The organism is Burkholderia sp. MS389 (assembly GCF_016899425.1).
Classification (GTDB): domain Bacteria; phylum Pseudomonadota; class Gammaproteobacteria; order Burkholderiales; family Burkholderiaceae; genus Burkholderia; species Burkholderia sola.
Genome location: NZ_CP045996.1, coordinates 918,073 through 974,222, shown reverse-complemented (window position 1 = coordinate 974,222; position 56,150 = coordinate 918,073). Strand labels below are relative to the sequence as shown.

General features: G+C 67.9%; 56 protein-coding genes (1 of these 56 running past the window's edge). 38 read left to right on the top strand and 18 right to left on the bottom strand.

What is annotated here, in order from left to right:
- Positions 1-337: 337 nt before the first annotated feature.
- From GJG85_RS34050 to fdhD, 7 genes are all read right to left on the bottom strand, one after another.
- On the bottom strand, positions 338-604 hold the full coding sequence (locus tag GJG85_RS34050) for a hypothetical protein (RefSeq protein WP_124631038.1): 267 nt from the start codon (positions 602-604) through the stop codon (positions 338-340).
- A 120-nt stretch (positions 605-724) separates the two neighbouring features.
- Positions 725-1,651 carry a class I SAM-dependent methyltransferase gene (locus GJG85_RS34045; RefSeq protein WP_239469016.1) on the bottom strand — a complete coding sequence of 309 codons (927 nt, stop codon included), beginning with the start codon at positions 1,649-1,651 and terminating at the stop codon, positions 725-727.
- 157 nt (positions 1,652-1,808) lie between these two features.
- Positions 1,809-2,066, bottom strand: a complete 258-nt coding sequence (gene moaD / locus GJG85_RS34040) for a molybdopterin converting factor subunit 1 (protein WP_050014048.1) — start codon at positions 2,064-2,066, stop codon at positions 1,809-1,811.
- Between the two features lie 51 nt (positions 2,067-2,117).
- Positions 2,118-2,690: a molybdenum cofactor biosynthesis protein MoaE gene (locus tag GJG85_RS34035; RefSeq protein ID WP_050014047.1), complete on the bottom strand. Its 573-nt coding sequence runs from the start codon at positions 2,688-2,690 to the stop codon at positions 2,118-2,120.
- A gap of 47 nt (positions 2,691-2,737) precedes the next feature.
- A complete protein-coding gene (moaA, locus tag GJG85_RS34030) occupies positions 2,738-3,862 on the bottom strand; it encodes a GTP 3',8-cyclase MoaA (protein ID WP_050014046.1) in 1,125 nt (374 codons plus the stop codon).
- Positions 3,863-4,079: 217 nt separating this feature from the next.
- Positions 4,080-5,294, bottom strand: coding sequence for a molybdopterin molybdotransferase MoeA (locus GJG85_RS34025; protein WP_050014045.1), 1,215 nt, complete (start codon positions 5,292-5,294; stop codon positions 4,080-4,082).
- The gene (fdhD, locus tag GJG85_RS34020; protein WP_204384594.1) at positions 5,291-6,163 is read right to left on the bottom strand and encodes a formate dehydrogenase accessory sulfurtransferase FdhD; all 873 of its coding nucleotides are present in this window, start codon (positions 6,161-6,163) and stop codon (positions 5,291-5,293) included. Before fdhD ends, GJG85_RS34025 begins: the two co-directional genes overlap by 4 nt.
- A 423-nt stretch (positions 6,164-6,586) precedes the next feature.
- Between fdhD and GJG85_RS34015 the strand changes: the two genes are divergently transcribed.
- The 4 genes from GJG85_RS34015 (at position 6,587) to GJG85_RS34000 (ending at position 10,542) form a co-directional block, all read left to right on the top strand.
- Positions 6,587-7,987 (top strand): cytochrome ubiquinol oxidase subunit I, encoded by a 1,401-nt coding sequence (locus tag GJG85_RS34015; protein WP_050014043.1) that lies wholly within the window; start codon positions 6,587-6,589, stop codon positions 7,985-7,987.
- Between the two features lie 2 nt (positions 7,988-7,989).
- Positions 7,990-8,997: a cytochrome d ubiquinol oxidase subunit II gene (gene cydB, locus GJG85_RS34010; protein ID WP_050014042.1), complete on the top strand. Its 1,008-nt coding sequence runs from the start codon at positions 7,990-7,992 to the stop codon at positions 8,995-8,997.
- Between the two features lie 117 nt (positions 8,998-9,114).
- Entirely contained in the window at positions 9,115-10,035 is a 921-nt protein-coding gene (locus GJG85_RS34005) for a bestrophin family ion channel (protein ID WP_050014041.1), read from the top strand.
- A 93-nt stretch (positions 10,036-10,128) separates the two neighbouring features.
- Positions 10,129-10,542: a VOC family protein gene (locus GJG85_RS34000; protein WP_204384591.1), complete on the top strand. Its 414-nt coding sequence runs from the start codon at positions 10,129-10,131 to the stop codon at positions 10,540-10,542.
- 9 nt (positions 10,543-10,551) lie between these two features.
- On the opposite strand, the gene trpS is transcribed toward GJG85_RS34000, so the two are convergent.
- Together trpS and GJG85_RS33990 are read right to left on the bottom strand one after the other, a co-directional pair.
- Positions 10,552-11,565, bottom strand: a complete 1,014-nt coding sequence (gene trpS / locus GJG85_RS33995) for a tryptophan--tRNA ligase (protein WP_124655199.1) — start codon at positions 11,563-11,565, stop codon at positions 10,552-10,554.
- Positions 11,566-11,773: 208 nt separating this feature from the next.
- On the bottom strand, positions 11,774-11,929 hold the full coding sequence (locus GJG85_RS33990; protein WP_162838121.1) for a hypothetical protein: 156 nt from the start codon (positions 11,927-11,929) through the stop codon (positions 11,774-11,776).
- A gap of 392 nt (positions 11,930-12,321) precedes the next feature.
- Here GJG85_RS33990 and GJG85_RS33985 point away from each other — a divergent pair, with 392 nt between their 5' ends.
- The 5 genes from GJG85_RS33985 to GJG85_RS33965 all read left to right on the top strand — a co-directional run bounded on the left by GJG85_RS33985 (position 12,322) and on the right by GJG85_RS33965 (position 15,778).
- Positions 12,322-13,494: a tetratricopeptide repeat protein gene (locus tag GJG85_RS33985; RefSeq protein ID WP_239469015.1), complete on the top strand. Its 1,173-nt coding sequence runs from the start codon at positions 12,322-12,324 to the stop codon at positions 13,492-13,494.
- A 227-nt stretch (positions 13,495-13,721) separates the two neighbouring features.
- Positions 13,722-14,339 (top strand): hypothetical protein, encoded by a 618-nt coding sequence (locus GJG85_RS33980; RefSeq protein WP_204384589.1) that lies wholly within the window; start codon positions 13,722-13,724, stop codon positions 14,337-14,339.
- 79 nt (positions 14,340-14,418) lie between these two features.
- Positions 14,419-14,751, top strand: a complete 333-nt coding sequence (locus tag GJG85_RS33975; protein ID WP_050014037.1) for a RebB family R body protein — start codon at positions 14,419-14,421, stop codon at positions 14,749-14,751.
- A 148-nt stretch (positions 14,752-14,899) separates the two neighbouring features.
- The gene (locus GJG85_RS33970) at positions 14,900-15,274 is read left to right on the top strand and encodes a RebB family R body protein (RefSeq protein WP_089490310.1); all 375 of its coding nucleotides are present in this window, start codon (positions 14,900-14,902) and stop codon (positions 15,272-15,274) included.
- 177 nt (positions 15,275-15,451) lie between these two features.
- Positions 15,452-15,778: a RebB family R body protein gene (locus GJG85_RS33965; RefSeq protein WP_050014036.1), complete on the top strand. Its 327-nt coding sequence runs from the start codon at positions 15,452-15,454 to the stop codon at positions 15,776-15,778.
- 81 nt (positions 15,779-15,859) lie between these two features.
- On the opposite strand, the gene GJG85_RS33960 is transcribed toward GJG85_RS33965, so the two are convergent.
- Complete coding sequence (locus GJG85_RS33960; RefSeq protein WP_239469014.1) at positions 15,860-16,669, bottom strand: Crp/Fnr family transcriptional regulator; 810 nt, start codon at positions 16,667-16,669, stop codon at positions 15,860-15,862.
- Between the two features lie 272 nt (positions 16,670-16,941).
- Between GJG85_RS33960 and GJG85_RS33955 the strand changes: the two genes are divergently transcribed.
- From GJG85_RS33955 to argE, 8 genes are all read left to right on the top strand, one after another.
- Positions 16,942-17,499 (top strand): sigma-70 family RNA polymerase sigma factor, encoded by a 558-nt coding sequence (locus tag GJG85_RS33955; protein WP_050014034.1) that lies wholly within the window; start codon positions 16,942-16,944, stop codon positions 17,497-17,499.
- A 114-nt stretch (positions 17,500-17,613) separates the two neighbouring features.
- The gene (locus tag GJG85_RS33950) at positions 17,614-17,907 is read left to right on the top strand and encodes a RebB family R body protein (RefSeq protein ID WP_050014033.1); all 294 of its coding nucleotides are present in this window, start codon (positions 17,614-17,616) and stop codon (positions 17,905-17,907) included.
- Positions 17,908-17,942: 35 nt separating this feature from the next.
- Positions 17,943-18,530 (top strand): hypothetical protein, encoded by a 588-nt coding sequence (locus GJG85_RS33945; RefSeq protein ID WP_239469013.1) that lies wholly within the window; start codon positions 17,943-17,945, stop codon positions 18,528-18,530.
- Between the two features lie 233 nt (positions 18,531-18,763).
- Entirely contained in the window at positions 18,764-19,210 is a 447-nt protein-coding gene (locus tag GJG85_RS33940) for a hypothetical protein (RefSeq protein ID WP_204384588.1), read from the top strand.
- Positions 19,211-19,396: 186 nt separating this feature from the next.
- Complete coding sequence (locus GJG85_RS33935) at positions 19,397-20,719, top strand: NAD(P)/FAD-dependent oxidoreductase (RefSeq protein WP_204384587.1); 1,323 nt, start codon at positions 19,397-19,399, stop codon at positions 20,717-20,719.
- A gap of 69 nt (positions 20,720-20,788) precedes the next feature.
- Positions 20,789-21,238: a RidA family protein gene (locus tag GJG85_RS33930; protein WP_050014029.1), complete on the top strand. Its 450-nt coding sequence runs from the start codon at positions 20,789-20,791 to the stop codon at positions 21,236-21,238.
- Positions 21,235-21,912, top strand: a complete 678-nt coding sequence (locus GJG85_RS33925; RefSeq protein ID WP_089490314.1) for a DUF1028 domain-containing protein — start codon at positions 21,235-21,237, stop codon at positions 21,910-21,912. Before GJG85_RS33930 ends, GJG85_RS33925 begins: the two co-directional genes overlap by 4 nt.
- Positions 21,905-23,068: an acetylornithine deacetylase gene (argE, locus tag GJG85_RS33920; protein ID WP_176016183.1), complete on the top strand. Its 1,164-nt coding sequence runs from the start codon at positions 21,905-21,907 to the stop codon at positions 23,066-23,068. The genes GJG85_RS33925 and argE overlap by 8 nt, the downstream gene beginning before the upstream one ends.
- Before the next feature lie 66 nt (positions 23,069-23,134).
- Here the strand turns inward: argE and GJG85_RS33915 are convergent, their stop codons facing one another.
- Positions 23,135-24,058: a LysR substrate-binding domain-containing protein gene (locus GJG85_RS33915; RefSeq protein ID WP_124557616.1), complete on the bottom strand. Its 924-nt coding sequence runs from the start codon at positions 24,056-24,058 to the stop codon at positions 23,135-23,137.
- A 393-nt stretch (positions 24,059-24,451) separates the two neighbouring features.
- On the opposite strand from GJG85_RS33915, the gene GJG85_RS33910 reads away from it, so the two are divergent.
- Complete coding sequence (locus GJG85_RS33910) at positions 24,452-25,873, top strand: cytosine permease (RefSeq protein ID WP_050014026.1); 1,422 nt, start codon at positions 24,452-24,454, stop codon at positions 25,871-25,873.
- Between the two features lie 135 nt (positions 25,874-26,008).
- Here GJG85_RS33910 and GJG85_RS33905 read toward each other — a convergent pair whose 3' ends face one another.
- The 5 genes from GJG85_RS33905 to GJG85_RS33885 all read right to left on the bottom strand — a co-directional run bounded on the left by GJG85_RS33905 (position 26,009) and on the right by GJG85_RS33885 (position 34,030).
- Positions 26,009-28,288: an FdhF/YdeP family oxidoreductase gene (locus tag GJG85_RS33905; protein ID WP_089490316.1), complete on the bottom strand. Its 2,280-nt coding sequence runs from the start codon at positions 28,286-28,288 to the stop codon at positions 26,009-26,011.
- 122 nt (positions 28,289-28,410) lie between these two features.
- Positions 28,411-31,254: an AAA family ATPase gene (locus tag GJG85_RS33900; protein ID WP_204384586.1), complete on the bottom strand. Its 2,844-nt coding sequence runs from the start codon at positions 31,252-31,254 to the stop codon at positions 28,411-28,413.
- Positions 31,255-31,770: 516 nt separating this feature from the next.
- A complete protein-coding gene (locus GJG85_RS33895; RefSeq protein WP_050014023.1) occupies positions 31,771-32,040 on the bottom strand; it encodes a hypothetical protein in 270 nt (89 codons plus the stop codon).
- Between the two features lie 102 nt (positions 32,041-32,142).
- Positions 32,143-32,958 carry a family 1 encapsulin nanocompartment shell protein gene (locus tag GJG85_RS33890; RefSeq protein ID WP_050014022.1) on the bottom strand — a complete coding sequence of 272 codons (816 nt, stop codon included), beginning with the start codon at positions 32,956-32,958 and terminating at the stop codon, positions 32,143-32,145.
- On the bottom strand, positions 32,951-34,030 hold the full coding sequence (locus GJG85_RS33885; RefSeq protein ID WP_050014021.1) for a Dyp-type peroxidase: 1,080 nt from the start codon (positions 34,028-34,030) through the stop codon (positions 32,951-32,953). Before GJG85_RS33885 ends, GJG85_RS33890 begins: the two co-directional genes overlap by 8 nt.
- 436 nt (positions 34,031-34,466) lie before the next feature.
- On the opposite strand from GJG85_RS33885, the gene GJG85_RS33880 reads away from it, so the two are divergent.
- The 5 genes from GJG85_RS33880 to GJG85_RS33860 all read left to right on the top strand — a co-directional run bounded on the left by GJG85_RS33880 (position 34,467) and on the right by GJG85_RS33860 (position 37,906).
- Complete coding sequence (locus GJG85_RS33880; RefSeq protein ID WP_089490319.1) at positions 34,467-34,844, top strand: LysR family transcriptional regulator; 378 nt, start codon at positions 34,467-34,469, stop codon at positions 34,842-34,844.
- Positions 34,841-35,293, top strand: a complete 453-nt coding sequence (locus GJG85_RS33875) for a phosphate-starvation-inducible PsiE family protein (RefSeq protein WP_050014020.1) — start codon at positions 34,841-34,843, stop codon at positions 35,291-35,293. The genes GJG85_RS33880 and GJG85_RS33875 overlap by 4 nt, the downstream gene beginning before the upstream one ends.
- Before the next feature lie 87 nt (positions 35,294-35,380).
- Positions 35,381-35,836 carry a DUF1269 domain-containing protein gene (locus tag GJG85_RS33870; protein WP_089490320.1) on the top strand — a complete coding sequence of 152 codons (456 nt, stop codon included), beginning with the start codon at positions 35,381-35,383 and terminating at the stop codon, positions 35,834-35,836.
- Between the two features lie 35 nt (positions 35,837-35,871).
- On the top strand, positions 35,872-36,120 hold the full coding sequence (locus GJG85_RS33865; RefSeq protein ID WP_006498393.1) for a hypothetical protein: 249 nt from the start codon (positions 35,872-35,874) through the stop codon (positions 36,118-36,120).
- Between the two features lie 361 nt (positions 36,121-36,481).
- A complete protein-coding gene (locus GJG85_RS33860) occupies positions 36,482-37,906 on the top strand; it encodes a PLP-dependent aminotransferase family protein (RefSeq protein WP_176016186.1) in 1,425 nt (474 codons plus the stop codon).
- A 25-nt stretch (positions 37,907-37,931) separates the two neighbouring features.
- Here the strand turns inward: GJG85_RS33860 and GJG85_RS33855 are convergent, their stop codons facing one another.
- On the bottom strand, positions 37,932-38,672 hold the full coding sequence (locus GJG85_RS33855; protein WP_204384585.1) for an NAD(P)-dependent oxidoreductase: 741 nt from the start codon (positions 38,670-38,672) through the stop codon (positions 37,932-37,934).
- A gap of 233 nt (positions 38,673-38,905) precedes the next feature.
- Here GJG85_RS33855 and GJG85_RS33850 point away from each other — a divergent pair, with 233 nt between their 5' ends.
- The 4 genes from GJG85_RS33850 to GJG85_RS33835 all read left to right on the top strand — a co-directional run bounded on the left by GJG85_RS33850 (position 38,906) and on the right by GJG85_RS33835 (position 42,669).
- The gene (locus GJG85_RS33850) at positions 38,906-40,435 is read left to right on the top strand and encodes an FAD-dependent oxidoreductase (RefSeq protein WP_204384584.1); all 1,530 of its coding nucleotides are present in this window, start codon (positions 38,906-38,908) and stop codon (positions 40,433-40,435) included.
- A 107-nt stretch (positions 40,436-40,542) separates the two neighbouring features.
- Positions 40,543-40,950 carry a DUF1269 domain-containing protein gene (locus tag GJG85_RS33845; RefSeq protein ID WP_239469011.1) on the top strand — a complete coding sequence of 136 codons (408 nt, stop codon included), beginning with the start codon at positions 40,543-40,545 and terminating at the stop codon, positions 40,948-40,950.
- Between the two features lie 145 nt (positions 40,951-41,095).
- The gene (locus GJG85_RS33840; RefSeq protein ID WP_050014013.1) at positions 41,096-42,301 is read left to right on the top strand and encodes a zinc-dependent alcohol dehydrogenase; all 1,206 of its coding nucleotides are present in this window, start codon (positions 41,096-41,098) and stop codon (positions 42,299-42,301) included.
- Between the two features lie 44 nt (positions 42,302-42,345).
- Complete coding sequence (locus GJG85_RS33835) at positions 42,346-42,669, top strand: four-helix bundle copper-binding protein (RefSeq protein ID WP_175975264.1); 324 nt, start codon at positions 42,346-42,348, stop codon at positions 42,667-42,669.
- A 10-nt stretch (positions 42,670-42,679) separates the two neighbouring features.
- Here the strand turns inward: GJG85_RS33835 and GJG85_RS33830 are convergent, their stop codons facing one another.
- On the bottom strand, positions 42,680-44,272 hold the full coding sequence (locus GJG85_RS33830; RefSeq protein WP_204384583.1) for an ATP-binding protein: 1,593 nt from the start codon (positions 44,270-44,272) through the stop codon (positions 42,680-42,682).
- A gap of 245 nt (positions 44,273-44,517) precedes the next feature.
- Here GJG85_RS33830 and GJG85_RS33825 point away from each other — a divergent pair, with 245 nt between their 5' ends.
- The 11 genes from GJG85_RS33825 to GJG85_RS33775 all read left to right on the top strand — a co-directional run.
- Complete coding sequence (locus GJG85_RS33825; protein ID WP_204384582.1) at positions 44,518-44,871, top strand: chemotaxis protein; 354 nt, start codon at positions 44,518-44,520, stop codon at positions 44,869-44,871.
- Between the two features lie 184 nt (positions 44,872-45,055).
- Positions 45,056-45,919, top strand: a complete 864-nt coding sequence (locus GJG85_RS33820; protein ID WP_204384581.1) for a BON domain-containing protein — start codon at positions 45,056-45,058, stop codon at positions 45,917-45,919.
- 46 nt (positions 45,920-45,965) lie between these two features.
- Entirely contained in the window at positions 45,966-48,776 is a 2,811-nt protein-coding gene (locus GJG85_RS33815; RefSeq protein ID WP_239469010.1) for an ABC transporter transmembrane domain-containing protein, read from the top strand.
- Entirely contained in the window at positions 48,718-49,245 is a 528-nt protein-coding gene (locus GJG85_RS33810) for a hypothetical protein (protein ID WP_034196537.1), read from the top strand. The genes GJG85_RS33815 and GJG85_RS33810 overlap by 59 nt, the downstream gene beginning before the upstream one ends.
- A gap of 240 nt (positions 49,246-49,485) precedes the next feature.
- Positions 49,486-50,235: an SDR family oxidoreductase gene (locus GJG85_RS33805; protein WP_089490470.1), complete on the top strand. Its 750-nt coding sequence runs from the start codon at positions 49,486-49,488 to the stop codon at positions 50,233-50,235.
- Positions 50,226-50,837, top strand: a complete 612-nt coding sequence (locus tag GJG85_RS33800; protein WP_050014010.1) for an HAD-IIIA family hydrolase — start codon at positions 50,226-50,228, stop codon at positions 50,835-50,837. Before GJG85_RS33805 ends, GJG85_RS33800 begins: the two co-directional genes overlap by 10 nt.
- A complete protein-coding gene (locus GJG85_RS33795) occupies positions 50,834-52,036 on the top strand; it encodes a glycosyltransferase family 9 protein (protein WP_089490471.1) in 1,203 nt (400 codons plus the stop codon). The genes GJG85_RS33800 and GJG85_RS33795 overlap by 4 nt, the downstream gene beginning before the upstream one ends.
- Before the next feature lie 3 nt (positions 52,037-52,039).
- Positions 52,040-53,782 (top strand): carbamoyltransferase C-terminal domain-containing protein, encoded by a 1,743-nt coding sequence (locus GJG85_RS33790; protein WP_089490323.1) that lies wholly within the window; start codon positions 52,040-52,042, stop codon positions 53,780-53,782.
- Positions 53,782-54,783, top strand: a complete 1,002-nt coding sequence (locus tag GJG85_RS33785; protein WP_089490324.1) for a glycosyltransferase — start codon at positions 53,782-53,784, stop codon at positions 54,781-54,783. The genes GJG85_RS33790 and GJG85_RS33785 overlap by 1 nt, the downstream gene beginning before the upstream one ends.
- Positions 54,780-55,868: a glycosyltransferase family 9 protein gene (locus GJG85_RS33780; protein WP_124631022.1), complete on the top strand. Its 1,089-nt coding sequence runs from the start codon at positions 54,780-54,782 to the stop codon at positions 55,866-55,868. The genes GJG85_RS33785 and GJG85_RS33780 overlap by 4 nt, the downstream gene beginning before the upstream one ends.
- Positions 55,858-56,150 carry the start of a glycosyltransferase family 4 protein gene (locus GJG85_RS33775; protein ID WP_050014005.1) on the top strand. 658 nt of this gene lie beyond the right edge of the window, so 293 of the gene's 951 nt are visible here — the first part of the coding sequence; it begins with the start codon at positions 55,858-55,860; its stop codon lies beyond the right edge, outside the window. The genes GJG85_RS33780 and GJG85_RS33775 overlap by 11 nt, the downstream gene beginning before the upstream one ends.

Below are 56,150 nucleotides of genomic sequence, written 5' to 3'. Positions count from 1 at the left end.
GCCAAGCAAAATCTCAACGTCGCAATTGAGTGGCCATATAGTTAGACTCAAGAAAACGGAGCCTCTCGAAACGAGATACCGGTAGGAGATCCCATACTCTTCCTCGACTGGAGAGACTTCAAGTGCTTCAAGAAAATCCAACGGCTCCCACGAGAATGTCGGCATAGAGCTTCCTGTTGTATTGCAGCCGGGCGCCTGGGGTGGGCTCAGCGCTAGCGCATCTGGTCTTCATTTGGATTTCGCTCAGTTTGGTCGATGTCGTCGATCTAGGCTGCAGCGTCGAGCGACCGCTTTTGGATGCGGATTCAACCTCGGCAACTCGATATCGACACTCACATCAAAATACTTCGAACGAACACCAGGCGGGCACAAACTGCTCAAAGACAAAAAAGTCGTCGATGTATGTTAGCCCAAGCCGTTCCAATGACTTCGTGCACTCATCGGCCGCATCGCCGCCGAAGAACGGGCCAAGCGACAAGAGGCTATCGGATTCGTCAAAATATTCCCGAAAATTGAATTCGACCATGACCGTCGATAGGTCGACATTCTTGGCTGCTAGCGCAGCCCGCCGGACAACGATTCCGAAATCTCTCGAAACTTTCATCGATATTGACCAAACGTAAGCGGGTACTGCCGATTGTCGGCGATCTAGTCCGTATGGTCGAGTGTCTGAAACTGGCCGACAGCGGAATCATGCGTTTTGTATCGCTGGACGAGCGAGCATCTAGGCAGCAGTGGCCTGAACAAGACGCAGGCCCCATCCAGTTTGCAACGTACCGTCTTCGCTTTGCATGGGCGCGAACGCCGACAACAGTTCACTTTTGAACTGTACGCGCGCCGCTTCCGACATCCGGTCGGCGTCGTAGGTGTCCAGCATTTTCAACCACAGCTGCTCGGGTGTAGGTGCCCAGTCGATTTCGATGTCTTCAAAAGCCACATCAACAAAATCGGGCTTTAATAGTTCTTGCCACCCCGCTTCACTGCGTGTGCGCGCATCACCGAGCCGCAACTCTGTGAGCTGATCCTTCGCGATTGGCTTGAAGATGTCCAAAAATACTTCGCCGACCTTGCCAGTCAAAAAGCTCCGCCCGACGATAGCGGAAAAGCTGCCGCCGTCACGCAATACCCGGCGAATCTCTCGAACAACTTGTTCGATATCGTCCATCAACATGAGAGCCATGTGCGACAGCACGTAGTCTACCGAGCCGCTACCGAGCGACACTTCTTGTGCACGCTCGTTAAGCAATCGTATTTCGTGCGGCAATATTCGCCGAGCCAGGCTCAACTCGCCATCGCTCATGTCTATGCCAATTAGCTTCGTTGCTGCATGCCCCCTGTCGTTCAGAATTTGCAGCAATGGCCCATCACCACATGCCAGATCGAGCACAGTCCGCGACATCGCGTCATTCGGTACACGATTCGCCAGTGCGTGATAGGAGGAGGGGTATGCTGCCTGCGCAGATCGTGCAGGTCGATTACCGTAGGCTCGACGCGTTGCTCCTGCCCGGCGGCAGTGAAAATCTTTCAAATATATTTCTGCGTACGAGGTCATTCTCGCGCCATTCGATTGTTCGCTAATTGGGAGCACTCGTGACTCTAGAGCCTGAACCCCAAGCGGATTGTCGACGAACCAGACCACGATGTCGAACATCTCAAAATGACCGGCAGCCGATGTTCCTCCCCGACTCTCGCCGGGAATCCGTGAAGAACCTTTGTTTTTCCACGCCGGCGCCGATGACCGCGTTCGCGCTCGATCCATCGAGCGCGGCGAAACGACTGCATGCAAGCGCGCAACCCCGCGCGTCGCGTCATCCCCCCGTCACCGGCGGAAAGAACGCGACCTCGCTATCCTCCCGCACGACGAAGTCCCCGGTCACCATTTCGAGGTTCACGGCCGCCCGCACGGGGCGGTCCATCCGCAGCGCGTCCGCGCTGCGCGCGTCGCGGGCGGCCAGCGTGCCGCGTAGCGCGTCGACGGTGAGTTCGCGGGCATCGATCTCGACGGCTTCTTCATCGATTGCCAGTTGTTCGCGAATGCTTGCGAAGTATTTGATCGTCAGTTTCATTGGATTGTCTTCAAAAGGAACAGCGGAATCGGAGACACGAAGCGAACGCAATCACCCCCAGCGTCGCATCGCCTGGTCGTCGTGCGCCTTTGCCTCGACCCACCCGGATTCCCCGTCGTGCCGAATCTCCTTCTTCCAGAACGGCGCATGGGTCTTCAGGAAATCCATCAGGAATTCGCACGCATCGAACGCGGACGCGCGATGCGCGGCGGCCACCACGACCAGGACGACCGGCTGGCCGAGCGGAATGCGGCCGACGCGGTGCACGATCCTGACCGCTTCGAGCCGCCAGCGCGCGCTCGCTTCCTCGACGATGCTCCACAGCGCCTGTTCGGTCATCGTCGGGTAATGCTCGACTTCCAGTGCGACGACGTCGTCGACATCGCCTTCCTTGCGCACCACCCCAAGAAAATTCACGACCGCACCGACATTCGGATTGCGAACGATCGGTGCAAGCTCCGCGCCCGCGTCGATCGGCGCATGCTGCACGCGTACTTCGAAGCCGGCGGCAATCGCGGGCGCCGATTCGGGCTGAGTGCCGGCCGCATCGACGGGCGGCGCGGGGTTGCCGGCATGCAGCGGATCGTCCGGCAGCCCGGCGCGGGATTCGGTGAAAGTCGTCATGACAGGTTCTCCAGTAGGCGGCGCATCCGGTGTCGCGCGGCGGCCCTTCAGCCGCCGACGAGCGACATGCGCACGGTCGGATAGGTCTTGCCCGGCGCGCGGGCCGGCCGTGCGGCCCGGCGCTCGGAATAGCGGTCGTCGCGCCGCGTCCAGCGTTCGCGCACGGCGGTGGCGAGGTCGGCGATCGACGCCGCATCGTCGAGCCACGGCCGCAGGTCGGCACCCTGCGTCGCGAACAGGCACGTATAAAGCTGGCCGTCGGCCGACACGCGGGCGCGCGAGCACGTGCCGCAGAACGGATGCGACACGCTCGCGATGAAGCCGACTTCGCCTGCTCCATCGATGTGCGCGCAACGAATCGCGGTGGCGTCGTGCCCCGGCTCGCCGACGAGCACGAGCGGATAGTGCGCGTCGATCAGTTCGCGCATCCGCGCGGCCGGCACGACCTTGTCGCCGGACCAGAAGCTGGCGCCGCCGACGTCCATGTATTCGATGAAACGCACGGCCACGCCCGTGTGCCGGAAGTGCCGCACGAGCGGCAGGATCTGGTCGTCGTTCACGCCGCGCTCGATCACCGCGTTGACCTTGACCGGCGCGAGCCCGGCCGCGTGCGCGGCCTCGATGCCGGCCAGCACGCGCGACACCGGCACGTCGGCGTCGCTCATCCGGCGGAACACAGTGTCGTCGACCGCATCGAGGCTCACGGTCACGCGCGACAGCCCCGCGTCGCGCAGCGTGCGCGCCTTCGCGGCGAGCAGCGAGCCGTTGGTCGTCAGCGCGATTTCGACGGGTTTGCCGTCGACGGTCGTCAGCGCGGCGAGCCGTTCGATCAGCGCTTCGAGGTGGCGGCGCAGCAGCGGCTCGCCGCCCGTGATGCGGATCTTCTCGACGCCGAGCGATGTGAACGCGCGGGCGATCTTTTCCAGTTGCGCGAACGACAAGCGCTCGGACGACGGCATGAACGCGTAGTCGGCGCCGAAGCTTTCGCGCGGCATGCAGTAGCCGCAGCGGAAATTGCACTGGTCGATGACGGACAGGCGCAGGTCGCGCAGCGGACGGCCGAGCGTGTCGGACGGGCGGAGGAAAGCACCGGGCGATGCGTCGCCGGATGAAACGGCGGCGGCCGGCGCGGCGGAAACGATGGCATTCACGATCGGGTCGTCGGCCTGCATGTAGTAAGCGGAGGGGCGTCGCCGCTCGGCCGTGCGTGTGCCGACGTATCGGCGCACAGGTCGTGACGAGCCTCATCGTGAGCATAGTCCGCCGGGTTGGGCCGGCAGAGACACAATCGCGCCCGAATCGCAGGAATACAGTTCGCCGCCCGGGGCGCGCGACAGGCGCGGCGAGTGAGGCGAACGCGCCGTATCGGGTGGAGAGTCGACTTCACGCTCATGCGAGCCAGCGCGCGAATTCGTAGTACGGAACCGCGTCGCCGCGCGCGATGGTGCGCCCGGCCGGCAGCCGCGCGAGCCCGCTTGTCTGCACCAGCGACTGCAGCGTGCCGGCGCCTTGCTGACGCAGCGCATCGAGCACGGGCGCACCGTTTGCGTCCACCGTACAGCGCACGCGCACGAAGCGCTCGCGCTGCGCATCCGGCTCGAAGCCGGTGTCGATCGGCAGCGACGGCACGACCGGCACGCACGCGTCGCGACCCTGCAGGCGGCGGATCAGCGGCGCGACGAACAGTGCGAACGTCGTCATCGCGGCGCCCGGATTGCCGGGCAGCAGCACGACGGGCCGCGTATCGAGCCGTGCGAGCGCGACCGGCTTGCCGGGCTTCATGCGCACGCCGGCGACGACGAACGACGCGCCGAGCGCGGCCAGCGTGGGGCGCAGCAGGTCCTTGTCGCCGACCGACGCGCCGCCGACGCAGATCACGAGGTTGCACTGCGCGTGCAGGTCGCGCAGCGCCCGATCGACGGCGGCCGCCGTATCGGCCGCGTGCACGCTCATCGCGACGTCGGCGCCGGTTCCCACGACCAGCGCGGCGAGCATCGGCGCATTGCTGTTGTAGATCTGCTGCGGCGCGCGCGGCTCGCCGCACGCGACCAACTCGTCGCCGGTCGTCAGGATGCCGACGCGCAACGCCGCGCGCACGTCGATCCGCGCGAACCCCTGCGCGGCGGCCACGCCGACGTGCATCGCGCCCATTCGCACGCCGGCCGGCACGAGCAGCTCGCCGGCACGCACTTCCTCGCCGCGGCGGCGAATGTGCGACCCGCTGCGCTGGGGCACGTCGAACGTGACACCGCCGTCCTGTTCGTGCGCATGCTCCTGCATCACGACGGTGTCGGCGCCGGGCGGAATCAGGCTGCCGGTGAAGAGGCGCGCAGCCGTGCGCGGCGCGAGCGGCGCCGGCGTATCGCCTGCATAGCAGCGCTGTGCGACACGCAGCGGCTCGCCGTGCGCGAGGTCCGCATGACGCACGGCGTAGCCGTCCATCGCGCTATGGTCGGCGGGCGGCTGGTCGAGCACGGCCGTCAGCGGCGCGGCCAGCACGTGGCCGGCCGCTTGCGCGATCGGCACGGAGGTGGCGGCCTCGAGCGGCGCGAACGCGGCGGCGAATCGTTGCTGCGCGGTATCGAAATCGGACAGGTGCGTCATGACGAGTGGGCCGGATGCGCCGTTGCGGGCGCGGGTGGGTCGAGGTGAACGGCGGCGGGCGACACGTATTCGACGAAGCCGTCGTTGCGGCAGAAACCGAGCAGCCGCACGCCGGCTTCGCGGGCGACGTCGATCGCGAGCGCCGTCGGCGCCGAGATCGTCGCGATCATCGGGATGCCGACCCGCGCGGCCTTGCGCACCAGTTCGTAGCTCGCGCGGCTCGACAGGAACACGAAACCCGCGTGCAGGTCGGCGCGGCGGCGCGCGCGCTGCCCGATCAGCTTGTCGAGTGCGTTGTGGCGGCCGACGTCCTCGCACACGTCGAGCACGGCGCCGTTGTTATCGCACCACGCGGCCGCATGGATGCCGCCGGTCTCGCGCATCAGCGTCTGCCGCGCCGGCAACGCACGCGCGGCGCGCGCGATCGCGTCGCCGCCGATGCCCGCGGCCGTGCCGGCGGCCGCGATCCGTGGCGGGTGCAGGTCGAGCTGCGCGATGCTTTCGATGCCGCACACGCCGCAGCCGGTGCGGCCGGCCAGCGCGCGGCGGTGGGCCTTCAGCGCCATGAACGCCTGCTGCGACACGGTCAGCCGCACTTCGGCGCTGCCGGACCGGCACTCGCTTTCGATGTCGAAGACGTCCGACGCGCGCTCGACGATGCCTTCGCTCAGCGCGAAGCCGAGGCCGAACGCGTCGAGGTCGATCGGCGTCGCCATCATGACCGTGTGCGAGATGCCGTTGAACACGAGCGCAACCGGGGTTTCGTCGACGACGCGATCGACGGTGTCGAGCGCGTCGCCGGCGCGATGGCGCGTCACCCGACACGCGGTGCTGCCGGTCGGATCGTCGCGGCGGATGCAGGACTCCATGCAGGTTTCTCCAGGGCGGGGCGGCCGGCGGGCCGGCCGGGCCCGGCGTGTGCGCCGAACCACGGGAATCGACGCCGCCGGGCGGGCGGCGAAGGGCGCGCGACCGCCGCGGGCAGGCGTTGGACAACATGTTAAGTGGAGTGAACAGTGCGCCCGGGATACAGCGCCGCCACACGAAAAGCAGTACAGCTGAGCGTCCCGTCGGCATGGTAACTATTTTCCGTGCACACATCTTCGGCGGTGCAAGCAGCACAGTTTCAGCGCACGTTCGATTGATTGCGAGTATCGTTGCAAACGCGATATCGTCGTTCACGCTTCGATGCCGTGCGAGCCGCCGTTCGGGTTCGCATGTGTCGTCGCCAAGCCGTCGCGCGATTTCCTGCTTCGAGCGTACGTCCTCACAACCACGAGCAAATTACGGTCATGGAAATCTTCGATGCGTTCCATCTCGCCCGATTGCAATTCGCATTCACGGTGTCGTTCCACATCGTGTTCCCCGCGATCAGCATCGGCATGGCGAGCTTCCTGGCGGTGCTGGAATGGCGCTACCTCGTCACCGGCGACGCCGCCTACAAGTCCATGTTTCAGTTCTGGTCGAAGATCTTCGCGATCGGCTTCGGGATGGGCGTGGTCTCCGGCGTCGTGATGGCGTACGAGTTCGGCACCAACTGGTCCGGGTTCTCGCGCGTCGCGGGCAACATCACCGGGCCGCTGCTCACGTACGAAGTGCTGACGGCGTTCTTCCTCGAAGCCGGCTTCCTCGGCGTGATGCTGTTCGGCTGGCAGCGCGTGAGCCCACGTGCGCACTTCTTCGCGACGCTGATGGTCGCGGTCGGCACGCTGATCTCGACGTTCTGGATTCTCGCGTCGAACAGTTTCATGCAGACGCCGCAAGGCTACAAGATCGAGAACGGCCTCATCGTGCCGGTCGACTGGTTCAAGATCATCTTCAACCCGTCGTTTCCGTATCGTCTCGCGCACATGACGATCGCGGCGTTCATCGTCGCGGGCTTCATCGTCGCCGCCTGCGGTGCGTGGCACCTGCTGAAGGGGCGCCGCGACGAGCCGGTGAAGCGCAGCTTCTCGATGGCGCTGTGGATGCTGCTGGTGCTCGCGCCGATCCAGATCTTCGTCGGCGATGCGCACGGGCTGAACACGCGCGAATACCAGCCGGCGAAGATCGCGGCGATCGAGGGGCTGTGGGAAACGGAGAAGGGCGGCACCGCGCTGAACCTCGTCGGGCTGCCCGACATGCAGGCCGAAACCACCCGCTATGCGATCCAGGTGCCGCACCTCGGCAGCCTGATCCTCACGCACAGCTGGGACGGCGAGATCCGCGGGCTGAAGGAATTCGCGCCGCAGGACCGCCCGTATTCGCCGATCATCTTCTGGACTTTCCGGATCATGGCCGGCCTCGGGATGCTGATGCTGCTGACCGCGCTGCTCGGGCTGCTGCTGAGAAAGGGCGGACGCCTGTACGAGACGCGCTGGTTCCAGTGGTTCGTGGTCGCGATGGGCCCGTCGGGCATCGTCGCGCTGCTGGCCGGCTGGATCACGACCGAGGTCGGGCGGCAGCCGTGGACCGTGTACGGCGTGCTGCGCACCGTCGATTCGGTCGCGCCGCTCACCGCGCAACAGGTCGGCGTGTCGCTGCTGATCTTCGTGGTCGTGTATTTCCTCGTATTCGGAACGGGTATCTACTACATGATGAAACTGATGAAGCGCGGGCCGGCTGCGCAGGCCGGCTACATCGAGCTGCACCGGCATCCGGGGCTGCGCAAGAGCGCGCTGTCCACGCCGCTGAACGTGACTGAGGCGGAGTAATCATGCATATCGATCTTCCTGTCGTGTGGGCCGCGATCATCGGCCTCGGCGTATTCATCTACGTGATGCTGGACGGCTTCGATCTCGGCATCGGGCTGCTGTTTCCGTTCTTCGATGCGAAGGCCGAGCGCCAGGTGATGCTCGACACCGTCGCGCCGGTGTGGGACGGCAACGAGACGTTCCTCGTGCTCGGCGGCGCGGGCCTCTATGGCGCGTTCCCGGTCGTGTATTCGACGCTGCTGCCGGCGAACTACCTGCCGCTGGTGCTGATGCTGGTCGGGCTGATCTTCCGCGGCGCGGCGTTCGAGCTGCGCGCGAAAGCGACCCGCACGCAGCACATGTGGGACCTCGCGTTCATCGGCGGCTCGGCGCTCGCCGCGTTCTGCCAGGGGATCGTGCTCGGTTCGCTGCTGCAGGGCATCAAGATCGAGAACAACCAGTTCGCGGGCGGGCCGTTCGACTGGCTGTCGCCGTTCAGCATGATGTGCGGGATCGGCGTGCTCGTCACCTATGCGACGCTCGGTTGCGGCTGGCTGATCCTGAAGGTCGACGGCGAACTGCAGCGCAAGATGCGGTTGCTGATGAAGCCGCTCACGGGCGTGCTGCTCGCGGTGATGGGCGTGGTCAGTCTGTGGACCGTGATCGGGCTGCCGGCCGTCGCGCACCGCTGGTTCGGCAGCGGCAACCTCGGCTGGTTCCTGCCGGTGCCGATCCTCGTCGTCGCATGCGTATGGGGCATCTTCTACGCGGTGAAGCGTGCGCACGAGGCCACGCCGTTCCTGCTGACGCTCGCGCTCGTGTTCCTCGGCTACACGGGGCTCGTGATCAGCATCTGGCCGAACATCGTGCCGCCGTCGCTGTCGATCTGGGATGCGTCGTCGAGCCATTCGAGCCAGTTGTTCGCGCTCGTCGGCACCGTGATCGTGCTGCCGATCATCCTCGTGTACAACGCGATGCAGTACCGCGTGTTCCGCGGCAAGGTGCGCGAGGGCGACATCGGCTATCACTGAGCGGCACGGCACTCGATGCGAAAGCGGCCCGCCACGCGCGGGCCGTTGCACATCAGGTGCGGGCGCAACGGGTTGCGTATTCCGGTTCCCTATTCCTTTGCCAGTCGAGAAAACATCATGATCGTCCGACCACGACAGAACTGGCTCCGGATGCTGTTCGTATGGAACGGCTCCGTGCTGCAGTCGATCATTCCGCAGCTCGTGTTCATGGCGATCGTCAGCACGCTGGCGGTCTTCACGAACGGCCGAATCTTCGGCGAGAAGATTCCGCTGAACACCGCGCCGTTCACGCTGTTCGGGCTCGCGCTCGCGATCTTCCTCGGGTTTCGCAACAACGCGAGCTTCGAGCGCTTCAAGGAGGCGCGGCATCTGTGGGGCAACCTGCTGATCGCCGCACGCGCCGTGACGTCGCAACTGCATCGCTACCTGCCCGACAACGTGAGCGACGCCGAGCGCAACCGGCTCGCCGATCTGCTGATCGCGCTCGCGTATGCGCTGAAGCATCAACTGCGCCATACCGATCCGAGCGCGGACCTGCAGCGCATTCTCGGCGCGGAGCGCACGGCCGCGCTCGGCGGCAAATGCTACAAGCCGGTCGCGATCCTCGACGAACTGCGCGGCGGCATCGTGCGTGCGCTGGGGCGCGCACCAGGCAGCGACGCGACCTGCTGGATGTTCGAGACGCAACTCGACGCACTCGGCAAGTCGGTCGGCGGTTGCGAGCGCATCCAGTCGACGCCGATCCCGTTTTCGTACAGCGTACTGCTCCATCGCACCGTGTATGCGTATTGCGTGCTGCTGCCGTTCGGGCTCGTCGATTCGACGGAGTTCTTCACGCCGCTGATCTGCGTGTTCATTTCCTACACGCTGATCGCGCTCGAGGCGATCGCGAACGAAGTGGCCGAGCCGTTCGGCCTTGCGCCGAATGCGCTCGCGCTCGATGCGATCACGCGCACGATCGAGCGATCGGTGCTCGAACTCGGCGATCGGCCGATGCCCGAGGAATTCGTGCCGGCGTCGACGTATCAGATCACGTAGGCGGCGGGGTCGGTAGTGTAGTCGTCGGTAAGGTTGCTCGGCCCGAGCGGGGGCGGTTGTGTAGACTCGTGCTCGTTCAATGGAGCCCACACCATGCAACTGCTTGATCATGTGTCGATCGGCGTGCCGGATATCGACCAGGCACGCCCTTTCTACGATGCCGTCATGGCTGCGCTGGGCGCAGCCAAGATCTATGACCGGCCCAATGCGCTCGGCTATGGCGAACGTTGCAGCGCGAATGACCCGGAGTCGACCTTCTTGGCGGTGTATCTGGATCCCGCCGAAGTCGGCGCGAGCAAGCGGCACTGGTGTTTCAAGGCCGCTTCCCGCGAGCAGGTGCATGCGTTTTTCGAGGCAGGGCTTGCGACGGGCGGCCAGTCCGACGGTGAACCCGGATTGCGGCCGCAGTACCACGGCGACTACTACGCGGCTTTTCTGATCGATCCGGCCGGCAACCGGATCGAGGCCGTGTGTCACGCGGCGGCCGCGGAGCGGGAGCGGTCGTGACGGCGCCGCTCAATCGAAATACGTCAGCCCCATCGCCCCCTTCACCTCCGCGAGCGTCGCCCCCGCCACTTCCCGCGCATGCAGCGTGCCGCGCTTCAGGATCGCCATCACTTCGGCCTTGTCCGCTTCGAACTCGCGGCGGCGCGTGCGGATCGGCTCGATCAGCGCCTGCAGCCGCTCGTTCAGCACGCGCTTGACGACGCTGTCGCCGAGGCCGCCGCGGCGATAGTGGGCCTTCAACTCGTCGACCTTCGCCACGTCCGGTTCGAACGCATCGAGGAACGTGAACACGACGTTGCCTTCGACCTGGCCGGGGTCGCTCACGCGCAGGTGGTTCGGGTCCGTATACATGTCCTTCACGGCCTGCGCGATCTCGTCCGGCGTCGAGCCGAGCGTGATCGCGTTGCCGAGCGACTTGCTCATCTTCGCCTTGCCGTCGATGCCCGGCAGCCGCGTGACCGACGACAGCACGGCCTCGCATTCGACCAGCACCGGCTTATCGACGGTCGCGTTGAAGCGGCGCACGAGTTCGTTGGTCTGCTCGATCATCGGCAACTGATCGTCGCCGACCGGCACGTGCGTCGCCTTGAACGCGGTGATGTCGGCCGCCTGGCTCACCGGGTAGGTCAGGAAGCCGGCCGGGATGTCGCGCTCGAAGCCGCGCAGGCGAATTTCTTCCTTGATGGTCGGATTGCGTTCGAGGCGCGCGACCGTGACGAGGTTGAGCAGGTATTGCGACAGCTCGGCGAGTTCGGGCACCTGCGACTGCACGACGATCGTCGAGATCGCCGGATCGATGCCGACGGCGAGATAGTCGAGCGCGACCTCGATCACGTTCTCGGTGACGCGCTGGCGGCGGCCCATGTTGTCGGTCAGCGCCTGCGTATCGGCGAGCAGCAGGAATTGCGTCGCGTCGTGCTGCATCTGCACGCGCGCGCGCAGCGAGCCGATGTAGTGGCCGAGATGCAGCGGGCCGGTCGTGCGGTCGCCAGTGAGGATGGTCGGGCGGGTGGGGTGCGTCATGGTCGTCGTTGCTCCGGGTTATCGAAGCCGCCAGCCATGATGTCATCGCAGAAACGCAAATGCCGCCATCGCTGGCGGCATCACGTTTGGGACATGCAAAAGGAAACGGGCCGCCTGGGTCAGGCGCGCCACCAGCAATGCACGATCGGCGAGGCGGGTTTCGTTTCCATCGCGGCAGTATAGCGTAGTGCGCGGGCGGACGTGCGCGTCAGCGGATCACCGACTCCATCGCGAGGTACGCGGTTTCGGCGGACGGCCACAACAGATACAGCAGGCCGGCCATCAGCAGTAACGCACCGGCGCGTACGAGCGGCGTGCGGTCCTTGTCGCGAGGGGGATGGGTGGGCTGCTTCGATTTCTTCATGCTTGCAGGCGCGGGTGCGCCACTCCAACGGTTACTGCAACGGGTCGCGCGAGGCGAGCCGGGGTGTTGCGGGAATGGGTCAACGAGACTTCCCGTGGGCAGGGTGTCCGGAACCTCAAAAAGGGTTCGATCGTATATTCTGAAACGCACGTCTCGTGCGAAGCGATGCGCATGCTACCAGTTCGGGGCGGTATGCATGGTCAAGGATTGTAGGGCAATGGTCGGAATGGATGGCGTCGCGTCCATTCTACGGGCCGAGGCCCGGGTGCTTCCCGGCTGGGTGCGAATGCCGGTGGCCAATGAAAGCGCTCGGAAAAACCGGAGGGATATTCCGGTCTCGCGTGCTCACACCATAATAAGCGCGCGACAATGTGTTCCCTTTTCTTACGTGGGTGTTCGACATCGTGCGAAATCAATTACGTTCAACTGCTGCCAGCCGCATTGGCTTCACGCAATTGGTTTCTGTTTTCCTGATCTTCACGGGTACAGCCTGTTCGAAGGGCGACACGCTTCCCCGGAATATGTCGCTGACTGCCTTCAATCCGCATCGCGGGGCATTTGAGTGCAGGCATGAAGCTGCCGTGGTTCCGCCTGTCGATCCGGACGCCGATCGCTGGAATCAGCAGGCCATGGCGCTGACCAGTTCGCTGTTGTGGCCGAACCAGCGCGATTACAAGGGCGCGGTCGATTTGTGGACGAAAGCGGCCGAGCGCAAGCACTGGAAGGCCATGCTGAATCTGGCGAATGCGTACGCGCAGGGGCAGGGCGTGGAGCGTGATTCGGAACATGCGATTCAGATCACCGAACAGGCGATGAAGCTGGGTATTCCGGCCGCCTACGATCTGATGGGCACGTATCACATGGACGGAATGGGCGTGAAGCAGGATGCCAGCCGCGCGTACGCATTCTGGCAACTGGCCGCCGATATGGGCAGCCCGAGTTCGATGGCGTATCTGGGCGGCAAGATGGATGCGCTCTATGACGACCCGAAGGCGGGCTTCTGGGGCAACCGCAAGATCGCCCTGCGGATGCTTGAATGTGCGGTCGCGCAAGGCAACGGACTTGCTGCATATGAATTGGGAACGACGATCGTGGGCGATCGAGCCGAATTGAGCGAGAACAACGAACGCGCGCTCAAGACGCTGCATGAAGGCGTGAAATTCGGCAATGCCCAAAGTGCGGCCTATCTGTTCGGTGCGTTCGACGATGGCGATCCCGTGGTCGGCAATGTGAAGGATCGGGCCCGTGCCGAGCGCTACAGTGTCCTGGCCGATCGCCTCGACCGAGACCCCGACCTGCGTCTGCCGAATCTGGACAAGGTCGTGCCGCTGCCGCCTGCCAAGCTGCCCAAGTGGGACGGGAACAAGGAGACGTTGATCGACGCGGCGAAAGCGGTCACATCCGTGCCGGTGTCGCCGGTCAAACCCGCGTCGCATCCCGTATCGCTGCGTACGGACCGCGCATACGTGCCCGATGGCCCTATGCTGCCGGAGAGGCCGCAGGTCGCCGTTCCTCCGCATGCGCAAACGACGGCCGCGCCTGTCGGTGGTTATCCGCTCACCTGACACCCACCGCCCGCACGCGGCCTCGCCCCACTTCACAGACCCGTCACACGGTTCGTCCTTGCAGCAGTCCTGCCGAATTTCCGGCAAGGCCGTCGCACATCCCTTTCCCGGAGAACCCCATGCGATATCCGTTGCAGCACGCCGACCAAGCCGCCGTGGCGCGGCGTCCATCCAACCCCGAACCGCACGTACCCGTGTCGCGCGTGAACCTCGAGGAGGTGTGAGCCATGAGCAACGAAGCACTCGACCCGCTGCTGCGGCAGCTCGCGGAGAAGCGACTCGGACGGCCTCTCGAGCCCGCCGACGAACAGGCGCTGCTGGAGCGGCTGTCGGGCCGGCAAGGAAACGCGTCGGCGCCCGCTGCCGGCCCGGCCACGCAGGCGCGCACCGCGAACGCGCCCTTGCCGCAGTTCAAAACCCGGCAAGAGGCGCGCCGACAGATCAAGCATTTTCTGCAGCTCAACCAGCAAAAGGCGTACGAGAAGATGCGCGGCATCCTGCAGACGATCGACACGCAGAACGAGACGACGCTCGGCATGCTGGCGTCGGAGCAACGGAAAGTATCGGGCGTACTCGACGCGCACGAGCCGGCCGGCGACGCGCAGGCATCCGGCGCAGCCGGAATCCAGGACAGCACCCGCGAGGCGATGACGATGATCGGCGAACAACTGACGGGCCTGATCCGCCAGGAAATCGAAACATGCTTCCGGCAATACGGCGATGCGCTCGCCGTCAGGCTCGACGCGATGGAGGACCGGTTGCGCAGCATCGTCGCCGGCCCGGTCGAACCCACCGAACCCACCGCTGCCGTTCACGATACGCGCGGCCCAGCGTCCATGGAGTAGCACGCGGGTCATTCGGCCGACAGCGAAACCGGCCGGCCCCGTGTGCGACCTCTCAACTACGTGAACCAAGGAGCAACAAATGGCTGAAACGTGTCAAGTGTGCCAGGTCAATCCCGCGATTACCGATGCGGTCACACAGGTCAACGTCAAGGTGGTCGCGGAAGCGCCGGCAATGGCGATGGGCTCGCTGTACCAGGCCCAGAGCCATTCGCTCAGCATCCTGTTCGAGAACGCGGTGCAGCAGCAGTCGCAGGCCGCGATCCAGTCGCAAACGTCGACGAACGTGGGGACGATGCAGCTCTACACGATCGGGCCGGAAAGCGCGGGCGCGGCCGCCACGGAAATCGGCGCGAACGGGATCATTTCCATTCTGGCCGACGTGATCGCGATCGGGAAGGCAGTCAAGGGCTGACGCACGATCGCAACGCCGTGGTTGAGCGGCGGCGCAAGCGGTGCGAGCCGCCGATGCCGCCGCCGTGCCGCGCGGTGTTCCGGAGCAATCGACAGAACGGGCAGCGCCGATTCGATGCGGCGCCCGTTCGCAAATCAGGAGAAATACGATGCCTATCGGTGTAGACGACCCGAAAGACGAGAAGGACCCGAAAGACCCCTGCAACTGCACGACATGCGCGGTCAACGCCGCGATCACCGACGCGGTCACGCAGACCAACGTCAAGGTGGTCGGCGAAGCGCCTGCGATGGCAACGGGCTCGCTGTACCAGGCCCAGAGCCATTCGCTGAGCGTGTTGTTCGAGAACGCGGTGCAGCAGCAGTCGCAGGCCGCGGTGCAACTGCCGACCTCGACGAACGTTGGCACGATGCAGCTGTACACGCTCGGGCCGGCGAGCGCCGGCGCGTCCGCGACGGAAATCGGCTCGAACGGCGTGCTGTCCGTGCTGGCCGACGTGCTCGCGCTCGGCAAGGCGCTGGCCTGACGCGTCACTGGCGCGGACGCCGGGCGGTGGCTCCCATCGGGCGCTGCCGCCCGGCGTCGGACGCCGTGTCGACCTGCCCGCGCAAGCGGGCCCCGGTGCCGCGTATCGGCGCCGACCGACCTATTCATGCTTTCGCCGTGACAGCGCCGCAGCGGCGAGCCAACCAGGAGCAACGACATGCCGGAACAGGTTTCTCCCGCGATGACCGACGCGGTCACGCAAGCCAACGTCAAGGTGGTGGGCGAAGCGCCCGCCGTGGCCTTGGGCACGCTCATGCAGTCGAACAGTCATGCGTCCGCGATCCTGCTGCACAACGCCGTGCAGATGCAGGCGAACCAGGCGATGTCCAACCTTGCCGCGACGACCGTCGGCGTCATGCAGCTCTATGCCGGGTCGCCGGCGGCAGCGGCGGCTGGCGCGGCGCGCTCGGCGAACGACAGCGTTGCGTCGCAACTGGCCGCGGTCGCGCAGTTGATGAACGCCATCGGCCACTGGCGCGGCTGACCTGCGCGACGCGCGGCCCCCACCCGCGCAGGCGGCTTTCGTCCGCCGACGGCACCGCCCGGCTCACGGGCGTGCCGGCCTTCAATTGGCGTCGACGATCGTCCGGAGCTGCTCCGGTTTCTCGATCGTCACACCATGCTCGTGCAGCCGGATCAGGCCGTCGCGCTGCATCTTCTGCAGGCTGCTGTTCAGTCGCGGCCGGCTGACGTTGAGCATCGCCGCGAGGATGCTCTGGTTCTCCGGCAGCGGCACCTCGAGACCGTCCCCTTGCATGCGGTTCAGCAGATGGCGCGCGAGCCGGGCTTCGACGCGGTACAGGCATGCCGATTCGACGAAATCGCTCAACTGCTGGATATGCCGGCACAGCTGCTCATGGATGCGTCCCATGAATTCCGCGTTCGCCAGCAGCGGCGTGAAGTACTGGCGATGCAACACCGAAATGCGGCAGTCGGGGCTCAACTGGGCGGTGAAGTTGCGCCGGTGTGCGCGAATCAGCGTGTTTTCGCCGATGAGTTCGCCGGGCATCGAGTGGCCGAGAATGATCTCGCGCCCGCCGGGTTCGTGCAGCGTCTTGTAGACGCGGCCGCGATGCACGAACGCGACGAAATCCCCCGGATCGCCCTTGAAGAACAACAGGCGATTGCCGTGTTCGGGCCAGGGCGTGGCATGCCGCTCGATATGGACGATCAGACTTTCCGGGAGACCGGCGAGTATCGGTATGTTGCGCAACGTTGGAGCGTGGGCAAGGGCAGGCATGTTTTCCGCGCGAGGTTGTTTGACGATGCGGCCACCTAGCGAAAAACGCTGCCTTCGGCATGGCGTGAAGAATGCATAACGAAAATATCGGGATAATCGGCGGGCCGTCCCGATATGACGGCACGTCGGCGACAACGGCGCATGGCTGCGCGACGTGGACTGCCTTGTGCCGGCTCGCGAACGCTGCGCGACGGCAGTCGTTTTCTTTCATCGCAATGCCGTAATTCAGGCCGGGCGACGCACCTGAAACGACGGATCGGAGTATGCCGGGGGATTAATGTTTCTGTTCACAATAATCAAGAAAATTTACCGGTTCCGATTATCGTTATAGCGGTGTTACGCGGGTAACAGCGCCATTCCCGGGATCGAATCGATTCTGTGTTTTCCAAAGAAAAGGAAGACACGGGATGACAACCTCGAACCAGCACGCTGCCGCCGCGCCCGAGTCTCCGGCGCAGCAGCTCGATCGCACGTGGCGCGAAATGCAGGGGAAATTGCGGCGCCGCGCGCGCCTGTTGTGCAAGGGCGATATTCACCGCGCCGACGAATTGCTGTCCGACACCGCCCTCAAGGTCCACATTTACCTGCAGCGTTCGCCCGGGCGCGTTCAGAACCTGGCCGGGTTTCTCTTCCTGGTCCTGAACCACGCGTTCCTCGATGGCGCGCGTCGCCGCCTGCGCGAAAGCGGCATGCTCGAATTCGACCCGGCGTGGGACGACGATCACGCCGTCGAGCTGGCCGGCCACGCGCCGTCGGTCGAGCAGCAACTGCTGCTGCGGCAACAGCTGCTGCGTCTCGAACAGGCGCTGTCGGTGCTCTCGCCGCAGCAGCAGATGCTGTTCACGCTGAAGTTCGAGGAGGACCGGCCGTATTTCCACATCGCCGCGACGCTCGGGATCAACGAGCCGCTGGCCAGAAAGCGCGTCGAGCTGCTGCGCAAGAAGTTGCGCGAGGAACTCGCGTGAGCGCGTTCACGAATGCCGGCACGCAGCGTTCCTAACGGCATGCGCGGGGTCGATGGCCTGCCGGCCCGCCCGTTCCTTCAATCGCATGCCGGAGCCGAGATCCGAGGAGGCCTCGTGGCAGACAAAGTCAATGAGCAGATTACCGATGCGCTGACGCAGACCAACGTCAACGTCGTCGCGGGATCGCCGGCCCAGGCGCTGGGCATGCTTTACCAGATGTTCAGCCAGGCCGTCGGCATCTCGGCGCAGAACATGACCCAGCAGCAGGCGGCGTTGAACCAGATTTCGAACGCCGTCGTGTCGAAGGCCGTGGCGATGATCCTGTCCGTCGAGGCATCGCCGAAGCCGGCATCGGGCGGCGCGTCGCTGCCCGCGGCGGGCGGGTCGCCGACGGGTTCCACGCACTAGGACACGACGACTATCGGGACACCTGAACCATGAACATGAAAGGTCTTTTGGATGGACGCGGAGAAGGCGCGACGCAAGCACCGGACGACGTCGCGGACGCCGCGGCCGAAGCTGCGCCGCACGACGCGACGTCGACAGCCCGCAAGCGCGCGTGGCCGGTCAACCGGTTGCGCAGGTTCACCGACGCGCTGAAGGCGCCGGACCAGATCGCGGGCGTGTCCGGCGCCGCCCCATCGGCGTTGAAGACGGTGCAGGCGATCAACGCGGAGGCGGCGTCCTACGCGACGACGCAGATATCCGTCGGTCCGAACATGATGATCACGCAGGCCGGCGGCATGGTCGCGCAGGCGGCGGCCAACTACTTCGAGGCGTCGACGTCGCTGGCGATCGCGGGCAAGAGCGTGCTGATGAAGGACCTCGCGCAGAAGACCATCGACGAGGACGTGAAAGGCATGGCGATGGATGCGGTGGGCCTGCTGTTGACGGACCTGTTCGTCGCGACCGCGGCGGTGGTCGCGGGCGCCGCGGAGGCGATCGAAGGGGAGGCCGCGAGCGTCGCGCTCGACCGGATCGACGAGAGCCTGCAGAAGTATCAGGCGCTGCTCGACAAGAAGGGCACCTGAGACACGTCACGCACGTCGGGCGCGGCGTCGATAGGAACGTCGCGGGCAATCATGCGTCGAGAACCGCGGCGCAATCGCGGGCCACGCGTGCAGCGGGCGAAACAGTCTCCATCGACACGACCCGCCGGGCCGTCAGGCCCGATGCGGGATGTGAGCGGCGGGCGCGATGCACGTTCGTGGTCGAACGCGTCGCGCCTGCTACCGGCAGTCCAGTCCAATCATGTGAGGAACCCATGTCTTACATCATTCAGAACGCACACGGTGCCGCGCCGCTGCGGGTTGGCGAGCGCAAATGGGGCGATGCGACGGAAATCGATTTCGGCGCGATGACGAGCTGCATCGCGCTCGTCGAGCAGACGCCGGGCCAGCCGACGTTGGTGCGCGGCATCCATCTGTCGATCGTCGGCGACGGCGGCACGAAGGTCTACGACACGGCGGCGGATGTCGCCGGACAGGTCGAGACGATCATGCAGCAGAGCGGCAACATGCGTGCATGCCTCGGGCGCATCGATGTCTGGCAGGCCAACGTGTCGCCGGAGGTGCGGGATTTCTTCGTCGCGCTGATGATGAGCCTCGGCATGACCAATTGGGTGCAGGTGCCCGACGGCAACCTGCGGGTGCGGCTTGACGGCGGCGTGATGCAGTATCAGAAGGGCACCGCCGCGTGGACCAACGTGTAGCCGGCACGATCCGTCGAAACCGGTGCCCGCGATGCGCGCGGGCGCCGGCCTCGCCCCAGCTTTTTGCTCGTCAACGCCAACAAAAAACCTCGTTTCGCGCCACGCGGCCTGTCAGCAGAATGTCTCCATTCCAGCTCACGCGACGACACAAGCGTCGCATGAGCCGCACTTCCGAAGGAGGCAGCCGTGGCAGTCGAAACAACCTCGATCGATACGCTCGTCGTCGGCGCCGGGCAGGCCGGCGTGGCGATGAGCGAGCACCTGGGCAAGCTGGGCGTGCCCCATCTCGTGCTGGAGCGTGACCGCATCGCCGAACGCTGGCGCACCGGGCGCTGGGATTCGCTGGTCGCGAACGGCCCTGCGTGGCACGACCGTTTCCCCGGCCTCGAATTCGACGGATTTGATCCCGATGCGTTCGCAACGAAGGACCAGGTCGCGGACTACTTCGAAGCGTATGCGCGCAAGTTCGACGCGCCGATCCGCACCGGCGTCGAAGTGAAGCGCGTCGTGCGCAACACGGGCAAGCCGGGCTTCGTCGTCGAGACGTCCGACGGCACGATCGAGGCGAACCGCGTGGTGGTCGCGACGGGCCCGTTCCAGCGCCCGGTGATTCCGCCGATCGCGCCGGACGACGCGCGCGTCGTGCAGATCCATTCCGCCGACTATCGCAACCCGGGCCAGCTCCCGGCAGGCGCGGTGCTGGTGGTCGGCGCCGGTTCGTCGGGCGTGCAGATCGCCGATGAGCTGCGGCGCGCGGGCCGGCAGGTTTACCTGTCGGTCGGGCCGCACGACCGTCCGCCGCGTGCGTATCGCGGCCGCGACTTCTGCTGGTGGCTTGGCGTGCTCGGCGAATGGGACAAGGAAGTCGCGACGCCCGGCCGCGAACACGTGACGATCGCGGTGAGCGGCGCGCGCGGCGGCCATACGGTCGATTTCCGCGTGCTCGCGAATCAGGGCGTGACGCTGGTCGGGTTGACGAAGTCGTTCGACGGCGGCGTGGCCGTGTTCGAACCCGATCTCGCGATCAATCTCGCGCGCGGCGACGAGAACTACCTGTCGCTGCTCGACGCGGCCGACGCGTATGCGGCGCGCAATGGCCTCGACCTGCCGGAAGAACCGGCCGCGCGACGCATCCTGCCGGATCCCGACTGCGTCTCGCATCCGATCCTCTCGCTCGATCTCGCCGGCGCGGGCGTCACGTCGATCGTCTGGGCGACCGGCTATGCGGTCGACTACGGCTGGCTGAACGTGGACGCGTTCGCGCCGAACGGCAAGCCGCAGCACCAGCGCGGCGTGTCGAAGGAGCCGGGCATCTATTTCCTCGGGCTGCCGTGGCTGTCGCGGCGCGGCTCCAGCTTCATCTGGGGCGTGTGGCACGACGCGAAGCACATCGCCGATCACATCGTCACGCAGCGCAAGTACCTCGCATACCACGATGCGGCGCAGCACCGCGCGGCCGCCCAAGCGGCGCAGCCGGACGCGCGCCCGCTCGCCGAAGCGGCGAACTGACGACCTGACGACCCCGCCGCGACCGCTTCCCGCGCGGCGGGCGACCACACCGACACTCGAAGGACCTCGATGAGCCAGCCTACCCATACGCGTATCCGCATGTTCAACACGAAGGATACCTACCCGAACCAGACGCTCGACAACGACCTGTGCCAGGCCGTGCGGGCCGGCAACACCGTCTACGTGCGCGGCCAGGTCGGCACCGATTTCGACGGCAACCTGATCGGCCTCGGCGACCCGCGTGCACAGGCCGAGCAGGCGATGAAGAACGTCAAGCAGTTGCTCGAGGAAGCCGGCAGCGACATCACGCATATCGTGAAGACGACGACCTACCTGATCGATCCGCGTTATCGCGAACCCGTGTACCAGGAAGTCGGCAAGTGGCTGAAGGGCGTCTACCCGATCTCGACGGGGCTCGTCGTTTCCGCGCTCGGTCAGCCGCAGTGGCTGATGGAGATCGACGTGATCGCGGTGATTCCCGACAACTGGCAGCCGAACCGCGCACGGGAGGCGACATGACGTTCTCCATCGTCGGACGCTGCCCGGAGACGGGGCAGCTCGGGATCGCGATCAGCTCGTCGAGCATCGCGGTGGGCGCGCGCTGCCCGTGGGTGCGTGCGGGCGTCGGCGCCGTCGCGACGCAGAACATCACGCTGCCGGCGCTTGGGCCGCAGATTCTCGACCTGATCGAGCACGACCAGCTCGCGCCGGCCGCGGCGCTCGACCGGGCGTTGAGCGCGAACGGCTGGAGCCAGTACCGGCAGGTCACGGCGATCGACGGGCAGGGGCAGACCGCATGCTTCACCGGCAAGGAGGCGCTCGGCACGCATCGCGCGGTGCAGGGCGAGCAATGCGTGGCGGCCGGCAATCTGCTGGCCGCGCCGGCCGTGATCGATGCGATGGTGCGGGCCTTCGAGCACGCGCCCGGGCTGCTCGCCGATCGCCTGCTGGCCGCGATGCACGCGGCGACGACGGCCGGCGGCGAGGCCGGGCCCGTGCATTCGGCCGCGCTGAAGGTGGCCGGCGACGTGACCTGGCCGATCGTCGACCTGCGCGTCGACTGGGCCGATACCGATCCGATCGGGCAACTCGATGCGCTGTGGCGCGCGTATCGGCCGCAGATGCAGGACTACCAGACGCGCGCGCTGAATCCGACCGCCGCACCGAGTTACGGAGTACCGGGCGATGAGTGATCCGTCGAGCCGCGCGCTGCTCGAACGGCTGATCGGCTTCGCGACGGTCAGCCGCGACTCGAACCTCGAGATGATCGGTTTCATCCGCAACTATCTCGCGGGTTTCGGTGTGGAAAGCGAACTGTTCTATAACGCGGAACGCACGAAGGCGAGCCTGTACGCGACGATCGGCCCGCGCGATCGCGGCGGCGTCGCGCTGTCGGGCCATACCGACGTGGTGCCGGTCGACGGGCAGGCATGGACGGTCGAGCCGTTCCGGCTGACCGAGCGCGGCGGCCGCCTGTACGGTCGCGGCACGGCCGACATGAAGGGCTTCATCGCATCGGTGCTCGCGGCCGTGCCGGCGTTCGTCGCGCGGCCGCTGAGCGTGCCCGTGCATCTCGCGTTCTCGTACGACGAGGAAGTCGGTTGCGTCGGCGTGCGGCCGATGCTCGAACAACTGGCCGCGCGCGCACATCGTCCGCGGCTGTGCGTGATCGGCGAGCCGACCGAACTGAAGCCGGTGCTCGGTCACAAGGGCAAGCTCGCGATGCGCTGCCACGTGAAGGGCGCCGCGTGTCACTCGGCTTACGCGCCGTCGGGCGTTAACGCGATCGACTATGCGGCGAAGCTGATCGGCCGGCTCGGCGAGATCGGCGCGGCGCTCGCACGCCCCGAGCGGCACGACAGCCGCTTCGATCCGCCGTTCTCGACCGTGCAGACGGGCTTGATCAAGGGTGGCCGCGCGCTGAACATCGTGCCGGCCGAATGCGAGTTCGATTTCGAGGTGCGCGCGCTGCCGGATTTCGATGCGCACGACGTGCCGAGAAAGCTGCAGGACTATGCGGAATCCGAACTGTTGCCGCGGATGCGCGCGGTGCAGCCCGATACCGACATTCAACTGAAACCGCTCGGCGCGTATCCGGGGCTGGCGACCGCGCCGGACGGCGAGGCCGCGCGGCTGATCGCGTGGCTGAGCGGGTCCGACGCGTTCGGCACGGTGGCGTTCGGCACCGAGGGCGGGCTGTTCGGGCAGGCCGGTATTCCGACCGTCGTGTGCGGTCCCGGCAGCATGGACCAGGGGCACAAGCCCGACGAGTTCGTCACGCTCGAACAACTGCACGGATGCGACGCGATGCTCGGTCGTCTGGCCGCGTATCTTTCTTCAGCCGACTGAGCTGGCCACCGACACGCACGGTCCGCACCGGGCGGCGCATGCGTTTTTTTGTTCTCTATCGCGATCTCATCGCGCCGCTTCCGCGACGATCTGCGCAAGCCGCTCGCGGCAGAAATCGACGAACGACTGCGCCTGTTTCGTGAGCTGCCCGCGCTTCAGCCGCGCGCTCACGAGCCCGGACGGGCTGACCGTTTCGCTGAGGGATATCGTCACGACACGCTGGCCGTCGTACGTATAGTCGGAATGCGGGCGCGTGACGAGCAGCGAGAACCCGAAGCCCTGGCCGACCATCCCGCGCACCATCTCGATCGACGGCGAGCCGAACACGATGTTCGGCGTCAGCCCGAGTTCGTGAAACAGACTGACGAAATACGTGCGGCTCGGCTGCACGTCGAGCAGGATCATCGGCTCGACGCACAGGTCGCGCAGCGACACGTGCGTCTGGCTCGCGAACCGGTGGTTTTCGGGCAGCAGCACGTACGGCTGCTGCGGCGGCATCAGCGGCTCGGTTTCGATCGTGCCGTCGAGATCGTGGTCGTACATCAGCGCGAGATCGAACGTGCCGGACGTCAGCCCCTGTACGAGTTCCTGCTGGTCGCCGTCGCGCAGCCGGATGTTCACGCCCGGGTAGCGCTCGCGGAAGCCCGCGATCAGTTGCGGCAGATAGAGCGGCGCGACCGTCTCGAAGCAGCCGATGTCGATCTGCCCGGCGATCACGTCGTTGTCGGCGAGCGCGTTCTGTTCGAACTCGTGCGCGATGCGCAGCAGTTCCTGCGCTTTCCGGTAGAAGCGCGTGCCGCTCGGCGTCAGCGACACGCCCTGCGCGTGATGGCGAATGAACAGCTTCACGCCGAAGCTCTCTTCGAGCCCCTTGATCGCGCTGGAAATCGACGGCTGCGCGATGAAGAGCTGACGCGATGCCTCGGCGACGCTGCCGGATTCGACCGTCGTGATGAAGTACTTCAGTTGCCGCAATGTGTAGTGAGCCACAAGCACCTCTGATGCCCGCCCCGGCGTGCCTCCGCGGGCGCGTGCGCGTTCCATGGGGAAACAGACCCTGGCACCTTACCTGAAGTCGATCGGCGCCGAAATTTCCGCTGCAGAGCTTTTTCGTATGTCGCGGAAATATTTTTAGTATTTTCCGGTCGCGATGCACGTGGCGCACCATCGTCTCCAACCTGGATCGCGACGGGGCCGCGTGCGCGCCGGCGGGACATGTCATCCGTCCCTGCTTGCCGCGCACGCGCCGCTTCGTTCGGCGCCGCCGCGCATGCACGCGGTGCGGCGTCGCCCGTGCATCCGGACCGATGGCCGGCGCGCACCCCGACGCGCGCCGGCGTGAACGGCACGCGCGCATTGCCGCGCAGGACTGGAGACTTCACCATGACGAACGCGGAACGCAATGCGTCCCCGATGATAGAGAAGCACACGATCGGCTATGTGCCGCCCGCCGAACGCCACGGCAAGGTGCGCGACTTGTTCACGCTCTGGTTCGGCGGCAACATCGCGCCGCTGCCGATCGTGACCGGCGCGCTCGGCGTGCAGATGTTCCACCTGAACCTGATGTGGGGGATCGTCGCGATCGTCGTCGGCCAGGCGGTCGGCGGCGTGCTGATGGCGCTGCATTCGGCGCAGGGCCCGCAGATGGGCATCCCGCAGATGATCCAGAGCCGCGCGCAGTTCGGCTCGTGGGGTGCGCTGCTCGTCACGGTGATCGCGGCCGTGATGTACGTCGGCTTCTTCGCGTCGAACATCGTGCTCGCCGGCAAGTCGGTGCACGGCATCGCGTCGTCGGTGCCGGTGCCCGTCGGCATCGTGATCGGCGCGGTGGGCTCCGGGCTGATCGGGATCGTCGGCTACCGGTTCATCCACATCCTGAACCGGATCGGCACGTGGGTGCTCGGCATCGGCATCGCCGTCGGCTTCTGGATGATCCTCTCGCACGTGAACACCACCGATTTCCTGACGCGCGGCGGCTTCGACTTCGCGGGCTGGCTCGCGACGGTATCGCTGTCGGCGCTGTGGCAGATCGCGTTCGCGCCGTACGTGTCGGACTATTCGCGCTATCTGCCGGAGGACGTCGGCGTTGCATCGACGTTCTGGGCGACCTACCTCGGCTGCACGATCGGCTCGACGCTCGCGTTCATCTTCGGCGCGGTGGCCGTGCTCGCGGTGCCGGCCGGCGCGGACACGATGGACGCGGTCAAGCAGGCGACGGGCCCGCTCGGCCCGCTGATGCTCGTGCTGTTCCTGCTGAGCGTGATCAGCCACAACGCGCTGAACCTGTACGGCGCGGTGCTCGCGGTGATCACGTCGGTGCAGACGTTCGCGTACAAGTGGATTCCGACCGCGAAGGCGCGCGCGATCGTGTCGGTCGTGATCTTCGTCGCGTGCTGCTACGCGGCGATCGGCGCATCGAAGAACTTCGTCGGCAACCTCGTCGACCTGGTGCTCGCGCTGCTGGTCGTGCTGGTGCCGTGGACGGCGATCAACCTGATCGACTTCTACGTGATCCACAAGGGCAAGTACGACATCCAGTCGATCTTCATGGCGGACGGCGGAATCTACGGCCGCTTCAATCCGCAGGCGCTGCTCGCGTATGCGATCGGCATCGTGGTGCAGATTCCGTTCATGAACACGCCGATGTATGCGGGCCCGATTCCCGCGCATCTGGGCGGCGCGGATCTGTCTTGGCTCGTGGGCCTGCTGCTGACGTCGCCGCTGTACTACTGGCTCGCGACGCGCGACAGCGCGTATCGGCGTCGGCAGGGCGGCGCGCACCTGCCGCCGACGGCGGTGCGGTAAGCGCGGCGTCGTTCGACGCGCTCGAATGAAACGGCGGCCGCATCGGGGGCGATACGGCGGCCGCGAGCGGCAAGTGCAGGGCGGCAGGCGGGCCGAAGGGCGGGGCGTGTGCCGCGACCCTTGCCCACCCGCGGATCAGACCACCGCCGAGCGCGCGACGCGCACCGGCACCGACTTGTACGACGGCGTGCCGCTTTCCTTGTCGATGTAGTCGAGCGGCACGAGCACGTTCGCTTCCGGGTAGTACGCGCCGACCGAGCCCGGCGCGATGTCGTACTCGATCGCGGTGATCTTCTCGAGGCGCAGTGTGCGGCCCGACGCCGTGACCGTCTCGATGTCGACGAGGTCGCCGTGTTCGAGCCCGTACTTGTCGAGATCGGCCGCGTTCATGAACAGCACGTCGCGCCGGCCGAACACGCCGCGATAGCGGTCGTCGAGCCCGTAGATCGTCGTGTTGTACTGATCATGGCTGCGCAGCGTGATCAGCCGCAGCACCTGCTCGGCGCCGAGCGCGTCCGCGTCCTCCTTCACGCCCTTGTAGACCGAGAACATCGCCTTGCCGGTCGGCGTCGGCCACACGCGCTCGGTGGGCGGCAGCGGCAGGCGGAAGCCGCCCGGCGTGCGGATCCGCTCGTTGAACGCGTCGAAGCCGGCTACCGTCTTGTCGATCAGGTCGCGGATGCGGTCGTAGTCGGCGATCAGGTCGAGCCACGCGACCTTGCTGTTCGGCAGCGTCGCATGCGCGATGCCGGCGACGATCGCGGGCTCCGAGCGCAACTGGTCCGACGCCGGCTTCAGCTTGCCGGCCGACGCATGGACCATCGACATCGAATCCTCGACGGTGATCGATTGCCGGCCGGTGGCCTGCATGTCGAGCTCGGTGCGGCCGAGCACCGGCAGGATGAAGGTTTCCTTGCCGACCAGCAGGTGCGAACGGTTCAGCTTCGTGCCGAGATGCACGCTCAGGTCGAGCTTCGCCATCGCCGGGAACGACAGCTCCGGATCGGGCAGCGCGACCGCGAAGTTGCCGCCTAGGCACAGCAGCGCCTTCGCGGTGCCGTCGATCATCGCTTGCATCGCTTGCACCGCATCGTGCCCGTGTTTCGCGGGCGGCGTGAAGCCGCACACGTCCTCGATCTTCTTCAGGAATTCGGCCGACGGCTTCTCGGTGATGCCGACCGTGCGGTTGCCCTGCACGTTCGAATGGCCGCGCAGCGGGCACACGCCGGCGCCGGGCTTGCCGATGTTGCCGCGCATCAGCAGCAGGTCGGCGATCAGGCGCACGGTGGCCGTGCCCTTGTTGTGCTGCGTGACGCCCATCCCGTACGTGACGATCGTCGCGTTCGACTTCGCGTACGCGAGCGCGACCTCTTCGAGCTGCGCCTGGGCGAGGCCGCTCGCGCGTTCGATGTCGTCCCACGACGTGGCTTCGAGATCGGCCGAGAACGCGTCGAAGCCGTCGGTGTGCTGCGCGATGAAATCGCGGTCGAGCACGTCGCCGCGCTCGGCCTCGAGCTTCAGCAGCGCCTTCATGATGCCTTTCAGCGCGGCCGCGTCGCCGCCCGCGTCGACCTGGTAGTACGTCGACGCGATCCGCGTCGAGCCGAACGACGCCATCTCGATCATGTCCTGCGGATCGGCGAAGCGTTCGAGCGCGCGTTCGCGCAGCGGGTTGAACACGATGATCGGCACGTTGCGGCGCGAACACTCGTGCAGCGTGCCCATCATCCGCGGATGGTTCGTGCCGGGGTTGTGGCCGATCGAGATGATCAGCTCGCAGTGGTCGAAATCCTCGAGCGACACGGTGCCCTTGCCGATGCCGATCGACTGCGGCAGGCCGACGCTGGTCGGCTCGTGGCACATGTTCGAGCAGTCGGGGAAGTTGTTGGTGCCGAGCTCGCGCGCGAACAGCTGGTACAGGTACGCGGCTTCGTTCGACGCGCGGCCCGACGTGTAGAACTCGACCTGCTCGGGCGGCAGCGCGCGCAGCACTTCGCCGATGCGCGCGAACGCGTCGTCCCATTCGATCGCGTGGAACGTGTCGGTCGCGCGGTCGTAGACGAGCGGATGCGTGAGCCGGCCCATGTTCTCCAGTTCGTAGTCCGACATGCGCAGCAGCGACGACACGGTGTTCGCCGCGAAGAACTCCGGCGTCACGCGCTTGGTCGTCGCTTCCCACGTAACGGCCTTCGCGCCGTTCTCGCAGAACTGGAACGTCGACTTGTGCTCCTTGTCCGGCCACGCGCAGCCGGGGCAGTCGAAGCCGTCGGGCTGGTTGGTCCGCATCAGCACGATCGGCGCCTCGATGGTTTCCATTTGCGTGCGCACCGCATCGGCTGTCGCGCGAAGCGCGCCCCAACCGCCGGCGGGCCCGTCGTATTTCCTGATGCCTGGCACTTCGCGTCGATTTGTCATGTGAATCTCCAATAGCCGGGCCCGATGCGGGTGGCTCGGTTGCGCCGTGTCGCGGCGTGGGGCGGCTCCGTCCGCGGACGGAGCCGGTCATGCGTGCCCCGGGTTGCGGGGCATGCGTTGTTTTAGTGCGCGTCCTTCTTCGCGCCGGACGACTTCTTGCCCGACGGCTTCGCGGCGGGCGGCGGGGCGTCGGCACGCGTGTCGTCCGCCTTCGCGTCCGCTGCTGCGTTGGCGGCCTTGCCGGTCGGTTTGGCCTTGCCGTCGGCGTCCTGCTTTGTGTCCTTCGCCTCCTTCGCGTCAGGCGCGGCGAGCTTGTTGAACTTCACTTCGTCGCTGTCCTTGTCGTAGTCGACCTCGCACTTGTCGCCGGACTTCAGCCGATCGGCGAGGATTTCCTTCGCGAGCCGCGTCTCGATGGTCTGCCGGATCTGGCGCTTCAGCTCGCGCGCGCCGAATTCAGGCTGGTAGCCGGCTTCGGTCAGGTGTGCGACGAGCGAATCGCCCATCACGAGCGTGATGTCCTGCGCGGCGGCGGTACGCACCACGCGATCGAGCTGGATCTGCACGATCGCGCGGATGTTGTCCTTCGACAGCGCGTGGAAGACGATCACCTCGTCGATCCGGTTCAGGAACTCGGGCCGGAAATGCCCCTTCAGCACCTGCATCAGTTCCTCGCGGATCGCCTTGTCGGTCTTGCGCGCGGCTTCCGGCTGCGTGAGGTTGTCCATGATGATCGCCGCGCCGAGGTTGCTGGTCGCGATGATGATCGTGTTGCTGAAATCGACCACGCGACCCTTGCCGTCGGTGAGACGCCCGTCGTCGAACACCTGCAGCAGCACGTTGTAGACGTCCGGATGCGCCTTCTCGATCTCGTCGAGCAGGATCACGCTGTACGGGCGACGCCGCACGCGCTCGGTGAGCTGGCCGCCTTCGTCGTAGCCGACGTAGCCGGGCGGCGCGCCGATCAGACGCGCGACCGCGTGGCGTTCCATGTATTCCGACATGTCGATGCGGATGATCGCCTGCTCGTCGCCGAATACGGTCTCGGCCAGCGCCTTCGCGAGCTCGGTCTTGCCGACGCCCGTCGGCCCGAGGAACAGGAACGTCGCGATCGGCCGGTGCGTCTGGCCGAGCCCCGCGCGCGACAGCCGTACCGCATCGCTGACGGCGACCACCGCATCGGCCTGGCCGACCACGCGCTCGCGCAACTGCTCCTCCATCTTCAGCAGCTTCTGGCGCTCTTCCTGCGTGAGTTCGGACACGGGGATGCCGGTCAGCCGCGACACGACCTCGGCCACCGATTCAACGGTCACCTCGAGCGTCTCCGAACCGGTCTTGCGCTGCCACGCCTCCATCATCTCGTCGACGGCCTTCTGCTTCGCGCTGATCTGCTCTTCGAACTGCTTCGCTTCGTCGAAGCGCTTGCGCGACGTCGCGTAGTCCTGCTCGCGCTTCAGTTGCGCGATCTGCGCTTCGCCTTCCTGAATGTCGACCGGGCGCGACGTCGCACCGATCCGCACGCGCGCGGCGGCCTGGTCGATCAGGTCGATCGCCTTGTCGGGCAGGAAGCGCGACGTGATATAGCGGTCGGCGAACTCGGCGGCCGCGACGAATGCTTCGTCGGCGAACGTCACCTGGTGGTGCGCCTCGAGACTGTCGCGCAGCCCGCGCAGGATCACGATCGTCTGCTCGACGCTCGGCTCCGGCACGAACACGGGCTGGAAGCGGCGTTCGAGCGCGGCGTCCTTCTCGATGTACTTCTGGTATTCGTTGAGCGTCGTCGCGCCGATCAGGCTCAACTCGCCGCGCGCGAGCGCGGGCTTCAGCACGTTCGCGATGTCGAGGCCGCCTTCGCCGCCGCCCTGGCCCGCGCCGACGATCGTATGCAGCTCGTCGATGAACAGGATCAGTTCGTCCTGCTTCGCGGTCACTTCGTCGATCAGCTGTTTCGCGCGTTCCTCGAATTCGCCGCGATACTTCGCGCCGGCCACCATCGAGTTGATGTTGACTTCGACGAGCCGCTTGCCGCGCAGCACTTCGGGCACGTCGCCGTTGACGATCCGCTGCGCGAGCCCCTCGACGATCGCGGTCTTGCCGACGCCCGGCTCGCCGATCAGCACCGGATTGTTCTTCTTGCGGCGCGCGAGCACCTCGATCGTGCTCTCGATTTCCTGCGCGCGGCCCAGCACCGGATCGAGCTTGCCCTGGCGCGCGATCGCGGTAAGGTCGCGGCCGAACTTGTCGAGGTTCGGCGTGCCGGTCGGCGCATCGACGCGGCCGTCCTCGGCGCCCTTGCCGACCACCTTCACCACCTTCTGGCGCAGCGCCTCGGGCGTCACGCCGTATTTCTTCAGCAGCGTGCCGGCGACGCTGTCGGGCACCGATGCGAGCCCGATCAACAAGTGCTCGGGGCCGATGTACGAGTGGCCGAGATCGCGCGACGCCTGAAACGCGTACTGCACGGCCTTCTTCACGCGCGGCGAGATCGACAGCTTGTCGAGCGGCGCGTCGGGAGCGGCCGTGCCGGTGTGCGCGTGCGCGTCGATGTACGTCTTGATGTCCTCCGGCGACAGCTTTAGTTCCTTCAGCAGCGCGGCACATACGTCGGTGTCCGCGAGCGCGTACAGCAGGTGTTCGGAATCGAGCTCGCTGCGGCGCAGCTCGTGCGCCTTCTCGGCCGCGCGCTGCAGCAGTTCGAGCGTCTGTTCGCTGAACGCGTCGGTCGGATCGACCGATTCGCGCGGAATCTCGGCGGCGAGCGGCGATTCGTCGCCGAGCCCGCCGAACAGCGACGACGGTCCACCACCGCCGAGCAGCGAATCGAACGGATTCAGCATGCTCTGATGCCGCATCAGCTGGCGGAAGTGGTAATCGCAGATCGAGATCGTCTTGCGCTCGCCGTCCTGCATCACGGTGGCGCGTGCAACGGCCGGCCGCGCGTGGCAGATATCGCAAAGTGCGGGCATGGTGGTCTGGCTCCTGTCGGTGAAGGTGGGTCGAAGCGTGACGCCCGATGCGGTGCGGCGCTCGCGCGTCCCGATCGCGGTCGGGGCGGGAAGCGCGAGTGCCGCAAGGAGCCCACGGCATCGCTTCGACTGCGTTCAAAATAACGAATCGACGCGGCCCGTCCAAGACACAGTTCCATGCCGGACCGGCCGTGAATTGCACCCTCACATGGACGTGGGCCGGGGCGGCAAGGAGTACAGACGCGCAAGCGGGCGGCGGCGCGGGCGTGTGCGGCGCGTACGGCTTGCGGTGGAAGGCGCGGGAAAGGGCGGCGCCCGAACGACGCGCGGTGCGACATCGGCGCGCAGTGCGCCGGCAGCGGCCGAACGGGGGCCAGACGGGACGCGACGCGCGAGCGCGAACCGGTGGCGTCCGGCCATGCGTGCACCGCAGCCGAGACGCGCGGTGCGGCCGGGGAAGGCGAAGGCGGGTGACACCGCACGCGCCGGCCATCGCGCAACCGCGGTGCACCACGATCAGTCGGAGAGTGTCATCGCGAGCCGTTGCCGCGCGATCTGCTTGACGTCGGCCGACAGTGCCGCATTCTGCAGACCATTGGCCCAGACGGAGAACGAATCCTCGATCAGGTTGCGCGTGTCGGGCGGCAGCTCGGCCAGCATCAGCGACACGACGGTAAACAGCACGGCGGTGTCGCCGGCCTGGCGGCTGGCATTCGCGTCGACCGTCTGCTTCAGGGTCGCGACGGACGCCTGCAGCGCCTGTAATGCATCATTCGATTCGCTCATGAAATCCTCCATGCAAGATGGGCTGGAGCGGCGACGAACCCGTGGCCGGCGGCGCGGCCGGCGCGCGACGCCCGGGCGGACATCGCGCGCCGGCAACCGCGCTCAGGCGGCCGCGTTACCCTGCGGCGCCACGGCCACCGATGCCTCGCTCGTCAACATCAGGAACGTGAACGTTTCGCGCAGGTACAGGCGGACGCCCTTGTCGGTGTGGCTCGTGTAGCCGATCGACAGGTCTTCCCCGAGGTGCAGCTCGTAATCGCCGCCGCGCGTGGACAGCACGCAGCCGCCGCTGATCGCCGGCGCCCAGATGATCTCGCCGCTGACGATGCGTTTGATATGACCGAGGACCGGATAGCCCTGGTCGCGCGCTTCGCTGAGCGCGGTGTACGCATCCGACCCGAGCACGACCGAGTACGGACCGTCGACGCCGGCGAGGCGCAGCGCTTCCAGCGCGTCGCTGATCGCGTCCGGGTACGCGCCGACGTCCGCCGGCAGCGTGAGCCGACGGTTCGACGTGCCTTCGCGGATGCCGATGATGCCGGCCGCGCGGTAGCCGTCGAAGATCGCGCTGTCTTCGGCGAACGCGAGCCGTTGCGCGGCTTCCTTCGCCGGCTGCCAGTCGGCGTCGCGCGCGCCGCGCTCGACGCTGTCGATCGCGTCGCGGCTCAGCTCGAACGGCACCGTCAGCTCGACGATCGTGCGTACTTCGCGCAGCCGCGCGTTCACGAGTTCGCGCGGCGCGGCCACGTCGAGCAGGTGCCCGGTGCCGACGGCCGACAGCTCGGGGCCTGCGGGGCCCTCGACGTCGACGACGCGGCGGCCGGCCACCGATCGTTTGAAGGTGCGCGCCACTTCCTCCTCGATTTGTTCCCAGGCGGACGACGAGATCGGGGCGAGTTCGCGATGCAGGTTATTCATAGGTCGGGGTTCCTTTCAGCGAGCCGATGTTCAGCGAGCCGTCGCGCCGCGGTGCGGCAGGCGCGGACGGCGTGGATTCCGGTTGGGCGGCTTCGGCGGCCGGCGCGGGGCGGTCGGCGAGCGTTTCGAGCAGGTCGGCCGACGGCACGAAGAACAGCGAGCCGGTGACCGCGCGGCTGTAGTCGAGCAGGCGGTCGTAGTTGCCGGGCGGGCGGCCGACGAACATGTTCTCGAGCATCTGCTCGATCGGCGCCGGCGAGCGCGCATAGCCGATGAAATAGGTGCCGAATTCGCCGGCGCCCGGACGCCCGAACGGCATGTTGTCGCGCAGGATCTTCACTTCCTGGCCGCCCTCGTCGAGCGTGGTCAGCGAGCTGTGCGAGCACGACGGCTTCACGTCCGGCGCGAGCTCGATGTCGGACAGCTTGGTGCGGCCGATGATGCGCTCCTGCGTCTCGACCGCGAGCGCGTTCCAGCCGGCCATGTCGTGCAGGTACTTCTGCACGAGCACGTAGCTGCCGCCCGCGAATTCCGCGTCTTCGTCGCCGATCACCGTGAAGTCGACCGCTTCGCGGCCTTCCGGATTCTCGGTGCCGTCGACGAAGCCGATCATCGCGCGCTGGTCGAAATTGCGGAAGCCGTGCACCTCGTCGACGACCGTGACCGCGTCGCCGAGCGCATTGAGCAATTGCGTCGCCAATTCGAAGCACAGGTCCATCGCTTCCGCGCGGATGTGCAGCAGGATGTCGCCGGGCGTCGCCACTGCGACGCGCTGGCCGGCGCCGAATTCGCGGAACGGATGCAGCGACGCGGGGCGCGGCTCGCCGAACAGCGCATCCCATGCGTCGGAGCCGAAGCCGCAGACGCACGTGAGGTTGCCGCCCGGCACGCGCTTGCCGACCGAGCGCACGAGCGCGGCGATGTCGCCGCACCATGAACGGATCGTGTCGGCGTGATCGGCGCCGGGATTGATCGTCGCCACGAGAAAGATCGCGCTGCGCGTGATCGGGCTGTGGACGGCCTGGGAGAGCGGGGGAGGGGTAGTCTGCATCGCGGCCTGCCGGTCAGTCATGTCGGGACGGACGGGCCGCGGCAGCCGCGGCGCGCGAACGCGAACGGTTGAACTGTGTCATGCGACGGTTCTCTTTGTGACGTGCGGATGAAGGACGTTGCGCGGGCATCGCGCAACGGGCCGCAGCGGCGGCGGCCGGCCCCCGGCGCGAAGGGGAGGCGGACGTGGCGGCCGCGCGTTCGCCCGGCGCGTGAGCTGTCCGCACCGCGTAACGGCGTCGAGCCTGCAATCTAGCAGCTTCGACGGGTCTTTGGAACACGTATCGATGATCTGTCATTCGAATGGATCAAACAGGGCCCGGTTTTGTGCGGCGCCCGCGCAGCTGTACTCCTGGCGCGCGCGGCGCTGTGCTCTTGAGCGTGCGTGTCGCGTGCAGTAGATTAGGTCCCGCTACGGTCCCGCCACGGTTCCGCTCCGCCCGACGACGACCATCATGATGAACCTTTTGGAAGCGATGCGTATTTTCGGTGCAATCGTCGAGCACGGCGGGCTGTCCGGCGCGGCGTCCGACCTGAAGCTCGACGTCGCGCAGGTGAGCGCGCGGCTCGATGGCCTCGAACGCTATCTCGGTTGCCGCTTGCTGCTGGACCGCTCGGGCGACGACGTCATATGCACCGAGGCCGGCGTCGCGTTTCATGCGTGTTGCCGGCGCACGCTGTCCGCGGTCGCGCAGGCGACCGGCGCGATCGGAACCGGTGCGTGCGCAACGGTCTCCCGTCCGCCCGTCGCAGGCTTTCCGTTTCCCGACACCCCCCGCCGCAGCGATGGCGCATCGATCGCGGCACCGACGACACTGCACCGGACAACGCGTTGAATATTTCCACTGCATCCGCCGATACGACCGCCGAGCGCATTCGTCGCCGCTTCGGCCATTTCCTTCACGCGGCCGAGCTGGCCGGGCTGGTCGTGATCGGGCTGGCGACCGCGTTCGCGATGACGCAGGAGGCGTGGAAGGTCGTGCTCGCGGGCGAAGTGTCGCTGACGGACCTGCTGCTGATGTTCCTGTATCTGGAAGTGCTCGCGATGGACCTGCGCTACCTGCGGCTCGGCCGGCTGCCGGTGCGGTTTCCGCTGTTCATCGCGATGACGTCGCTCGCGCGCGACCTGATCCTGCGCGGCGCGACCGACAGCCCCGAGCGGATGCTGATGACGACTTTCGGGATCGTGCTGCTCGCGGTCGGCGTGCTGATCCTGAGCTTCGGCCAGCATCGCTTTCCGGCGGACGTCGACGATGTCGAGGACGACGTGCATGTGCGCAAGTAACGCGGCCCGGGCGGCATTCGAAGCGAACCCCGGCGCGCCGTGCGACGTGCGGCGGCCTCATTCTCATCCCAACACGCGAGGTGTCGCATGACCAGGCAATTGATCGTCGCCGTATTCGGCAGCGTCGACACGGCCCGCCGGGCCGCGAACGATTTCGATGCGCTGTCGGAGAAGAACGAAGGATTCCATATCGAGAATGGCGTCGTCGTCGAGAAGGACGCGAACGGCAAGCTCGCGGTGCTCGACGCCGAATCGCGGCCGTTCAGGGGCGGCGTGATCGGCGCGATCGCGGGCGGCTTGCTCGGCCTGCTGGCCGGACCGCTCGGCGTGGTGACCGGCATGGCGGCCGGCGCGGGCGCCGGCATTCTCGCGCAAGCGGCCGGCAACGCGCTGCTCGACGGCACGTTCGTCGAGACGGTCGCGGCGCGGCTCGTGCCCGGCAGCGTCGCGGTCATTCTCGAAGCGAAGGAGGACACGCCGTTCTCGGTCGACAACGTCGTCACGGGATTCGGCGGCAAGGTGTTTCGCCAGACGCTCGACTGAGCCCGCCCCTTTTCGAACCGAGTCGGGAGAACCGCATGCGTATCGATCAATCGTACCGCCGCTTCGACATCGCGGCGACGCTGTCGCCGCTGCCCGGCAACCGCGCGATCGCGAGCGTCGACGTGACGACCGACGATCCGGGCCGCCTCGCCGATCTCGGCACGAGCCAGTTCCTGCAGATCCGCAAGTGGCTCGAGTCGAACGACGTCGCGCTGCTGACTGTGGTGTTCGACGAGTGCAAGGTCGCGATCGACCACTACGCGGACAACGTCGACGACGCGTGAGGGCGAGCGGGCCCCCGCATGGCCGGGCTTCGCAACACCGCCGGCCGCTCCGCCATCCTCGGGACATCATGACGTGCGCGCGGCGAACGGCGGTCGCGACGTCGCATGCGCATCTGTTCACCACGCCGGCCTGATTTGACGTTTCCTCGCCAAACTGTCACTTACATTCGCCGAAATGACGCAGTAGGATGCCGAACCTTGTCTTGATGAGATTCGCATTGCTATCCGCCTTCAATTTCGATAACGGACGAGGTTCCAGCCGGGACACCCGCGCCCGGCGACGGCTATCCGGCTTCATGCGTCGGCGCGGCCGTGCCGACCATGCGGCGCAAGCCGGTTCATCGCGGCCGGGGCGAGGCGGATGAAGCTCTACGAGAAGTTTGCGAACGACGTAGAGCGACTCATTCGGCAAGGCGTATATCGACACGGCGACCGTGTGCCGTCGGTGCGGCAGGCGAGCCAGCAGCACCGGATCAGCATCACGACGGTGCTGCATGCGTATCTGCTGCTGGAAAGCCGCGGGCTGCTCGAAAGCCGGCCGCAGTCGGGCTATTTCGTGAACCTGCGGCGCGACGACGGGCACGCGCCGGTGCGCGAACTGCGGCCGTCGAAGCCGATCGCGATCTCGTCGTCGGTCGACGTGAGCCGGCTCGTGCTGTCGACGCTGCGCTCGATCGGCACGGACGACGCGGTGCCGCTCGGCTCGCCGTATCCGGACCCGAGCCTGTTCCCGTTCGAGAAACTGAACCGCTACGCGTATGCGGCCGGCCGCGACAAGTCGCTGTGGGGCGTGACCGACGGGCTGCCGCCCGGCCATCCGCGACTGATCCGGCAGATCGCGCGCCGCTACCTGGAGAACGGGATGTCGGTGGACCCGAACGAGATCATCGTGACGGTCGGCGCGACGGAGGCGATCAACCTGTGCCTGCAGGCGGTCGCGAAACCGGGCGACACGATCGCGGTGGAATCGCCGACGTTCTACGCGATGCTGCACGCGATCGAGCGGATGGGGATGAAGGCGATCGAGGTGGCCACGCATCCGGAATACGGGATCGACATCGCGGCGCTGGCCGCGATCGCGAAGTCGCAGCCGATCGCCGCGTGCATGGTGATGCCGAACTTCCAGAATCCGCTGGGTTTCCAGATGCCGGACGAGCGCAAGCGCGAACTGGTTGAGTTCGCAACGAAGGCCGGCATGCCGATCATCGAGAACGGCGTATACAACGAACTGTATTTCGGCGATACGCATCCGAGTTCATTGAAATCCTACGACCGGACCGGGATCGTGCTGCATTGCTCGTCGTTCTCGAAGAGCCTGACGGCCGCGTACCGGATCGGCTGGGCGCTGCCGGGCCGTTATCGCGATCAGGTCGAGAAGCTGAAGTTCCTGAATACGCTCGCGACGCCGTCGTTGCCGCAACTGGCGATCGCGGAGTTTCTCGAGCGCGACGGCTACGAACATCACCTGCGGCGAATTCGCAAGGCGTATGCGCAGCAGGCGAACCTGATGCGCGCGATGGTGTCGCGGTTCTTTCCGGAAGGCACGCGCATGTCGAGCCCGGCGGGCGGGTACGTGCTGTGGGTCGAGTTGCCGGCGCAGGTCGATGCGATGCGGTTGTACCAGCTTGCGCTGGAGCAGGGGATCACGATCGGCCCGGGCTACATGTTTTCGATCGCGGACACCTATCGAAACTTCATCCGCCTGAACTACAGCAGCCCGTGGTCGCCGGAGATCGAGCAGGCGGTCGTCGCCGTCGGCAAGCTCGCTGCCGCCTGCGTCGGCTGAGCGCGCCGCCGCGCGCGGTGCGACGTCATGTCAGTCGATACGACTGCGCGCCGGTGCCCGCGAGCGTGCCGCCGTCGACGATCAGGTATTCGTTGCGGATCGGCCTGCCGTCGAACCAGCATTGCAGGATCTCCAGCGTGCCGGCCGCATAGCGCGCCTGCGCGGACAACGACGTGCCCGAGATATGCGGCGTCATTCCGTTGAACGGCATCGTGCGCCACGGGTGATCGGCGGGCGCCGGCTGCGGAAACCACACGTCGCCGCCATAGCCGGCGAGATGGCCGGACGTGAGCGCATTCACGACCGCGTCGCGGTCGACCAGCTTCGCGCGTGCGGTGTTGATCAGGTGCGCGCCGCGCTTCATCCGCGCGATCATCGCCGCGTCGAACAGGTGCTCGGTCGACGGGTACAGCGGAATCTGCAGGTTGACGATATCGACGGCGCTCGCGAGCGATGCCGCGTCGGCGTGATACGTGAGCGCGAGCGCCTGCTCGATCGACGCATCGAGCCGGTGGCGCTGCGTGTAATGCAGAGGCAGGCCGAACGGGTGCAGCCGGCGCAGCACGGCCAGACCGATGCGCCCTGCGCCGAGCGCGCCGGACACCGAGTCGACGAGTTCGCCGGGCCGGAAGCCGGGCGGGCCGGCCGGCGTCGGCGCGGTTTGGCCGTCCGCATAGCGCGTGATGACCGGCATCGCATCGCGCACGTAGCGCGGCGGATAGCCGTCGACGGGATCGGGGTAGAGCACGCACAGCACGGTGGCCATCGGGTAGCGCTCCTGTGACAGGGGGAAGGCGGCACGCGGATTGCGCGGGTCGCGCGGGCGCTCGCAGCGCGGCCGGCGTGTTGCGCCGCAACGTCGATCACGTTCTACGCCGGTCGTGGATCGCGTACAAGCTACAGTCCGCGTTTCTCGTGCGCTGCGGGGCGTCTGTACCTGTTCTTTTCAGGAGGGATGTCGATAATGGGATCGTTACCTGACTTTTCGGGAGCCACGTCATGACTGGAAGCGATGCTGCGTCCTCACCCGATCTCACGCAAGGGATCGCGCTCGACGATCTCGCCGACGGCGCGATGATCGAAGGCCATGTCGGCGATGCGGCGGTGCTGCTCGTGCGCCGCGGCGACGAACTGTTCGCGGTGGGCGCGCAATGCCCGCACTACGGCGGCCCGCTGGCGAAGGGCCTGCTGGTCGGCGACACGATTCGATGCCCGTGGCATCACGCGGCGTTCTGCCTGCGCACCGGCGAGATGGAGCGCGCACCGGCGCTCGACGGGCTGCCGTGCTGGCGCGTCGAGCGGCGCGACGGCCGCGCAGTCGTTATCGATGCGCGACCGGCCGCCGTGCCGCCCGCGCTGAAGGCGGCCGGGCTGCCGGCCTCGGTCGTGATCGTCGGCGGCGGCGCGGCCGCGATCGCGGCAGCCGTCACGCTGCGGCAGGAAGGCTATCCGCATCCGATCACGCTGCTGAGCGCCGATGCCGATCCGCCGTACGACCGGCCGAACCTGTCGAAGGATTACCTCGCGGGCACGGCTCAGGCCGACTGGCTGCCGCTGCGCGCACCGTCGCTTTATACCGAGCAGCGGATCGACGTACGCTGCAACACGCGGGTCGCGCGCATCGATCCCGCGCAGCGGGCGGTCGAGCTCGCCGACGGCAGTCGTATCGAATACGGCGCGCTGCTGCTCGCCACGGGCGCCGAGCCGAACCGGCTGAACGTGCCCGGCGCCGATCTGCCGCACGTCTGTGTGCTGCGCTCGCGCGCCGATTGCGATGCGCTGATCGCCAGGCTGAAAACGGCGCGCCGCTGCGTGGTGGTCGGCGCGAGCTTCATCGGGCTCGAAGCGGCCGCCGCGTTGCGCACGCGCGGGCTCGACGTGCAGGTGGTCGCGCCCGATCCGCATCCGATGGGCCGCGTGCTCGGCGACGCGCTCGGCGACACGATCAAGGCGCTGCACGAAGCGCACGGCGTCGTGTTCCACCTCGGCGCGACGCCCGCGCGGATCGGACCGGACAGCGTGACGCTGTCGAACGGCGACGTGCTGCCGGCCGACGTCGTGCTGGTCGGCATCGGCGTGCATCCGAACGTCGCGCTCGCGCAGGACGCGGGGCTCGCCGTCGAGCGCGGCGTGACGGTCGACCGCTTCCTGCAGACGAGCGCGCCCGGCATCTACGCGGCCGGCGACATCGCGCGCTGGCCCGATCCGCTGACGGGCGAGCGGATTCGCGTCGAGCACTGGGTCGTCGCCGAACGGCAGGGCATCGTCGCCGCGCGCAACATGCTCGACCAGCAGCGGCCGTTCGACGCGGTGCCGTTTTTCTGGAGCCAGCATTACGACCTGACGCTCCGCTATGTCGGGCATGCGGAGCAATGGGATCGCGTCGAGATCGACGGCGACCTCGGCGCGCACGACTGCTCGATCGCATACTGGCGCGGCAACACGCGGTGCGCGGTCGTGACGATCGCCCGCGATCTCGACAGCCTGAAGGCCGAAGCGGCGCTCGAGCGGCAGATCGTGCCCGCCTGAAAGCAGCATGACGACCCCCACCGAACCTTGAAGGGAGACGAGATGAACCCCGACGTCCGTGCACGTTTCGAAACCGAGTTCGCGCCGCGCTGGCCGAACTCGGCACGTTGCGCGACCGGCACGTCGTCGCGCTCGCGGGTGTCGTGATCGTCGCCTGCTCGACCGACGGACAGTTGCGCACGCATGCAGTCGACCCGGGCCGCGTGTCGTCCGGCTTGCTGCTCGACAATGTGGTCGTGCACATCGAATCGTCGCTCGACGCGTGGCGCGAACGGCCGGTTGACGACGCGCTGACCGACCGCGTCGCGCGCAAGGCGCGTCCCGGCACGGTGTCGCTCGGGCTGGCCGCGACGCAGGTCGACATCTACGCGCTGAGCGCGGCGCTCGCGCCGCTGGGCGGCGAAGTGGCCGACACGACGCTGTCGGTCGACGACGAACTGAAGCTCGTCGAAGCGATCTCGAACGCACGCGACGACAACGACGGCAACAGCGGCAACGACCCGCAGACGAACTGACGCGCCGGCACGGTCTTTCCCCGAAATCGCCGCGCTTCCCGCCCGCGCATCCCCGCGCACCGCGCGCGCTGCACAGGCGCACCCCTTGCTCGATCGGCTCGACGGTCACATTCACCGTTTCCGCTTTCGACAAGGAGGGCCTGACATGAAAGCAGTCGTATTTCACGGCATCGGCGACATTCGCATCGACACGGTGCCCGATCCGGAAGTCTCCGCGCCGACCGACGCGGTCGTGCGCCTGACCGCCAGCGCGATCTGCGGCACCGATCTGCACATGGTGCGCGGTACGCTCGGCGGGATGAAGCCCGGCACGATCCTGGGCCACGAAGGCGTCGGCATCGTCGAGGCGGTCGGGCGCGACGTACGTAACCTGCGGCGCGGCGATCGCGTGCTGATTCCGTCGACGATCGCGTGCGGCAGCTGCGCGTACTGCCGCGCCGGCTACACAGCGCAATGCGACGTCGCGAACCCCGGCGGCCCGCGCGCGGGCACTTCGTTCTTCGGCGGGCCGGCGGAAACGGGCCCGTTCGACGGGCTGCAGGCCGAATACGCGCGCACGCCGCTTGCGCATGCGAGCCTGATCCGGCTGCCCGATGCGATCGACGACGATCGCGCGATCCTGATGTCGGACATCTTCCCCACCGGCTATTTCGGCGCGCAGCTCGCGGAAGTGAAGCCGGGCGATACGGTCGCCGTGTTCGGCGCGGGGCCGGTCGGGCAGTTCGCGATCGCGAGCGCGAAGCTGATGGGCGCCGGGCGCGTGATCGCGGTCGACCGCATCGCGTCGCGACTCGAAATGGCGTGCGCGCAGGGCGCCGAGATCGTCGATTTTTCCGAGGACGATCCGGTCGACACGATATTGCGGCTGACGGGCGGGATCGGCGTCGATCGCGTGATCGACGCGGTGGGCGTCGATGCGATGCGCGCGACGCACGGGCCGGCCGCGGCCGATCGCGACGCCGCGCGCGCGTTCGATGCGGAAGTCGACGCGATCGCGCCGCACCGCAAGCCGGACGGCCGCAACTGGGTGCCGGGCGACGGGCCGTCGCAGGTGCTGCAATGGGCGGTGCGCGCGGTCGCGAAGGCCGGCACGATCTCGGTGATCGGCGTGTATCCGCAGGCGGCGCGCGTGTTTCCGATCGGCGAGGCGATGAACCGGAACCTCACGATCAAGATGGGCAACTGCAATCACCGGACGGTGACGCCGCCGCTCGTCGAGCTGGTGCGCAGCGGCGCGTTCGATCCGCTGTCGGTGCTCACGCGCAGCGAGCCGCTGACGAACGCGATCGATGCGTATCGTGCGTTCGACGTGCGCGAGCCCGGCTGGATGAAAGTGAAGCTGACGCCGTGACGACACGAACCGAAACGATGCAAACCGAAACCGGGAGAACTGCGATGAGCGATCAATACGACAACTGCATGGCCGCGTGCGACGCGTGCGCGCACGCGTGCGACACCTGTGCGGCCGCCTGCCTCGCGGAGCGCGACGTGCACGCGCTGGCCGGCTGCATCGCGCTCGACATCGAATGCGCGCAGCTGTGCCGCTTCGCGTCGGGCGCGATGGCGCGCCGCAGCGGGCTCGCACCGCGCATTTGCGCGCTGTGCGCACACGCGTGCGACTTGTGCGCGGCCGAGTGTTCGCGGCATGCGCACGAGCATTGCCGCCGCTGCGCGCTCGCGTGCGAGGCGTGCGCGGCGATGTGCCGCGCGATGGCCTGAGTACGGGCGCTTACGGCGTGTCCTGAACCTGGCGCGCGACGCGCTGCAGCAGCGCGTCGAGGACGGCCATCTCGACGGGCTTCACGAGATGGTCGTCGAAGCCCGCGCGTTCGGTGCGCGCGAGGTCGGACGCGCGCGCATGGCCGGACAGCGCGACGCAGGTCGTGTCGCGCAGCGCGTCGATCGCGCGCAGTTCCTGCAGCAGCGTGAAGCCGTCGACGTCCGGCATCGTCAGGTCGAGCAGCATCAGGTGCGGCGCGTAGTCGCGCGCGACGGCCAGCGCGTCGGCCGCGTTGTACGCGACGCGCGGCGCATGCCCTTTCATTTGCAGCAGCACGGCGAGCGTATCGGCCGAATCGCGGTTGTCGTCGACGACGACGATGCGCAGCGGCGCGTCGGCCGGCGGTTCGAGCACGGCTGGCGCGGGCGGTGCGGAAGGGGCGTTGCGGGTCGTTTGCGCGATCGGCAGCCATATCGTGAACGTTGCGCCGTCGCCGGGCCCGTCGCTTTCCGCGACGATCCGCCCGCCGTGCAGTTCGACGAACGACCGGCAGATCGCGAGCCCGAGCCCGAACCCGTCGGACGGGGAGCGACCCGATGCGCCTTCCTGCTGGAACAGGTCGAAGATCGTTTCGAGCGCGCCCGGTGCGATGCCAACGCCGTGATCGACGACGCGGATCGCAACCGACGGCCCCTCGATCCGCGCGCCGACGTCGATCCGGCCGCCGTGCGGCGAGAATTTCGACGCGTTGTCGAGCAGGTTGTGCAGCACCTGGACGAGCCGTGCGTCGTCGCCGTGCAGGACCACGGAATCGGTCGGCAGGTCGACGCGGATCCACTGCCCGCGCGCGGCCAGCTTCGGCTGGATGCTTTCGACGCCGCGGCACACGATGTCGCGCACGGTGATGGGGCGCGCGTCGAGTTCGACCTTGCCGGCCGTGATCCGCCCGACGTCGAGCAGATCGTCGACGAGCCGCGTCAGTTGCCCGACCTGGCGATGCACGGCGTCGCGACACTGCACGAGCGCGGGCGCGGGATCGGGCAGGCTCTGCAGCACGCCGACCGAATTGCGCAGCGGCGCCAGATGATTGCGCAGCTCGTGCGCGAGCATCGCGATGAACACGCTGAGCCGATGCGTCGACGCTTCGAGCTCCTCGAGCCGCTTGCGCTCGGTCATGTCGCGCGTGATCTTGATGAAGCCGCACAGCTGGTGCGTCGCGTCGTGCACCGGCGTGATCGTCACGCTCGCCCAGAACTGCGTGCCGTCCTTGCGCACGCGCCAGCCTTCGTCCTCGAAGTGGCCGTGCGCGGCGGCCAGCGCGAGCCCGTGCGCCGGCCGGCCGGCCGCGATCGCGTCGGACGGATAGAACAGCGAGAAATGGTGGCCGACGATCTCGGCGGCGGCGTAACCCTTGATGCGCTGGGCGCCGGCGTTCCACGTCGCGACATTGCCGTGCGGGTCGAGCATGAATACCGCGTAGTCGGTGATCGACTCCACCACGGTCTGGAACCGGAATTCGGCGAAGCGGTGCAGCAGGTCGCGCGCGTCGGGCGAACCGGGCGGCGGCGGATGCGGTTGGAGATCGGCGTCGTCTTTCTTCATCGGAGCGGCAAGTTGAACATACGGGCGGCCGCAGGTCGCCGGCCCGCTGCCGGGCGCGCCGGCGGCGGCCATACGGAGCGAATTGGCACGTCCGAAAGCATAAAGGAACTCGATTCAGCTGATCAATGGGTGCGCATGGGCCGTGCCGTCCGCAGGGCCCGCCGTCCGCGCCGGGCGCGGCATGCCGATTGCACGCCGGGACGGTCCGCCTGCCGCGCGGCGGCAAGCCAGGCAAGGAGATCGACATGAACAGCACGCTGAATCCCGATAACGAACCGGCCGGCCCGGACGACGACAACGCCAGCCGCGGTCGCGACGGCAGGGCGCTCGGCCCGAGCGACTCGTCCGACAGCGGCAGCGACACGGCGGGCGCGCGGCGCCATCCGTTCGACGTCGATTCGCCGCTGGACGACCACGCGCTCGAACGCGGCGACGCGGCGCTCGACAGCGATACGGACCGCGCGGGGACCGGCGAGCGCGCGTCGGCGGACGGCGATTCGACGCTCGAGGAGGGCGCCGATATCGAGCCGGACCGCACCGAGCGGCTGAGCGAACCCGGCCGCACGGACGACCCGGACGAATCCGGCGCCGTGCCGTGACGCCCGGCACGCAAAAACTGCAATCGCGTTGCAGATTGGGGCGCCTGACGGCTTCCCGGCGCTGCGGCGCGCAACCGTCGCGGCCCGGCCACGGCGCCGGCACGCGATTTGCATTCACCCGACCGACGCGCGCCGCGACGCGGCACGGTGCCGTGCGCGGCGCAGGCGATCAAGGAGAGACACGATGCAACGACGATATCCCGGACGGTCCGGCGAGCGCGGCGGCCCGCCCGACTGGCACGAGCGCAACGAACGCGCGTACCGGGGCGCCGGCGAGCGCGGCATCCCGGACGACCCGGCCCGATGGCCGGAAGAAGATGACGAATCGGCTTACCGCCGCTTCGCGAGCGAGGACGTGGGCCCGGAAGACTGGGGCAGCGAATGGACCGAGCGCGCCGCGCGGCCGGCCGACCAGCAGCGCGGCGCGGCCGACCCGGACTGGCCGGGCGTCGCGCGCCAGCCGGCGCGCGACGCCGAGCGCGGCTACGGCGAACCGGGTCGCCGTGCGGAGGGTCGCGAAGGCCGGTACGGCGGCGAGCGCCCCGAATTTCGCAGCCCGCACCGGATGCGCGCATCCGGCGGCGAGCGCGACATAGGCGACCCGCGCGGCGACCCGCGCTACGGCGGCAGCGCCCCCGATCTGTCGCGCTTCGGCAGGGACACCGAACGCGACGCACTGCGCCATCGCCGCGGGCCGAAAGGCTATACGCGCTCGGACGAACGGATTCGCGAGGACGTCTGCGAGCGGCTCGCGCACGCGCTCGAGATCGACGTGAGCGACGTCGCCGTGCAGGTGAAAGAAGGTCGCGTCGAACTGGACGGCACGGTGCCGGCGCGCTGGATGAAGCACGACATCGAGGATCTGGCCGACGGCTGCCTGGGCGTGCGCGACGTCGAGAATCGCGTGCGCGTGCGCCGCGACGACGAACACGATACGGGCATGGTGCTGCATCCGGACCAGCGGACCGTCACGCCGACCCAGCCTGCCGCACGCGACCCCGAACCGGGCACCGTGGTGGGCGGCCGCGAGCGCGAACCGCGCCATTGAGCCCCGTGCGTGAAACGCCGCGCCCCCGACCGCGAGTAATGCGTGCATGACGACCGGAATCGACGAAACACCCGTCAACGAACGTGATGCGGCGGCAGGCCGCGACCCGCGCGAACTCCGCCATCGCCACGACAGGCGCGGCCTGCGCGTCCGGATCGCGGTCGAACTCTGGCGCGCGATCTGGCATTACCGCGCACGCGTGCTCGCGGCGATCGTGCTGCTGGTGCTCGCGAAAGCGGCGGCCGTGTCGGTGCCGCTGCTGCTCAAGGACATCGTCGACGGCTTCGGTCGCGCGGCCGGCCAGCCGATGGCGTGGCCGGTGCTGCTGCTGTTCGCGTACGCGGTCGTGCGCTTCGCGTCGAACGCGCTGAACGAAGTCCGCGACATGACCTTCGTGCAGGTCACGCAGCATACGGTCGCGTCGTTTACCGTGCGCACGTTCGGCCATCTGCATCGCCTCGGCGCGCGCTTTCATGCGCAGCGCGAGACGGGTGCCGTCGTGCGCGACCTCGAGAAAGGCACGGCCGGCATCGGCTACCTGCTCGGCGTCGCGGTGTTCACGATCGTGCCGACGGCGATCGAGATCGGCTCGGTGCTCGTGATCGTGATCGGCAAGTACGGCGGCGGCTTCACCGCGATCATCCTCGTCACGTTTGCCGTCTACGCGGCGTATACGGTGGTGTTCACGCGCCGGCGCATGCGTTACCAGCGGCGCGTGAACGCATTGGAGGCCGAGTCGAATTCGCGCGTGGTCGACAGCCTGCTGAACGTCGATACGGTCAAGTACTTCGCGCGCGAGGACGTCGAGCGCGACCGCCTCGACCGCGTGCTCGACGCATGGCGCGAGGCCGGCGTCGACAACCAGTACGCGCTGTCGACGCTGCATATCGGGCAGAGCGCGTGCATCGGCGCGGGAATCGCGGCGGTGATGCTGCTCGCCGGGCAGCAGGTCGCGCGCGGCGCGATGACGATCGGCGATCTCGTACTGATCAACGCGTACATCATCCAGATCAGCCTGCCGCTGAATGCGCTCGGCTTCGTGTTCCGCGAGGCGAACGACGCGATGACGAACATCGAGCGGCTGTTCGGGCTGCTCGATGCGCGCGGCAAGCCCGGCGAGGACGGCGATGCGCCCGGCGCGCAGCCGCTCGTCGTGCGCGGCGGCGCGATCGAGTTCGAGCATGTCGACTTCGGCTACGAGCCGAGCCGGCAGATCCTGTTCGACGTGTCGTTCCGCATCGAGCCCGGGCAGACGATCGCCGTGGTCGGCGGCAGCGGCTCGGGCAAGTCGACGCTCGCGCGGCTGCTGTTCCGGCTGTACCAGCCCGACGCGGGCACGATCCGGATCGACGGCCAGGATTTACGGCTCGTTACCGAGCGCAGCCTGCGCGACGCGCTCGGCATCGTCCCGCAGGACACCATCCTGTTCAACGACACGCTCGCGTACAACATCGCGTACGGCAAGCGCGACGCGACCCGCGGCGAGGTGATCGCGGCCGCGCGCGGCGCGCAGCTCGACGCGTTCATCGAGCGGCTGCCCGATGCGTACGACACGCGCGTCGGCGAGCGCGGCGTGCGGCTGTCGGGCGGCGAGCGGCAGCGGGTCGCGATCGCGCGCGCATTGCTGAAGGCGCCGCCGATCGTCGTGTTCGACGAGGCGACGTCGGCGCTCGACACGCGCTCGGAGCGCGCGATCCAGCAGGAGCTGATGCGCGTCGCGCAGCATCGCACGAGCCTCATCATCGCGCACCGGCTGTCGACGATCGTCGATGCCGACCGCATCCTCGTGATGGAGTACGGCCGGCTCGTCGAGCAGGGCACCCACGACGATCTGCTGGAAAGCGGCGGCGTGTATGCGCAGATGTGGTCGCTGCAGGCGAAGCAGCGCGAACTGGAACGCACGGAGGCGAAGTTCGCGCGGCAGCCGGTGCGGATCAACCCGCTCGTGTCGCAGGTGCTCGATTCGCTGGCGGAGGCGGCCGCGCTGCGCGGCGTGCCGGTGTTCCGCCATGTGTCGGACGAGGATCTCGTCGTCAACGCCGATCCGGCCGCGCTGCGGCGCTTCGTGTGGGAACTGTGTCGCGGCGCGATCGAAGCGAGCAGCGGCGGGCAGCTCGAGGTGCGCACCGCGCGCCACGACCCCGAAGCGCGGATCACGATCGCGTGCGCGGGCGTCGACGCCACCGAACTGTCGCTGATCGATCTCGAACGATTGCAGGACGCGATCGAGGAGGCCGGCGGCTACGTCGTGCGCGAACGCGACGATACTGGCGTGACGCTGCACCTGTCGCTGCCGATGTATGCGGTGGCGCCGGCGTCGATGCAGCCCGACGGCGCGTCGCCGCATCCGGAGGCCGGCAAGGCGGCCACGGCGAAGCCGCTCGACGGGCTGCGCATCGCGTGCGTGGACGACCACGACGAGGCGCGCGAGGCCCTCACCGCGCTCTTGAAGGTGGCCGGCGCCGACGTGCACGCGTATGCGTCGGGCCAGGCGCTGCTGGACGACCTGTGGCGCGCGCGCCGGGCCGACTGGCCGGCGCTGCTCGTCTGCGACATCGATCTCGGCGACGACGAGGAGGACGGCTACGCGGTGATGGCGCGCGTGCGCCAGCTCGATGCCGCGCGCGACCGCGACGGCCGTGCGCCGCTCGAAGCGCTGGCGTTGTCCGGCCATGCGCGCGATCGCGACCGCACGCGTGCGGTCGAAGCCGGTTTCCATGCGTACCTGACCAAGCCCGCGGTAGCGGCCGACCTGATCGCGGCGTTGCGTGCGCTCGCGTTTTCCTCCGGAGAAATCCATGCCGAACCTTCTGAATCCGACGACACCCGAAGCCCTGAACGCACGTCGCGGCGGTAGCGCGTTCGCGGACCGCCAGGCCGCGGTGGCGGCCGTCGAGCTGCTGCTGCCGACCCTGTCCGCCGCGCTGCAGAGCGATTTCGTCGGCGACAGCGGTTGCCTGCACATCGTGATCATGGACCCGGCGCTCGGGCCGCACGATGCGGCGTTCGAGGACGCGATCCTGTATGAGTTTTCGCTGCCCGACCCGAAGGACTGGGACGCCGACTATCGCGCGTATGCACGGGCCAAGGCGCGGCTGTCGTGGGAAACGGGCCGCGACGGCCACGTCGTGCAGGCGCTGGAGCCGTACCGGCTGCGCGCGGGCGACACGAACCTGTGGGGCGGCGTCGCGCTCGGCGGCATCGTGGTCGGCGTGTCGGGCGCGCAGCCGTGGTTCGACGAGGCGTTCGCGGGCTGCATCGCGCATTGCCTGCGCGCGCTCGCGAAGCACCGCGCGCAGGCCACGCCCGACGGGCTCGCGATCTGAGGGGGCCGCCCAGGTGGGGCCGCCCAGGTGGGGCCGCCTAGGTGGGGCCGCCCAGGCGCGGCCGCCCGGGCCGGTTTTTACAGCAGGTTATAAAAAAGCCAGCGAGCGTGTGCCTCCGGCCCGATGCGGCGCGGGCCCGCGTAGGCCGGCACGGTTTTAGCTGTACCTCCTGCACGGACGGTTGTCGCGACAAGTGTCGCCGTCAGCCGGATTGCTTTCCGACATCGACAGGAGGTGCAGGTGAACGCGACTCACGATCCAGCCAAACCGCCGCTCGCCGGCCGGACCGCACTCGTGACCGGGGGCGGCCGCGGTCTCGGCGAAGCCATTTGCGAAGAGTTGGCGCAGCACGGCGCGCATGTGGTCGTCGCCGATCTCGACGGGGACCGCGCGGCAGCCGTCGCGCAGCGGCTCGAACGGCACGGCGGGCAGGCGGTGGGCCGGCCGCTCGACGTGCGCGACGAAGCATCGGTGCTGCAGGTCGTGCACGATGCGCGCGAATCGCTCGGCGACCTCGACGTGATCGTCAACAACGCGGCGATCGACGTGACCGCGCCGATCGACGACGTGAGCGTCGACGCGTGGCAGCAGGTGCTGATGACGAACCTGTTCGGCCCGTACCTGATGTGTCACGCGGCCGTGCCGATGATGAAGGCGCGCGGCGACGGCCATATCGTGAACATCGCGTCGACCGCGTCCAAGCGTGCGTGGCCGAACGCGTCCGCGTATCACGCGACGAAGTGGGGGCTGCTCGGCCTGTCGCACGCGCTGCATGCCGAGCTGCGGCCGAGCGGCGTGCGCGTGTCGGCGATCGTCGCGGGCGGGATGCGCACGCCGTTCCTGCTCGACCGTTTTCCCGACATCGACGAGGACACGCTGCAGCCGCCGGAGCACGTTGCGGCCGCCGTGCGTTTCGTGCTGATGCAGCCGCCGGGCACCGTGGTGCCGGAGCTGATGGTGCTGCCGATGAAGGAGACGTCATGGCCCTGAAGCGCGAACGCCGGCTGCCCGGCGCGGTGCTGCTCGACAAGGACGGCACGCTGCTCGACGACGTGCCGTACAACGTCGATCCCGCGCGCATGCGCCTCGCGCCGGGCGCTGCGCGCGCGCTGCGCACGCTCGGCGCGACCGGGATGCCGCTGGCGGTCGTGTCGAACCAGCCGGGCGTCGCGCTCGGCCGCTTTACCGAACACGAGCTTGGCGCGGTCCGCCAGCGCCTCGCCGAATTGTTCGAAGCGAACGGCGCGACGCTGGCGGATTTTTTTTACTGCCCGCATCACCCGAGGGGCAGCGTGCCGCGCTACACCTGCGACTGCATCTGCCGCAAGCCGCGCCCCGGCATGCTGCGCCGCGCGCTGGCCGCGCTCGGCGCCGCGCCCGAATGGAGCTGGATGATCGGCGACATCCTCGACGACGTCGAGGCCGGCCGCACCGCCCGCTGCGGCACGATCCTGGTCGACTGCGGCAACGAGACCGAGTGGCGGCTCAACGCCGCGCGCACGCCGCATCACGTCGTCGATCGCATCGACCTCGCCGCCGACATCGTCGTGCGCGAAGCCGCGCGTCGGCACGGCTCGTGGGTGCGGCAATGAGCACGGCCTGGAGCCGCGCCCGCCGCATCCTGTGCGTGCGGCTCGACAGCATCGGCGACGTGCTGATGACCACGCCCGCGCTGCGCGCGCTGAAGGAGAGCGGCGCCGATCGCCAGCTGACGCTGCTGACGTCGCGCACGGGCGCCGCGCTCGCGCGGCATCTGCCGATGGTCGACGACGTGTGGAGCTACGACGCGCCATGGGTCAAGCATCCCGACGTGCGCGGCGATCCGGTGGCCGATCTCGACATGATCGACCGGCTGCTGGCGGGCCGTTTCGACGCGGCCGTGATCTTCACCGTCTACAGCCAGAATCCGCTGCCCGCCGCGATGATGTGCTGGCTCGCCGGCATCCCGCTGCGGCTCGCGCATTGCCGCGAGAACCCGTATGAATTGCTGACCGACCGCGTGCCGGAAACCGAGCCGGCATCGCACGTGCGCCACGAGGTCGCGCGCCAGCTCGCGCTGGTGCGTGCCGTCGGCGCGAAGACGGCGGACTGGCGGATGGCGTTCGAGCCGGGCGACGCGGCGCGGCGTGCGGTGCATGCGCGCCTGCAGGCCGCGTTGCAGCGCTTCGGCGGTGCACGGCGGCCGGCGGCGGAGCGCCCGCGTTGGCTCGTCGTCCATCCGGGCGCGACCGCCGCGTCGCGGCGCTGGCCGGCCGAGCGTTTCGGCGAAGCGGCCGCCGCGGTCGCGCCGCTGTTCGACGGCATCGCGGTGACGGGCAGCGCGGACGAACGCGCGCTGGTCGACGCGGTGTGCGAACGGGCGGGCTCGCGCGCGGTGCCGCTCGCGGGCGTGCTGCCGCTCGGCGAACTCGGCGCGCTGATCGAGACGGCCGACCTGCTGCTGTCGAACAACAGCGGCCCCGTGCATCTCGCGGCCGCGCTCGGCACGCCGGTGGTCGACCTGTATGCATTGACCAATCCGCAGCACATGCCGTGGCGTGTGCCGCACCGTGTGCTGAACGTCGACGTGCCGTGCCGCAACTGCTATCGCAGCGTGTGCAACCAGCCCGGCCATCCGTGCCTGCGCGGCGTGAGCGTCGACGACGTCGCCGCCGCCGTGCACGCGTTGCTGCGGGGCAGCGCGCGCCATGCGCAACGCACGGCCGCGCGGGCTGCCGCGCACGACGACGAGCCGGTCGCGGCGCACGCATCGAACGTGATTCCGTTCGCGCACGTCATCACGAGGAACTGACGCATGCCTGATCCGATCCATACGCTCGGCATCAACGCCGCCTTCCACGACAGCGCCGCGTGCATCGTGCGCGACGGCGTCGTGATCGCGGCGGCCGAGGACGAACGCTTCACGCACGTGAAGCATGCGAAGCGCCCGGTGCCGTTCTCGACCTGGGAGCTGCCTTTTCACGCGATCGACTATTGCCTCGCGGAAGCGGGCATCACGCTCGCGGACGTCGACCACGTCGCGTATTCGTACGACCCGTGGTTCGAACTCGACCGCGAAGGCACGGCGCCGGCGCTGACCCTGCCGCTGTCGCCGTCCGCGCATGCGCCGCGCGAGGACGGCGCGTCGCCGTGGCATCCGCTGTTCCTGTCGTCGATCGTCAACGCGCCGCGCCAGCTCGCGGGCGGCGTGCCGCATCATCTGCAGCGGCGCTTTCGCGGCGTCACGCACGACGGGCCGTTCCGCTGGCATTTCATCGAGCACCATCTTGCGCACGAGGCGAGCGCGTTTCTCGCCGCGCCGTTCGAACGCTGCGCGGTGATGACGATGGACGGGCGCGGCGAACGGGCGACGACGAGCTACGGCGTGTTCGACGGCCGATCGTACCGGCGGCTCGGGCAGGTCAATCTGCCGCATTCGCTCGGGCTGCTGTACGAGCGCTTGACCCGCTATCTCGGCTTCCTGCACTCGTCCGACGAATACAAGGTGATGGCGCTCGCGTCGTACGGCAAGCCGGTGTTCGCCGACGAGATGCGCAAGCTCGTGCAGTATCGCGGCGAAGGGCGCTACGACGTGCGCGACGCGGATCTCGCGGCACTGTTCGGCCCGCCGCGCGAACGCGGCGGCCCGATCGAGCCGCATCACTGCGACATCGCGCACGCGCTGCAACGGGTGCTCGAGGAGACGACGCTGCAGGCGGTCGCCTGGCTCGCCGCCGAGACCGGCGAGCGGCAGCTCGCGATGGCGGGCGGCGTCGCGCTGAACTGCGTGATGAACGCGAAGATCCGCGATCGCGGCCCGTTCGACGACGTGTGGGTGCAGCCGGCCGCCGGCGACGCGGGCACCGCGCTCGGCGCCGCGCTATGGACCGACTTCCGGATGCGCGGCGCGCGCGGCGGCTGGCGGATGGATCATGCGTACCTGGGGCCGGCCTACGACGACGACGCGATCGAGGCGTTCCTGAAGGAAGCGCAGCTGCCGTACCGGCGGCTCGCCGACGTCGCCGCGCAGACGGCCGCGCTGCTCGCGGCGAACCGCGTGATCGGCTGGTTCCAGGGGCGCATGGAGTTCGGCCCGCGCGCGCTCGGCGCACGGTCGATCCTCGCGTCGCCGATCGATCCGGACATGCAGCGCAAGCTGAACCGGATCAAGGATCGCGAGGATTTCCGGCCGGTCGCGCCGGTCGTGCTCGAGGATCGCGCGCATCACTGGTTCAGCGGCGGCCGGCGCACGCCGCTGCGCGCGCCGTTCATGCTGTTCGTGTACGACGTCCTGCCCGAGCGCGCCGAGAAAATTCCGGCCGTGCGCCACATCGACGGCACCGCGCGCGTGCAGACCGTCGACGCGACGCAGCATCCGCTGCTGCATGCGCTGTTGACCGAGTTCGACGCGCTCACCGGCGTGCCGGTGCTCGTCAACACGTCGTTCAACACGCGCGGCGAACCGATCGTGTGCTCGCCGCGCGACGCGATCGAATGCTTCTGGACGTCGCCGCTCGACGCGCTCGTGATCGGCCCGTTCCTGCTGGAGAAGCCGTGATGAACATGCGCGACACGCAGCTGCCGCCGGTGGTGTCGGTCGTCGTGCCGACCTACCGGCGGCCCGATCTGCTCGAACGCTGCCTCGACGCGCTGTGCGTGCAGGTGTTCGACCCGACCACCTACGAGATCGTCGTCGTGGACGACGACCCGGCCGGCAATGCGCGCGCCGTCGTCGATGCGTGCCGCGCGCGCGTGACCGACGTGCCGGTGATCCGCTACATGACCGCGCCCGACACGCAAGGCCCGGCCGGCGCACGCAACGTCGGCTGGCGCAGCGCGGGCGGCGCGCTGATCGCGTTCACCGACGACGACACGATCCCCGATCCGGACTGGTTGCGCAACGGCGCGGCCGCGCTGCAGGCCGCGCCGTCGGCGGCGGCCGCCGCCGGCCGGATCGACGTGCCGTTGCGCCCGCGCCCGACCGACTACGAACGCGACGCGGCGGGGCTCGCGCATGCGGAATTCGCAACCGCCAACTGCTTCGTGCGGCGCGCGGCGCTCGAACGCATCGGCGGCTTCGACGAACGCTTCACGCGCGCGTGGCGCGAGGACGCCGACCTGATGTTCGCGCTGCGCGAGCATGCGGGGCCGATCGTCGACGCCGACGCCGCGCGCATCGTGCATCCGGTGCGCCCCGCGCGCTGGGGATCGAGCATCGGCGCGCAGTCGAAGGTGTATTTCGATGCGCTGTTGTACAAGAAGCACCGCGCGACGTACCGGCGTCATATCCGGCCCGTGCCGCCGTGGCATTACTACGCGGCCGTGCTCGCCGCGCTCGGCGCGATCGGCTGTTTCGCCGCTGGCTGGCCGGCGCCGGCCATCGTGTGCGTCGCGGTGTGGGCCGCGATTACCGCGGGGTTCTGCGCGAAACGGTTGCGCGGCACGCAGCTCACGGCGTCGCACGTGGCAGAGATGATCGTCACGTCCATCGCGATTCCGCCCGTGTCGCTGTATTGGCGCATGCGCGGCGCACTTCACTTCAGAGTGCTATTCCTATGAAGCTCGATCCCAGCGTCGATTCAGACGGCCTGCACGGCCCGAAGCGGATCGCGGTGTTCCGTGCGCTTCAGCTCGGCGACATGCTGTGCGCGGTGCCCGCGCTGCGCGCGCTGCGGCGCGGCGAACCCGATGCGCGCATCACGCTGATCGGCCTGCCGTGGGCGCGCGAGTTCGCGTCGCGATTTTCCGATTACATCGACAGCTTCATCGCGTTCCCGGGCGCGCCGGGCCTCGCCGAGCAGCCCGAACCCGACGCGGCCACGCGCGAAGCGTTCATCGCCGAATGCCGCGCGCGCGACTTCGATCTCGCGATCCAACTGCACGGCAGCGGCGTGCACACGAACGCGATCGTCGCGTCGCTCGGCGCGACGCGCACGGCCGGCTTCGTGCCGGCCGACGGCGGCACGACCACGCTCGACTGCGCGCTGGTCTGGCGCGACGACGAACCGGAGGTGGCGCGCTATCTGGCGCTCACGCGCAAGCTCGGCTATGCGGACTGGGGCGACTACCTCGAATTCCCGCTCGGCGGCCTCGACTACGCGCTGTGGCACGTGCTCTGCGACGAACATGCGCTCGATCCCGGCCGCTACGTGATCGTTCATCCCGGCGCGCGGATGGCGTCGCGGCGCTGGCCCGTCGAACGCTTCGCGCTCGCCGCGCGGCAGCTCGCGGACGACGGCTGGCAGATCGTGCTGACAGGCACGCGCGCGGAACTGGGGCTCGCGAGCGCGTTCGCCGAGCACCTCGGGCGGCCGTGCGTGAACCTGTGCGGCCGCACGCCGCTCGGCGCGCTGGCCGCGCTGATCGCCCGCGCGCGGCTGCTGTTGTGCAACGACACGGGCGTATCGCATGTCGCGGCGGCGCTCGGCACGCCGAGCATCGTCGTCGCGTGCGGCAGCGATACGGCCCGCTGGGCGCCGCTCGACGCCGAACGTCATCGCGTGCTCGCGAACTACCCGGCGTGCCGGCCGTGCATGTTCGATACCTGCCCGTACGGGCACGAGTGCGCGACCGCGATCGGCGTCGGCGACGTGATGGACCGGGCGGGCGAACTGCTCGCGGAGGAGAGACGTCATGTCTGTTAAGCGGTTGCGCGTGCTGACCTGGCACGTGCATGGCAATTATCTGTATTACCTGTCGCAGGCGCCGCACGATTTCTACATCGTGACGAAGCCGCAGCATCCGCCCGGCTATGCGGGCCGCGTCGGCCACCTGCCGTGGGGCGACAACGTGCACGAGGTGCCGGCCGAGTGCGTGCGCGACACCGAATTCGACTGCGTGCTGTATCAGCACGTGAAGCACTACCAGCACGACCGCCTGCGGCTGCTGAGCGAAGCGCAGCGCGCGCTGCCGACGCTGTTCGTCGA

Excerpts from the sequence above, each read along its gene's own strand:
- GJG85_RS33925 (WP_089490314.1), top strand. The coding sequence starts at position 21,235 with ATGACGTTCTCCATCGTCGGACGCTGCCCGGAGACGGGGCAGCTCGGG.
- GJG85_RS33905 (WP_089490316.1), bottom strand. The coding sequence starts at position 28,288 with ATGACAAATCGACGCGAAGTGCCAGGCATCAGGAAATACGACGGGCCC.
- GJG85_RS33815 (WP_239469010.1), top strand. The coding sequence starts at position 45,966 with ATGACGACCGGAATCGACGAAACACCCGTCAACGAACGTGATGCGGCG.
- GJG85_RS34035 (WP_050014047.1), bottom strand. The coding sequence starts at position 2,690 with ATGACGACTTTCACCGAATCCCGCGCCGGGCTGCCGGACGATCCGCTG.
- moaD (WP_050014048.1), bottom strand. The coding sequence starts at position 2,066 with ATGAAACTGACGATCAAATACTTCGCAAGCATTCGCGAACAACTGGCA.
- GJG85_RS33840 (WP_050014013.1), top strand. The coding sequence starts at position 41,096 with ATGAAAGCAGTCGTATTTCACGGCATCGGCGACATTCGCATCGACACG.
- GJG85_RS34045 (WP_239469016.1), bottom strand. The coding sequence starts at position 1,651 with ATGTTCGACATCGTGGTCTGGTTCGTCGACAATCCGCTTGGGGTTCAG.
- GJG85_RS33910 (WP_050014026.1), top strand. The coding sequence starts at position 24,452 with ATGACGAACGCGGAACGCAATGCGTCCCCGATGATAGAGAAGCACACG.
- GJG85_RS33885 (WP_050014021.1), bottom strand. The coding sequence starts at position 34,030 with ATGACTGACCGGCAGGCCGCGATGCAGACTACCCCTCCCCCGCTCTCC.
- GJG85_RS33955 (WP_050014034.1), top strand. The coding sequence starts at position 16,942 with ATGACAACCTCGAACCAGCACGCTGCCGCCGCGCCCGAGTCTCCGGCG.
- GJG85_RS34050 (WP_124631038.1), bottom strand. The coding sequence starts at position 604 with ATGAAAGTTTCGAGAGATTTCGGAATCGTTGTCCGGCGGGCTGCGCTA.
- fdhD (WP_204384594.1), bottom strand. The coding sequence starts at position 6,163 with ATGGAGTCCTGCATCCGCCGCGACGATCCGACCGGCAGCACCGCGTGT.
- GJG85_RS33975 (WP_050014037.1), top strand. The coding sequence starts at position 14,419 with ATGGCTGAAACGTGTCAAGTGTGCCAGGTCAATCCCGCGATTACCGAT.
- GJG85_RS33940 (WP_204384588.1), top strand. The coding sequence starts at position 18,764 with ATGTCTTACATCATTCAGAACGCACACGGTGCCGCGCCGCTGCGGGTT.
- GJG85_RS33945 (WP_239469013.1), top strand. The coding sequence starts at position 17,943 with ATGAAAGGTCTTTTGGATGGACGCGGAGAAGGCGCGACGCAAGCACCG.
- GJG85_RS33785 (WP_089490324.1), top strand. The coding sequence starts at position 53,782 with ATGAACATGCGCGACACGCAGCTGCCGCCGGTGGTGTCGGTCGTCGTG.
- GJG85_RS33825 (WP_204384582.1), top strand. The coding sequence starts at position 44,518 with ATGAACAGCACGCTGAATCCCGATAACGAACCGGCCGGCCCGGACGAC.
- trpS (WP_124655199.1), bottom strand. The coding sequence starts at position 11,565 with ATGACGCACCCCACCCGCCCGACCATCCTCACTGGCGACCGCACGACC.
- GJG85_RS33855 (WP_204384585.1), bottom strand. The coding sequence starts at position 38,672 with ATGGCCACCGTGCTGTGCGTGCTCTACCCCGATCCCGTCGACGGCTAT.
- GJG85_RS33900 (WP_204384586.1), bottom strand. The coding sequence starts at position 31,254 with ATGCCCGCACTTTGCGATATCTGCCACGCGCGGCCGGCCGTTGCACGC.
- GJG85_RS33990 (WP_162838121.1), bottom strand. The coding sequence starts at position 11,929 with ATGAAGAAATCGAAGCAGCCCACCCATCCCCCTCGCGACAAGGACCGC.
- GJG85_RS33965 (WP_050014036.1), top strand. The coding sequence starts at position 15,452 with ATGCCGGAACAGGTTTCTCCCGCGATGACCGACGCGGTCACGCAAGCC.
- cydB (WP_050014042.1), top strand. The coding sequence starts at position 7,990 with ATGCATATCGATCTTCCTGTCGTGTGGGCCGCGATCATCGGCCTCGGC.
- GJG85_RS33870 (WP_089490320.1), top strand. The coding sequence starts at position 35,381 with ATGACCAGGCAATTGATCGTCGCCGTATTCGGCAGCGTCGACACGGCC.
- GJG85_RS34015 (WP_050014043.1), top strand. The coding sequence starts at position 6,587 with ATGGAAATCTTCGATGCGTTCCATCTCGCCCGATTGCAATTCGCATTC.
- GJG85_RS34005 (WP_050014041.1), top strand. The coding sequence starts at position 9,115 with ATGATCGTCCGACCACGACAGAACTGGCTCCGGATGCTGTTCGTATGG.
- GJG85_RS33895 (WP_050014023.1), bottom strand. The coding sequence starts at position 32,040 with ATGAGCGAATCGAATGATGCATTACAGGCGCTGCAGGCGTCCGTCGCG.
- GJG85_RS33880 (WP_089490319.1), top strand. The coding sequence starts at position 34,467 with ATGAACCTTTTGGAAGCGATGCGTATTTTCGGTGCAATCGTCGAGCAC.
- argE (WP_176016183.1), top strand. The coding sequence starts at position 21,905 with ATGAGTGATCCGTCGAGCCGCGCGCTGCTCGAACGGCTGATCGGCTTC.
- GJG85_RS34025 (WP_050014045.1), bottom strand. The coding sequence starts at position 5,294 with ATGACGCACCTGTCCGATTTCGATACCGCGCAGCAACGATTCGCCGCC.
- GJG85_RS33850 (WP_204384584.1), top strand. The coding sequence starts at position 38,906 with ATGACTGGAAGCGATGCTGCGTCCTCACCCGATCTCACGCAAGGGATC.
- GJG85_RS33835 (WP_175975264.1), top strand. The coding sequence starts at position 42,346 with ATGAGCGATCAATACGACAACTGCATGGCCGCGTGCGACGCGTGCGCG.
- moaA (WP_050014046.1), bottom strand. The coding sequence starts at position 3,862 with ATGCAGGCCGACGACCCGATCGTGAATGCCATCGTTTCCGCCGCGCCG.
- GJG85_RS33800 (WP_050014010.1), top strand. The coding sequence starts at position 50,226 with ATGGCCCTGAAGCGCGAACGCCGGCTGCCCGGCGCGGTGCTGCTCGAC.
- GJG85_RS33780 (WP_124631022.1), top strand. The coding sequence starts at position 54,780 with ATGAAGCTCGATCCCAGCGTCGATTCAGACGGCCTGCACGGCCCGAAG.
- GJG85_RS33890 (WP_050014022.1), bottom strand. The coding sequence starts at position 32,958 with ATGAATAACCTGCATCGCGAACTCGCCCCGATCTCGTCGTCCGCCTGG.
- GJG85_RS33830 (WP_204384583.1), bottom strand. The coding sequence starts at position 44,272 with ATGAAGAAAGACGACGCCGATCTCCAACCGCATCCGCCGCCGCCCGGT.
- GJG85_RS33860 (WP_176016186.1), top strand. The coding sequence starts at position 36,482 with ATGAAGCTCTACGAGAAGTTTGCGAACGACGTAGAGCGACTCATTCGG.
- GJG85_RS33810 (WP_034196537.1), top strand. The coding sequence starts at position 48,718 with ATGCCGAACCTTCTGAATCCGACGACACCCGAAGCCCTGAACGCACGT.
- GJG85_RS33970 (WP_089490310.1), top strand. The coding sequence starts at position 14,900 with ATGCCTATCGGTGTAGACGACCCGAAAGACGAGAAGGACCCGAAAGAC.
- GJG85_RS33790 (WP_089490323.1), top strand. The coding sequence starts at position 52,040 with ATGCCTGATCCGATCCATACGCTCGGCATCAACGCCGCCTTCCACGAC.
- GJG85_RS33865 (WP_006498393.1), top strand. The coding sequence starts at position 35,872 with ATGCGTATCGATCAATCGTACCGCCGCTTCGACATCGCGGCGACGCTG.
- GJG85_RS33930 (WP_050014029.1), top strand. The coding sequence starts at position 20,789 with ATGAGCCAGCCTACCCATACGCGTATCCGCATGTTCAACACGAAGGAT.
- GJG85_RS33820 (WP_204384581.1), top strand. The coding sequence starts at position 45,056 with ATGCAACGACGATATCCCGGACGGTCCGGCGAGCGCGGCGGCCCGCCC.
- GJG85_RS33980 (WP_204384589.1), top strand. The coding sequence starts at position 13,722 with ATGAGCAACGAAGCACTCGACCCGCTGCTGCGGCAGCTCGCGGAGAAG.
- GJG85_RS34000 (WP_204384591.1), top strand. The coding sequence starts at position 10,129 with ATGCAACTGCTTGATCATGTGTCGATCGGCGTGCCGGATATCGACCAG.
- GJG85_RS33795 (WP_089490471.1), top strand. The coding sequence starts at position 50,834 with ATGAGCACGGCCTGGAGCCGCGCCCGCCGCATCCTGTGCGTGCGGCTC.